Genomic DNA, 57,671 nt, shown 5'->3' with positions numbered 1-57,671 from the left:
GTGGCGGTCGATTTTTTCCCCGAGCATCTCTGCATAGACACTGGCGGGGCGAGGTAGAAAGGGAGCGCCAAAACAGGTAGAGAAGGTGGCTTCCGGTTGGGTGATCCCCCGTTCCGTTCCAGCCAGCTTACTGGTGTAACCTGACAAAAAGTGGTACATGGCTTGCTCGGGAGTCAGTTTGGCGATGGGGGGGAGTACGCCGAAAGCATCTGCTGTCAGGAAAATAATCACATCGGGATGTCCACCCACACCGGGGATCCTGGCTGACGGGATGTGTTCAATCGGGTAGGCGGCGCGGGTGTTTTCCGTCAAGGAACTGTCGTCATAGTGGGCGTGACCGTCGTCGTCAACCACCACGTTTTCCAATACGGACCCGAACCGGATTGCCTCCCAGATCTGAGGCTCTTTCTCTTTGGAGAGGCCGATGCATTTGGCATAGCAACCACCTTCGATGTTGAAGATGCCGTCATCGGACCAGCCGTGCTCGTCGTCCCCGATCAGACTCCGCTCGGGGTCGGCGGACAAGGTAGTCTTTCCGGTTCCCGAAAGTCCGAAGAAAAGAGCAGTGTTTCCATGGCTGTCCATATTGGCGGAACAGTGCATGGGAAGGACATTCTGTTCAGGCAACAGATAATTCATCACACTGAAGACGGATTTTTTCATCTCACCGGCATACTCAGTTCCACCGATCAGAATCACCCTCTGCTCCAGGCTGACGGCGATAAATGTTTCCGAACGGGTACCGTCCTCTTTCGGGTTTGCCTGAACTCCGGGCGCACTGATCACGGTGAACCGGGGTTGATGTTCTTTTAGCTCTTCCTTCGTGGGACGGACAAAGAGTTGTCTGGCAAAAAGGTTGTGCCAAGCATACTCGTTGATCACCCGGATGGGAAGGCGGTACCGGGAATCAGCACCGGCATAACCGTCAAAAATAAATACCTCCCGCTCCCTGAGGTAATCCTTCACCTGTTGGAACAGGTGCTCAAATGTTCCGGGATCCATGGGGCGGTTGATTTCTCCCCAATCGATCTGATTCCGGATGTTGGGCTCCTCAATCAGGTATTTATCCTTGGGAGAGCGCCCGGTAAATTTACCCGTGACGGCTCGAAAGGCACCAGTGCTGGTGAGAATTCCTTCCCCGCGTTCCAATGCTTTTTCCACCAGCCGGGGGGCGGTCAGGTTTCGGTGTACGGCCCCATCCAACTGGAGTTTCATGGAATGGTTGGTGTCCATATGTGTCCTCATCAGTCCATCCTTTCCTTTACATCTTGTAACTGATTGGGGGGGCATATCCCCGGTTACTGACGGAAAAAGTATAACACATTTCCCCTTTGGTTTAAATCGTATGGATTATAACCAAAAAGAGGTGTGATGATCAGGCGGCCCGCCCATTGACTTCCTCCTGATTAAGTGTTATCTTCATACAGAATGAATATGATTGCGGGAGTGTTTGAATGAGTCAGCTAGCGGAAGGATCCGTCGTGACTGGCGAAGTTGTCGCCATCAAACCCTTTGGCGCCTTCGTCAAACTGGAAACCGGAGAGACGGGTCTGGTTCACATCTCTCAAATCTCCAGCAAGTTCGTCGAGAAAGTGGAGGACGAATTGACTGTTGGAGATACGGTCAAAGCAAAAGTACTTTCCATCGATTCATCCGGAAAGATTTCACTGTCGATCAAAGCTCTCACCGACGACCGTCCTCGGGGAGGACGTCGTGGCGGACGGGGCCGGGGTGGCGCCCAAGACTTTGAAGACATGATGAAAAAGTGGATGAAGAGCAGTGAAGAGCGCCTGAGTGCGTTGGCGGCCAAGCAGAAAAAAGGTCGTTGAGAACATAGATCCGTCACCCGAGATGACACATCTTCCGGCCCATCAGATCGGAAGGTGTTTTTTTGTATCCGTCTTCAAGACAAAAGGCACGCCAAGGGCGTGCCTTACATATTACCCTCGTCGTTCCAGGATTTTGTAGGCCTTGATTCCGCCTTCTCCGTACAATCGGATTTTCACCAGTCCTTTACTGGGTACATCGGGAACATTCACTTGAAAATCAATCGTCTTAAACCCATTGCCCCTCCCTTGGGTGGGGACGGTGGCACGTGTGATCACCTGTCTTTCTCCTCGGGTATCAAAGATGATCACATCGTAGTAAAATTCCGGACTCAAATCGGTTTCCACAGTTACCTGATATACGCCTTCAGACCCGCTGGAGGAAATATTGTTGAAACGAGGGTGACCGTTCTCCCAAAACTCTTTCTGCCAGTCATATCCTTTCTTTTCTTCCCGGGAATCGTTGTCGTCAGGATTTAACGGGGAAAGCTTTTGCGAAGTGGTAGGTGGGGTGGTTTCATCATCTTTATCTTCCCTTGGAGAATCGATCGCCTGTGAGCCTTTCTCCGCTTGACGGTCCTTCTCCTGATCCGTTGGATCCGTCTGTTCCTCAGCGTCAACCAGGCCGCCGGATGTGTCAAACAGCCCGGAAGAGAAAATTCCATAAGATAAGGACAATAAGAGTACAATTGCGACTGCCAGGCCCACCCATTTCTTCTTTTGTCCCTTTTTGCGGCCATTGCGGGACTGGGACATCCGGGTGTTTCGCTTCTCTGGGTTCCGAAGAGATGGGGAACCCTTTTTTGACCGGGGCTTTTCAGGTTGGATCAAGGCTTGAGGTTCTCCCTGTTGCGGGGGTTCATATCCTGTAGTTGTAAGCTGACGAAGGGCATCAGACATCTCTTTGGCTGATTGAAAGCGTTGTTCCGGGTCTTTTTCCATGGCTTTTAAGATCACTGCACACAGTGATTCCGGCAGATCGGGTACCACGGAACGGGGGTCGGGCACCGGTTCTTGCAAGTGTTTCAAAGCGATGGCAACGGCCTCCTCCCCGTCAAAGGGGAGCCGACCGGTGACCATCTCATATAACGTCACCCCGAGGGAGTACAGATCCGACCGGACACTCACCTGATTGCCCCGGGCCTGTTCCGGTGAGAAATAGTGAACTGATCCCATCACAAACCCGGTCTTGGTGATTGTGGATAAACCGGTTGTTCGGGAGATACCGAAATCGGCCAGTTTATACTGGCCATCCAGGGTGCACATGACGTTATGGGGCTTCAAATCCCGATGAACAATGCCCTTTCCGTGGGCGTGGGCCAGTCCGTCGCACACCTGGGCGGCGATTTGGGCTGCTTCCTCTGCAGGGATCCTTCCTTTCTTCTGAATCAGATCCATCAGGGAAGCACCTTCGATATACTCCATGACGATATAGTGGATATGACCTTCCCTGCCCACATCAAAGACATGGACTACATTGGGATGGGATAAACTTCCCGCTGCCCGGGCTTCCCGATCAAAACGCCGGATGAAATCTTCGTCGTGGCTGAGGGAGTCATTCATCACTTTTACGGCAACATGACGGCCCAGAGCCGTGTCCATCGCCTTGTAGACGACAGCCATTCCGCCACCGCCCACATGCTTAAGGATCTGATATCGGCCGCCCAACCACTTTCCTTCCACTTGCATCACCTTTCTTTGGAAAAAGCGGCCGTGGCCGGCCGTGGGGGCGGCCACTGGCTCGATTATTACGATTCTATCATGATCCGTCGGGCTGAAAAATAATATTTGCCAAAAAACATTGGAAGTGATGTGAATAATGAGTGCTGGCCGGGTGGGTCGATATGGGGTTTCACATGATTTTTTTGTTGTTCTCAACTGCCAAAATCACTCAGGTGAAACTCCAACCCTCCCTTTAAACGGCTTTTCACATACTTTTAGGGGTCAAACAGTTTTCCCCGATTTGGAAACAGCTATCAGAAAGGGGGCTTGGCGTCGGTTCAGGGTTTGGCAACACACCGTTCGAAACCTGCGGGCGTCCAACTTTTTCAGAACCTCCAGCACCCGGTCCGCTTCCTCTTTTCCGCCGGGGTGACCGGTGTAGAGCATTACCGTCAAAATTCCGCCGGGGGCCAGCCACTCCAGGGATTGCTCCAAAGCTGGGAGAGTGGTGTCGGTGCGGGTGATGACAGTCGGATTTCCCCCGGGGAGATAGCCGAGGTTAAACATGACTGCCCGCACTTTGCCTCTCCAGTCGGGGGGCAGGGTTTCCGCCATCTGCTGGTGGCCCTTGCGGTGAAGTCTGACCCTCTCTGCCACACCCGCTGCCCGAAGACGTTCTTCGGCCCGATCCAGTGCTTCCTGCTGGATATCGAATCCATGGACTTGCCCGGAAACTCCTACTGCCCGGGCGAGAAAGAGAGTGTCCTTTCCGTTGCCCACCGTGGCGTCGACGGCGAGGGAGCCGGAATGCAAGACTCCTTCCACCAAATGGTGGGCCAAGGTGAGAGTGGATGGCAGACTCATGGATGAGCACCCGGGTTCCGCTGCGGGAGAAGGGAGGTGATCCCGGGAGGCCATTTTTTCCCTTGCCATGAACCGCGCTGTTTTAATTCATCATCGATTGCATTCAATGTTTCCCATTTCTTAGAACTCCACAGGGGGCCGATCAACAGATCGGGAGGACCGTCCCCAGTCACACGATGGATGACCATCTCCGGCGGTAGCAACTCCAAAGTGTCGGCGACCAACCGGATATAGGTGTCCCGATCCAGCAATTGCAGAAGTCCTTCCCTGTACTGTCGCACCATGGGGGTCTTGCGCAACAGATGGAGCGAGTGAATTTTGATTCCTTGGATATCCATGGCTGCACATGCTTTGGCTGTCTCCAGCATCATCTCCACGGATTCCCGGGGGAGTCCATAGATGATATGGACACAGGTTCGGATTCCGTGCCGGCGAAGCTTGGCGACTCCATCCAGAAAACAGGCGTAATCATGACCCCGGTTGATCAGCTTGGAGGTGGAGTCATGAATGGTTTGTAACCCCAGCTCCACCCATAAGTAAGTGCGTTGGTTCAGCTCGGCGAGCAGTTCCACCACATCGTCGGGAAGACAGTCGGGCCGGGTGGCGATGGAAAGGCCCACCACATCGGGTTGCTCCAATATCACTTCATACATTGGGCGGAGAACATCCACAGGGGCGTAAGTGTTGCTGAAGGCTTGAAAATAGCCGATGTACTTGGCTTTTGGCCATTTTTGGTGCATCCGGTCCCGGACCGTGTGAAATTGTTTCACCAAATCCTGACGACGGTCGCCGGCGAAGTCTCCTGAACCGCGGGGGCTGCAGAAGGTGCAACCTCCGGCGGCAACGGTTCCGTCCCGGTTGGGACAGGTAAATCCGCCATCCAGCGGGACTTTAAACACTTTATGCCCAAAATGGCTCCGCAAATGGTGATTCCATGTATGGTATCTTTTATCCCCCCAAAAGAGAGGAATCGGTTCCGGCGATGGGGCATCCATCCGGCTCATGATACATCCTTCCTTTGTTGAACAATGTCATACTCCCAAGTATAACAAAATTGCCAATCCAAAGTTTGATCTTCGTTCTTCGGGGAAAATATGTGAGGGAGCCTCTCCATCATAAATGGGATGGATGGGGTTGAATCCGGATATGCAGCAAAAATGGACGCCTTCTAAGCAATCCGGGTTGTCAGAAAAGGAGGTAACCGCGGCCCTGTGGTTGCGGTTTTTTCGGTATGCTGTCCCAGCGCTGTACCACCAACTGTTTTCATGAACTGTACCCATCTGTTATAGTCCGGTTTAATCCTTATATATAAGCGTTGTTGGAGTACGATGGTAAGGTGTTGACTGGGTTGTAGGGGAGGTGTATCATGCAGATGAAACGGCTTTCAAGCTTCAATATGTCAAGGATTGCGCAAGCTTGATTTGTATCCGGGTTGTTGATTAACCGGAAAAACAAATGCTAGAACAGCCTGTTCGGTTCACCGGTCGGGTCTCGTGGGTTTTGCCTGCGAGGGGGGACAGTGATCCTCCCGGATTCCTGGAAGCTTTCTGCGTGGTTTCAGAATGCTTCAGGTGCCACTTAGGCAATCTATGACATGAACTGTTTTCCGAGATGCCCAAAATCATGGGCAAACCTTTAAAAAGTGAGGTGGATCCATCGTGCCCAAAGTGATGGAGTTAAAGCAGGATCCGGAAATGTTCCAAATACTGGACGAAAAGGGCGAAATCATTGAAGGCCGACAAGCTCCGGATTTGTCCGATGATGAACTGAAAAAGATTTACCGCTGGATGCTCAGGGTTCGAGCCTACGACGGTCGTGCCATCAAGCTGAACCGTCAAGGCCGCCTCGGTTTTTACGCACCGATGGCCGGTCAGGAAGCTTGTCAGATCGCTTCCATGGCCGCCCTCAAGAGGTCGGACTGGCTGTTTCCCAGCTACCGGGACATGGGTGCTTCCATGTATCACGGAATGTCGATGGAGATGGCATTCCTCTATTCCCGTGGTCAGATCGACGGGATGAAAATCCCGGAGGATGTCAATATGTTTCCACCCCAAATCATCATTGCGGCCCAGGTGCTTCACGCCACCGGAGCCGGGTGGGCGTACCGTTTGCGGGATGAAGACCGGGTGGCAATCGCCTTCTTCGGTGACGGGGCCACCTCCGAAGGGGACTTCCACGAAGGTCTCAATTTCGCCGGTGTCTACAATTCCAACTCGATTTTCTTCTGCCAGAACAATCAATACGCCATCAGTGTGCCTTTTTCCAAGCAGACCAAGTCCGAAACCGTCGCCCAAAAGGCGGTGGCATATGGGATCACAGGAGTTCGGGTGGACGGAAACGATGCTCTTGCCGTCTATCAAGTCACCAAAGAAGCAGCTGACCGGGCCCGTAAAGGGGAAGGACCGACACTGATCGAGGCGGTCACCTACCGGATGGGGCCCCATACCATGGCCGGAGACGATCCGGGACGTTACCGGACCAAGGAAGAGGAAGAGTCCTGGACTTCCAAACGGGATCCGCTGAATCGTTTCCGGAAGTATCTGGAATCGAAGGGCCTGTGGTCCGACGAAGAGGAAGAAAAGACTGTGGAAAAACTGATGGATGAGATGAGCGAGACGATCAAGAAAGTTGAAAAGATGCCCAAAGGGACGGTTGCCGATCTGATCGATGATCTATACACCGAAACCCCGGCCATCCTGAAAAAACAAAAAGACGAATACCTCTCCTGGAAGGAGGGCAAATAACCATGGCCACCATGACCTTGATCAAAGCGATTAATGATGCGATGAGAGTGGAGATGGAACGGGACGAAAGCGTGGTTGTACTGGGGGAAGATGTGGGGGTCAACGGCGGAGTCTTCCGTGCCACCGCCGATCTGTACCAGACCTTCGGTGAGAAGCGTTCCTTTGACACCCCGCTGGCGGAGTCGGCCATCATCGGAACAGCGATCGGCCTGGCTTCCCAAGGGTTCCGCCCGGTGCCGGAAATTCAGTTTGCCGGCTTTGTCTATGAATGCATGGATCAGATTTCTACCCAAGCGGCCCGCCTCCGCATGCGTTCCGGCGGCCGGTTCAATGTACCGATCACAATCCGGGTTCCATACGGCGGCGGAGTGAAGACGCCGGAGATGCACTCGGACAGTCTGGAAGCTCTCTTCCTGCACAGTCCCGGTGTCAAAGTGGTGGTACCCAGCAATCCCTACGATGCGAAGGGCCTGTTGATCTCCGCTATTCGCGATGATGATCCGGTCATCTTTTATGAGCCGATGAAGCTGTACCGTTCTGTCAAAGCTGAGGTCCCAGAAGAAGCCTACACTGTGCCCCTGGGCAAAGCCCATGTGGTAAAAGAAGGGGCGGACGTCACCCTGATCGCCTACGGCGCCATGGTGCCCCTGTGTGAAAAAGCGGCGGCACAGGCGGAGAAAGAGCGGGGGGTCCAAGTGGAAGTGATCGATTTGCGGACGATTTCCCCCTTCGACTTGGATACGATCATCCAATCCGTTCAAAAGACTCACCGTGCCGTCATCGTTCACGAAGCGGCTCAGACCGGCGGGGTTGGCGCCGAACTGTCCGCACGGATCCATGAGGAGGCGATCCTCTCACTGGAAGCGCCGGTGGTGCGGGTGACTGGGTTTGACACCCCCTACCCGCTGACCGCGATCGAGGACGAATGGCTGCCCACAGTGGAACGGGTTTGTGCCGGCATTTACAAAACGTTGGATTTCTGATTCAGGAAGGGGGTTTCAAAAGTGGCCTACGAATTTAAATTGCCTGATGTGGGAGAAGGGATCCATGAAGGCGAGATCGTGAAGTTTCACGTGAAAGAAGGGGACACCGTTCAAGAAGACGATGTCCTTGCAGAAGTGCAGACGGACAAAGCCGTGGTGGAAATTCCCGTGCCCGTGTCCGGTACGGTCACCAAGCTGAACGCCAAGGAAGGGGAAATCCTGGAGGTCGGCTCCGTCCTGGCTGTTTTTGACACCGGAAAGGAAGAGGCTGCCGAACCTGCAGAAAGTCAGTCGGAAGAAAAAGCGTCACCCCGCGGGGAAGGTGCAACCACAGCAGCAAAACCGGCCGGTGTCGGCGGTGATAAATCCGGCAAGCAAGTGTTGGCCATGCCTTCTGTCCGCAAAAAAGCCCGGGAATTGGGGATCGACATCACCGAGGTGGAAGGGACGGGTAAAAACGGCCGGGTTACCTTTGAAGATTTGGAAGCCTTCCAGAGCGGCGGAGCCAAACCGGAACCGACCGCCGTTGCCCCATCCCAAGCGGAACAGACGGAGGCGAAAAAACAATCGGCTCCGGTCATCCCAGAGGGGGATGAGGAGCGGATCCCGCTCCGGGGCATGCGCCGCACCATCGCTAAGCGCATGGCCCAGAGCATGTATACGGCTCCCCATGTCACGGTGATGGATGAAGTGGACGCCTCTGAACTGATCGAAATGCGCAAATGGGCGAAACCGATGGCTGAGCAGCGGGGGATTAAATTGACCTATCTGCCTTTCGTCATCAAGGCCCTGACTGCGGCACTTCGGGAGTTCCCCTATCTGAACGCCTCCCTTGACGAGGAAAATGAACAGATTATCATAAAGAGGTATTACCATATGGGAATCGCCACCGCCACTGAAGACGGCCTGGTGGTTCCGGTCATCCGGGATGTGGACCGCAAGTCCATCTTCCAGCTGGCAGAGGCGATCAAGGATGTGACGACACGTACCCGCGACCGGAAAGCGGGAGTGGAAGAGTTGAAGGGCAGCACCTTCACCATTACGAACATCGGCTCTTTCGGCGGACAATTCTTCACCCCGATTATCAATTATCCGGAAGTGGCCATCTTCGGTATGGGCAAGATGGTTGAGCGTCCGGTGGCTGTGGATGGTGAAGTTGTGGTTCGCCCGATCATGAACGTATCCTTGTCCATCGACCACCGGCTGATCGACGGCGATGTGGCGGCTCGATTCCTGAATCGTGTCAAAGAGTTGCTGGAGAACCCAAAACTCTTGATGATGGAGATGAATTAACATGGTAGTTGGAGATTTTGCGACGGAAGTCGACGTTCTTGTCGTCGGTGGTGGACCTGGCGGATATGTGGCCGCCATCCGGGCCGCCCAATTGGGTAAAAAAGTGACCCTCGTGGACAAAGCTGAACTGGGCGGAGTCTGCCTCAACCGTGGCTGCATTCCTTCCAAGGCTTTGATCCATGCCGCCGATGAAGCTTACAAGGTGAAGCATTCGCAGCACATGGGGATTGAAGTGGACGGGGTGAAGATCAACTTCGCCGATACGATCAAGTGGAAAGACGGCGTGGTGAAAAAACTGACCGACGGCGTCAGTTCCCTGCTCAAAAGGAATAAGGTGGAAGTGATTCGGGGGGAAGTCTATTTCTCCGGTGAGAACACGGTCAAGGTGGCCACTGAGAGCAACAGCACCACCTATCAGTTTAACCATTGCATCATCGCCACCGGTTCCCGCCCCTCGGAGATTCCATCCTTGAAATTTGACGGGAAAAAGATCATCTCTTCCACCGAAGCCTTGTCGCTGACGGAAATTCCGGAAAGACTGATCGTCGTCGGCGGCGGTTACATCGGCCTCGAGTTGGGAACCGCCTACAGCAAGCTGGGCACTCGAGTGACTGTACTGGAAGGGATGGACAGTATCTTGCCCGGGGTGGATCCCTCCATGGTTCGCATGGTGAACCGCCGTCTGAAAAAGTTGGGAGTTGAAGTGGTCACCGGAGCCAAGGTTCAATCCGCAGACAAATCCGGTGAAGGTGTCACCGTTACTGCTGAGGTGAAGGGAGAAGAGAAGAGTTTCTCCGCGGATAAAGTGATGGTGGCTGTCGGCCGCAAACCCAACACCGACGAATTGGGTCTGGATCAGGCGGGGATCGATATCGATGACAAAGGGATCATTCCCGTAGATCGGCAGATGCGTACCAAAAACAGCAAGATCTTTGCCATCGGTGATGTGGCTGGACAACCGATGTTGGCCCACAAGGCCAGCTACGAAGGAAAAGTGGCCGCTGAAGCCCTCGCCGGCCAGCCCAGCGAAGTGGATTACCGGGCGATGCCTTATGTCATCTTCACTGATCCGGAGCTGGCCTACACCGGACTGACCGAAAAAGAGGCGAAGGATCAGGGCTATGACGTCAAAGTCAGCCGCTTCTCCTTTGCCGCCAACGGCCGCGCCCTCTCCCTGGACGCCGCCGAAGGTTTCTTCCAAGTCGTCGCCGATAAGGAAACGAAGCAGATTCTGGGTGCACAGATCGTCGGACCGGAAGCATCCAGCCTGATTTCCGAGGTGGTATTGGCCATGGAAATGGGTGCCAACGTCGAAGATGTCGCCCTTACCATCCACGCCCACCCCACCCTCCCGGAAACCTTCATGGAAGCCGCCGAAGGAATCATGGGCAACGCGATTCACATGGTGAATAAGTAAACTGAGAAGCAGTTCCCGGGCAATCGCCCGGGAACTTTTTTTGATATGAATTTACTGAGATCTTCAAGTATCACCTTACCCATAGTAGTGAATCGATACTTGTTATTGGGATGATAGGAGGTTAAATTATTTAGTGAAAAAATGTTGACAAATATAAACAATATAAATTAAAGTGAAAATCGAATAGAAAGAGATGGAGTTTTTGGTAACAAATGATTTCAACTGGAATCAAAACTAAAATGTACAAGGAATGGTATTTGATGAGAGCAATGATCACAAAAGGAGCCCTGAGCCTGGCAGCTGCAGGATTACTCACATTCCCGTTTGCGTCGGCGGTGAATGCAGCGGGGGATCCTGCAGTTGACGGAGACGGAGGAATGGAAGTTATTACTGAATCTCATGGCTTAGTTGAAAGTGAAGTGAGTGATCGCGACGGTAAAGATGGTGGTGTTAGTCCTGCTATTGAGAGCGGAAAAAAAGCTGGTGGCTATTGGATCCGTGGGAAGAAGCGGATCAACTTAGTTGCACATGTTTATTCAAGCTATAAGCATTACACGAAGCAAGGGCATGCTTCTGTTGTTAATGGGAATGGAGATTATAAATCGGGAGGATGGAAGCCAAAGGATACATTCAGTACAGCTAAATTAGTGTGGACTACCTGGGGAACAAACAAAGCCTACTATAACTTTAAATAATCCAGCTAAAGGAGTGTGGACTGTTATAGAATAAACGAAGTCTACATAATACGGAATCTGATAAGTGAATACCGTTTGCGGGAATGATGTCATTCCCGCATTTTCGCTTGAAAAGGAGCTTGGGAGCGATATGAAAAATGTATTTGCCGCCTTGACGACGCTGTTATTTGTGTTCATTCTTTTTTTGTCTGCGCAAGTGGTTGAACAATATAAATTTCATCAACTTTTGTATGACGGACGTACCGGGGTGATGTTGAGTTTTGGGGAGTTTAAACGAAAAGAAAATCCCAACCATTTTATCGAGGAAGTTGCAAAAGATTACGAGGTGGGCATTGCAAAGTATTCGTACAAGGATTCCACGCACATCCAAGTATTTACCACCGATCCGAGGTTGGACGGTCGGATTCGCTTGATCGAAGGAACCTGGCCCGCTGCCGGTTCAGGTGAATTTATTTCCACCAAGATGACAGACAGCCCCGCCCAAGTGGGCAGGTTTACATCAGGGGAATCCCAAATCAAGATCAATCTGTTTTTACTGGATCATCAAAATCAGGCATCCTCCGATGGGGTTTATTACTTGGATACAGAAGATCAGGATAAGATCCAAAAAATATTGGATCGATTTTCTGAAGAACAGGTTACTACCGAAATCATGGATGTGACCTTTCAGCCATGGATAGCACCGGAAACTCTGATCAAGACATCTGCGATTGTCACGCTGACAATGCTTGCTTTATTTATCAGCATTATAGGTGCAATGACATTTGAGCTCGTTCATCGCAAGCGTGACATCCTGGTCATGAAATTGAACGGATATACATGGGGAGCGACCGTATTGGCGCAATGGCGCAAATGGGTGCCTGCTTTAGTGTCAGCGGTGATGGTTTCTTATCTCTCGTTTTTTGGCTACACGATGTTTACAGGATCCCCCTTCAATGGGGTTGAAATGACGGTCTTGTTTTTAGTGGCCGTGAGTTTGTCTGTTTTGTTTTTTGCCGGTTACAGTGCACTTTTGATTCGATCGATGTACGCCAGCCGGGATGAATATGAGGGGTTGAAAGGGAAAAAGCCCTATAAACTGTTGATGGGTGCCAGCCTCCTATTAAACCTCGTCTTTCTCGCCTTTTTTGTGGGTGCACTTTCCTTTTTGCAAGATACGAATAAAGAACTGGCCCGCTTTGAAGAAAATCTGTCTGTGTGGGAGAAAACAGAGAATCTTTATCAGACGGTGACGACATATATCGGCCAAGATCAGGTGAGTGAACATGTACAAGATGAACAAAACCAGGCCGTCAAAAAAGCATACCAAGATTTGAATAAGAAAGTGGACGGTTTCCTCATGGACGCGTCTAATTACTCCGAGGTCGATGAAGGTGTGTATACATATGATCTGAATACAAAAGAAGGGGAAGATGTTCGGACGAACCCTGGTGGGAAAACGATTACGATCAATCTGAATTACTTAGCGCACAACCCCATTGAGAGCGAGCAGGGCTCGATTCGTGAACAGTTGATCGATGACGAAAACGTATTAAATCTATTGGTACCGGTTTCGTTGCGGGAAAAAGAATCCGAGATCAAAGAGAAGTTCATTTCACATTTTTATTTTCAGAAGGTTGAAGTTGAAAATATTTATCGTGAAGGAAAAGGCGAACCTTTGAACAAAATGAAGAAAGAGGATCTCGATGTCCATATTATTTATGTAAAAGATAATCAATCGTATTTTACGTTTAATCCGAATGAAAAGGGTGAGGGTGATTATTTCATCCATGACCCGATTGCGATCATCGACAATGCCAGTTTTGACGCTTCATTTTATATGAGTTATCTCGGCAGTTCCTATTATTTTTATTCCGATGAAGATGATCCGATGCAGAGGATCAGCCCGATTGCCGCGGCCCATGATGCTTCCACATTACAACGCGTGGAGTCTGTCTATGATGCCTATGGGAAAATGATTCAGGAACTGTCTGTCACGAGGGTGTTCCTGCTTCTGGTGATTGCGGCGTTAGGGATCGCCGCCCTCAGCGTCAGTCTTTATTACACCCTTTGTTATTTCCACAAAAACAAATTGAAGCTGTTTGTACAGCATCTTCATGGACAAGGTTTTTATCCATTGACCAAAGGGCTGATGGTCATGCATGGATGTATCTTCATCCTGTTGCTGGGCCTGTCATTCCTCCTGCAATTGGGGATGCTGACGTGGATCACACTGGCCATGCTCGTGCTGAACATCGGGGCCAGTGTCGTCTTGGTGAAGTACCTGACGAACCGCATCCATCAGAACTTGAAGAAGGAGCTGTAAGGGATGATTGAAGCCAAAGGGATTACAAAAATATTGGGTGGACGTACCTTGTTTGCCGATTACCATTTACGCGTGGAGGAGGGTTCCTTTTTAGCGATCACCGGGGAGAGCGGAGCGGGCAAAACGACCCTTTTAAATATGCTCAGCTTGCTGGAAAAACCGGATGCTGGTGAGATCACCATTGCGGGTAAAACGAACCCGGGCAAACGGGAGAAAATGATGTTGCGCCGGCACACGATCGGCTATCTCTTTCAAAACTACGCCTTAATACCCAATGAAACGGTGGAAGAGAATATCCGGATTGCTTTGCGCTATCAAAAAGGGGACGATCGGGGACGGATTATTGCCGAATCCTTGGAGCGCGTCGGTTTAAAAGGGGTTGAGAAGAAGAAGGTATACGCATTGAGCGGGGGTGAGCAGCAACGCGTGGCCTTTGCACGGATGATTGCCAAAGACAGCCGCTATATTTTTGCTGATGAGCCCACGGGAAATCTGGACACGAAAAATGCGGATCATATTTTTTCGCTATTGGAGGAGTTACATATCCAAGGGAAAACGGTGCTGCTGGTGACCCATGATTTACAGCTTGCCCGCCGGGCACCGGAGCGGTTGGCGTTGTAGACCATCACGGAAGAATGGTAGAATAACCGCAAATCCTGTTCAGGGGGAAGGGAGAGGACGGAGTGGAGACAGCGATTGAGATTGAGGTGCGTCCGACGGAGATTGACGTCATGGGTCATGTGAACAACGCAAAATATCTGGAGTATATGGAGTGGGGACGGGAAGACTGGTATAACAAGGCGGAACTTCCCTTTGACCGGTTCACGGAGATGAACGTCGGTACTGTGACCGTCAATATTAATATCAACTATCGCAAAGAAGCCTTGCTGGGCCAACACCTGACCATCAAGACCCGGCCTCTGAAAGTGGGACGCACCAGCTATGTACTGGAACACATCATTGAAAATGAACAGGGAGAGCGGGTGGCCGATGCGGAGGTGGTCAGTGTCACCATCGATTTGAAGACGCGGAAAAGCGTGCCGGTTCCGACAGAGCTGGCCCGACATTTCTCTGTATGAAAAAACCGCCGACAGGCGGTTTTTTCAGCCTCGGCTGTTTTTTCTCAGGTCGCCGAGTTCTTCGAGAATGCCTTCCAGCTCCATCATGGTAAACTTGCCTTTCTTCTTCTCGGTCATCTCAAACAAGTCCCGGATTTCATCATAATCTTCCAAACTGTAATCTTCCGGACGGATCAGGGAGGCGTTGACCAGATTCAGGTGGTTCTTGATCGACTCGATCATCCGATTCAAGTTTTCCCGGGTCGCTTCATCCAGGTTCATCCCATCGCTCCTCTCTGCTATTATTTTATAGGATTGAATCGGAAAATTCACCCGGTACCGATGACTGGAAAAAAGGAGGGGTCCGGTTGCAGCCCGTTGACGACCGTAGATATTCGCCGCTGTTTGTCAAGTTTATTCACCATTTCAATGGAGATCGGGACTATTATGAATGCCATGAGGTTCTGGAAGAGCTGTGGATGGAAGAGGGGAGGGATCCGCTCTATCAGGGGCTGCTGCAGGTGGCGGTGGCGTTGTATCATCATCGAAACGGCAATGTGAACGGGGCCAGGAAACTGTTTCGGGGGGCCCTGGGTAAATTGGAGTACCAGCCGGAGGATGCCCTGGGGATCGATCTGGCGGCTTTCCGCCAGGATGCACGAGCCCGTCTAGATGTTTTGGAAGAGTTAAAGGAGCCTCCCTTCCCCGAACAACACCTGGACATCCGGGTGTTGGATCCGTTGTTGCAGGAGCGGGTGGAGGCGATGGGACGGGAAGTCCGGATCGAACAAAGGGGAAAAACCGGGAAGAGAGGGGAGTGAGCACGATGGGACCCATGGAGTTGGTGGATACCCATGTTCACGGGGACCAGATTTCCTTGGAAGAATGGCCGGATCTCCTCAGCCGTGCCCGTTTAGCGGGGGTGGTCCGGGCGGTGGGAGTGGGAAGCGACGGGAAATCAGGGGTGAAACTGTTGCGGTTGAAACAGGAACACCCGGATTTTATGGAAGTTGCTTTCGGTTATCATCCGGAGCAACCGGTGGACTGGGCACAAGTAAAGATCGTTCTCCGCCAGATCCGGGAGCATCGTGATTCACTCTGTGGGGTGGGGGAGGTGGGACTTCCCTGGTACTCCCTGTCTCCGGAGGAAAGGAAAGAGGCACCGGATCCGGAACATCTCAGCGTGTTGGAACGCTTTTTGCAGACAGCAGTGGAGTTGGACTTGCCTGTTCTTCTTCACGCTGTTCATGATAGGGCGGAGACAGTCTTCCGCATGCTTCAGACTTATCGTGTGCGAAAGGCGGTTTTTCATTGGCTGAAAGCACCTGCACCGGTGGTGAACGCTATCGTCGGGGCGGGTTATTATGTATCGGTCACTCCTGAGGTGTGCTACCGGCAACGGGATCGGGAGTTGGTGCGGCACATCCCGGACTCTTCCCTGTTGCTGGAGACCGATGCCCCCTGGAGCTACAGCGGCCCCTTCTGTGGACATCCCGCCGAGCCGGCCTGGGTGCGACGTACGGCGGAGGCCGTGTCCCAAATCAAAAAGATTTCCCTCCCGCAACTGGCCAGACAGACCACGGCCAACGCTTCCCGGCTGTTTGGATGGGACCGTTGAAGCAGGCGTGTCGGCTAAAAACTTGCGCCGAAATGTGAAACCCAACCCCGACGGTCCAAGAACGCACGAAGGCAGGAAGTTGGCAATATACAAAATCCCTTGGTATGGTCAAAGGGGGATATTTGTTGTGACTGGAGATCATTGAGACTTTCCCCATGGAATCGAAATCAGTAAAATGAATATGGTTATGGCCGCCCGGTTCCAAGGCCTTTCAATTTACAAAATAATCTTTGATGAGTGCCAGGCACTCCCGGGTCTTATGATAAGGCATCCAGAGGGATCGGCTGGCAACAGGGGCCGGGGTGACAGAGAGCTTCGCCCGGCGGGCGCAACGGATCGCTCGGTACATATGGAAATCGTGGGTCACCAGATAGACGTCCTGGATGTCGTGACTGAAAAGTACCTTCCTGGAATGGATCAGGTTTTCCGCAGTATTCGTGGAACGGTCTTCTAAAATCAGATCCTGTTTCCGGACACCCCGTTCCACCAGATATTCCATCATCACGAGAGCTTCGGGAATGCTTCCCCGGGGAGAACCGCCGGACAGGATCAGGATGGGTGCCAAATCACGCTGATACAGCTCCAGGGCTTGGGCCAGCCTCTCCTTCAATGCGGGACTTGGCCGGTGGCCCTCCAGGGAGGCGCCCAGTATGATCGCTCCTTGTCTGGGGATGGGCACAAACCTTTTTCCATCAAAGGTGGAGACCCGGATCCACAAGAAATATCCAAAGGATCCTGCGATTCCCACGCCAATCGCGATCAACCATGAGATCACGTTTTCCTGCTCTCCTTTCAGCTTGGGTTGGATTTTGGAAGACAGCAGCCTCCGCGGGAGGGGGGATGGGGATGATGGATGGAAAAGTGGTCTGTTCAGCCACGTTTTTTCCGATTTTGGACAGGTAAACGGGACCCCTTCCGCCCAGATGACGAGATCGTCGGGTCTCACCTCGGTCAGCTCCAGGGTGAAGGAAGAAGTTCCGCATCCGGAAGTGAGCGGAACCAACCGGACGGCCAGATGTTCTCCCTCTCCTTCCCAATGGAGAAGGATGTTCAACCGAGCGGCAGCCAAGGGACTGATCCGGATGTTCACAGAAATCTCCTCTTCAAATCATAGTGTTGAACATGCTCACTATATCAAATGATTCCATCCCGCAAAAGAGGTGAATAGAGTGAATCCACGTCGATGGGTGTTGTTGTTGATCATCAGCTTAATCATATCGGCGTACGGAGTGCCTTATACCCTTTTAAACCAAACCTATTCGTGGACGGGTGCCTTCCTGTTTTGGATCGTTTTTGCCGTGTCCGCTATATTGGTGAATATTTGGATTGCATCCCGGTGGAGGGATCCCCGATGAATTCCGTTTATGTTTGGTGGGGGATCGCCCTGTATGTTCTCCTCTCACTCCTGATCGCTTATATGGTCCGGAGCGGCAAAGCGATCTCGCTGTCCGACTACTTTCTGGCCCGACGCTCCCTCGGAGGCGGAGTGGCCGCCTTGAGTTACAGTGCTACCACCTTCAGTGCCTTCATGCTGGTGGGGCTGGCCGGCCTGACTTATCAGGGAGGGGTGGGAGCTCTCGGCTTTGAACTGATTTACCTGTCGGGTATGGTTCTGTTCGCATTTTTTGGCCCCAGGTTCTGGTTGGTGGGGAAACGATTCGGCTATGTGACTCCCTCGGAGATGTTGGGGGATCGCTATGGAAGCCGGGCGGTTGCTGCTGTGACCGCTGTTGCCAGTTGTCTGTTCCTGATCCCTTACAGCGCAGTTCAATTGGCAGGAGTGGGGTATCTATTGGAAGGAATGACCGGGGGAGGTATTTCCTTCACGACAGGAGCAGTTCTGGCAACGGCACTGGCGGTGCTCCTATCCTGGATTGCCGGGATGCGTTCAGTGGCTTGGACCGACGCTTTTCAGGCGCTGGTGATGATCATCACCGCCACATGGGTGGTATGGATCGTAATTGATGGCCTGGGTGGATTCAATAGCTTTTTCGGCACGCTGGGAGAGAGGAAACCGGAGTTGCTGGCGGTGCCGGGCAATGGCTTTTTTAACATCAGTACTTTTATCGGGCTCACCCTGCCTTGGTTTTTTTTCAGCATTTCCAATCCCCAGGTGAGTCAGCGGATGTTCATGCCGAAAAATCTGGGAGAGATGCGTCGAATGCTGATTATTTTTCTCATATTCGGATTCCTGTACACCCTGGTGGCGGTGCTGTGGGGATTTTCGGCGGCGGTCCATTTTCCGTCCCTCTCATCCCCCGATCTGGCCACCCCTCGGTTGCTCGCATCGGATTTGGTTCCTCCGATCTTGGCCGTAGTGGTGATGGTGGGGATTATGGCGGCGGCCATCTCCACTGTGGACTCGATCCTGTTGACCCTCTCCTCTCTGTTCGCCAGGGATCTTTATGGAAACGTGCAGAAAAAAGCCGATGTGGATAAACAGCTGCTGGTGGGAAAAATCGTAATTCCTGTGATCGCGGTCTTGGCCTACGCCTTTGCCAGTCTGAAGTTGAATCTGATTGCGGTGCTGGCTGTCGCCTCCTCGGCAGGATTGCTGGTGTTGGTTCCGGCCATCCTGGGGGCGTTTTTGTGGAGACGGGGAACAGCCTCCGGTGTGTTGGCCAGTGTGATTGGGGGAGGCTTGCTGGTGATCGGCCTGGAGTGGACCCAGGCCCGGTGGTTGGGACAAGCTTCCGGTGTTTGGGGATTGACGATCTCTATGGCTCTGTTTATTGTGGTGAGCTTGGCGACCCGTCCTCCCCGGGATGCGGCGGACCGTTTCCTCGGGTATTTGCACCGGGCCTTGAAGGAACGGAATGTTTGGTGACTGAAGTCTCAGTCTCGCTATGGGCTGTTGGCAAGAGATCGAGCTGTCCCGCCGTCCCCCTCTTCACAAATGATGGGAGCAAAGGGAAGGAATAAGGGTCCCCTGTGATCTCACAACCTATTCCCAAGCAACAACCGCCTTGCTTTTCGGAAAGTGGTAAGATAGATTTGAGCGATTATTTGAGGAGGGGTATCCGTGACTGACCGGTTTCGCGCATTGGTTGTGGATAAGTCTGATACATCCTTTTCCGTCGAAATTAAAGAGATGACACTGGATGAGCTTCCCCCGGGGGAGGTCACAGTTCGTGTCGCTTGGTCCGGAGTGAACTACAAGGATGGTCTCGCCGGGATTCCCGACGGACGAATCCTGGAAACGTACCCTCTGATCCCCGGAATCGACCTGGCCGGCACCGTGATCCATTCCAGCGACTCCCGGTTCAAGGAAGGGGAGGAAGTGATCGTCGCCAGTGCCGAGCTGGGTGTCTCCCACAGCGGCGGTTTCAGTGAAATGGCCCGGATCCCGGGGGATTGGGTTATTCCTCTCCCGGAGGGGCTCACCCTGAAGGAAGCGATGGTGCTTGGGACCGCCGGTTTCACTGCTGCCATGTCGATCCAGCGGATGGAAGAGAACGGCCTGAAACCGGAGAACGGTCCCGTATTGGTCACCGGAGCCACGGGCGGGGTGGGCAGCACCGCTGTTGCTATGCTGGCCAAACGGGGCTACACAGTGGCTGCCGGGACGGGAAAAACTGACGCCCATGATTACCTCCGCCGATTGGGGGCCGCTGAGATTTTGTCCCGGGAGGATCTGACCAACCCCCAACAGCGTCCTCTGCTCAAAAGCCGCTGGGCCGGAGCGGTGGACCCTGTTGGGGGTCAGACTCTTTCCTATCTTCTCAGTACCATGCGTTTTGGCGGCACTGTCGCCCTCAGTGGATTGGCAGGGGGTGCGAAGTTTACGTCGACGGTGTATCCATTCATCTTGCGGGGGGTTCATCTCCTCGGAATCGACTCCGCCCACGTATCCAATGAATACCGGCGCAAAGTGTGGCATCGGTTGGCCACCGACCTGAAACCGGAAGGTCTCTTGGATTGGATCGGAGCCGAAGAAGTTGCCCTGGACGACCTGCCCGCGGCGATGTCCAGCATCCTCCGGGGCGGAGTTCGTGGACGGAAACTGGTGAAGCTCTCCTGACCCAGAGCCACCCTTTGTCCTCCCCAGCTGGGGAGGGTTTTTATCTTTGATTTCAGATGTGGTAATATGAAACCTGGCATTTTGGACAAGGAAGATTCAGAGAAAAGGGAGGGAGAAGCGTGGCAGTTTACAGATGGAGCCGGGCGGGTCTGGGCCTGCTGACTGTATTGTCCGTGGTCGCGGCGGGTTGTTCCGCCGAAGGGGAATCAGCCCGAAAAGATGAAAAACCCGGAAAGTCGATACAAATGGAGAAAGATCCTCAGGAGCACAAAATCAAAAGCAACACCGTTTCGAAGGCATGGAAAACGTCGAAGGGGAAAGTGATGGCTCATGGGGCCGCTGAGATCAAGAACACCGGAAAAAAGCCGATTCAGCTGGATTCCGCCCGGTTGAGATTTTTGGGGAAAGATGATCGCCAACTGATTGAAAAAGAGGTCTTCACTATTGTACCCAAGGTTATTCAGCCGGGAGAGTCGGCTTATGTGGGTGCAACGGTTCACCTCCGCCGGGCCAAATCCACCGGGGAGCTTAAAGAAATGGTTTTGGATGCAGACTACACCCCGAGTTACATCCCTCCGGTCAAAATGGAAACAGAATCCCTTTCCCGGGATCCAAACGACGGGGGATTCACCACAGTGACGGGAACCGTGAAAAATCCCAACGACAAACAGGTGGAGAGTATCCTGGTCACTGCGGCCCTCAAGAACAAACGAGGGAACTTGATCGCCGTGATCAGTGATTATCTGGATCCCGGCATTCCCGCCGGCGGCAAGGCCCGGTTTCGGGCTTATGACGAAAAACTTCCCTCTGCGGTCACCAAATCGGCCACTGATTGGGAAGTGAGTGCCTATCCTGTGTTTGAAGAGGAACAAAAATAGATTGGTGTAAACTTTTTGATGGGGTCTGCTTTGGCGGAATGGATTCTGGATTGACAAGGACTTCCGAATAAGGATATACTTTTCGGTAAGTATAAAATATTGGAGATTCAGGAGGTTCCTTTAAAAGGACTGATGGAGCGGGATCCGGCAATACCCAATCCGTGAGCGAGATGTTGCAGGATGTCTTTGGAGAACTTGGAATCTCTGCAGGCCAGAATCATCTCTTTTCACCAAACCCACGGGTTTGGATTTTGCCTTCCGGAAAAATGAATGAAATTCACCCAGTGACGGGTCTTCCGGTCTCCAAAGGAGTGAAAAAGGCGAAGCGCACATGACGCTTCGCTTTTCTTGCCTTCAGAGGGCCAATTTTCTCGGGGAGATCACAATTCCGTCTTCATCAGCATATACATAATGGCCGGGTTCCCAGTGAACTCCTCCAAACTCCACTGTGACGTTTTGCTCTCCTTTCCCTTCTTTCTTACTTTTGAGAGGCATCGCCGCCAGGGCCAACACGCCCAGATCCATCTTTGCAAGTTCTGCCGAATCCCGGATACATCCGTTGATGATCACCCCCGACAGATTGCGGGATACGGCGATTTCTCCCAGTCGGTCCCCCATCAGGGCGCATTTTTTTGAACCGCCTCCGTCCACCACCAGGACCGAACCTTCCGAGACGCTCTCCAGAGCATTTCGGACCAACACATTATCTTCCAGGACTTTTACGGTGGTGATCGGACCTGAGAATCGCCGTCTGCCTCCAAAGGAAGTCAGGATCGGTTCACAGATCCGCAACTCCCGATGGTAGGAATCGCACAAATCCGCTGTTTTCATTCAACTCATCCTTTCTGTTATATAACATTATCTTAAACGATTTGCATCCATGGAAACAACGGATAATGCAGAAGGCCCATTCCCATCCTGTCCGGGCCCGGCATCGAATCACATTGACAAGCTAAAGGGGGAGGATCGGAAATGAAACGAAACACAGAGTTTATACTGGGATTGCTGGGAGGAATACTTGGGCTTGGAGCTGCGTTTTTTGCTCTTTTTATTGGAGAGGTGGATGAGGTGGCTTCCAAAGCCTCCTACGAAATCACGGGACTGGGTTATACCGCATTCATATTCTCTGTCTTGGCCATCCTCGGTTCCATACTCGTCAGAGCGAAAGCCAAAATTGGAGGATGGTTGATGATTCTTTCCGCCATCGGCGGCATTGTCAGTGTCTCTCTCTTTTATGTTTTGCCGGGACTCCTGCTCCTGATCGCCGGCGGGATGGGCGCTTTCCGCAGGGAAAAACGGGATACGGCAGTGGCGGGTGAGTAGGAAATTCCGAGCCTCTCTCATCATGGTTTCTTTTGAAAAGTGTGAAAGGGAATCGGCATATCCGACTCGAATTTTATGGGGGATTCTGATGGATGTGGGAGGAATCCGCATGAAAAATCATCTGAAGGTTTTTTTCAGCCATTTTGATATCGCCTTCACCAGTTTTCTCTGGTTGATCGGAGCGGCTCTTGTCATTCCGGATCTGGACCGTCCGGAAATATGGCTGGCCATTGTGGTCGGTATGGGCTCCTATTCAGCCAGTGAATATCTGATCCATCGCTTTTTATTTCATTTGAAGCCTCCACGCAATCCTTTTTTTCTGAAACTGTTAAAACGCCTCCATTATGACCATCATATGGATCCCAACAATCTGAAACTGCTGTTTTTACCGGTTTGGTACAGTCTTCCATTGATCGGAATTGCCGGAGGCCTGGCTTATCTTCTCACCGCTTCCATTTCACTGACCCTTGCCTTTGTCAGCGGTGTGATCACCTTTCTGTTGTACTATGAATGGACCCATTTTGTGGCACATCGTCCCATCCAGCCGTGGACTCCATGGGGAAAATGGATGAAGAAGGTCCATCTTTGGCATCATTTCAAAAACGAGCATTTCTGGTTTGGAGTGACACAACCTTTCTACGATGTGTTGTTCGGTACTTTTAAGAAGGAGAATGAGGTGGAAAGGAGCGAAACCGTCCGCAACCTGGAACAGAGGGAAGGAACCGGTTGAAATCAAGATTCCGGAGGGAAGAGATCGAAAGACGGTCACACAGGCCCGGTCCCCGGCAAGGGTTGGATGAGACACCCCTTGTACTGTGAGTGTCATCAAATTGTGAACGGCCCCAAGTTTTTCCGGATCGTAACCGTGCTATACTAAGAACAATCATGATGGAGAAGTCAGGTGATTTTTTATGGCCAATCAGCAACAACCGGAGTACGGGACGGAAAAAAATATGAACTACACCCCGTGGGTAGTGGCATTATCCGTTGCTGTCATCGTTATTGTGGCAGTGCTGTATGTCATGCCGAAGGATCAGACGGTGAACCACGACAACCTGGTTTTTCTGCCACGGCTCAATGCGATCTTCAATTCCTTTACAACACTGTTTCTGTTGGGGGCATGGTTTTTTGTCAGCAGAAAGAATATCAAGATGCACCGACGGTTTATCTACGGGGCGTTTGTGTCGACGTTTCTGTTTTTGATCACGTATCTGTACTACCATTCCATCGCCCCTTCCACCAGTTACGGCGGTGAAGGCATGTTGGCGTATCTTTATTATTTTATCCTCATCACCCATATCGTGCTGGCTGCAGTCATTGTGCCGCTGGCGCTGGTCACCTTCTTCCGGGGGATCAACATGAAAGTGGAAAAGCATCGCAAGATCGCCCGTTGGACGATGCCGCTGTGGCTCTATGTCAGTATCACGGGTGTCCTGGTCTACATCATGATCTCACCCTATTATTGAAAAGCCGGTCTCGAACCGGTTTTTTCAATGCATCCCAACGGCATTTTTCCTCATCATGGGTCTGGGTGCAGGGCTCATGGGGAACGAGAAGCGTTGTGAAAAAGCCGTCATACCCACAGAGCACAAGTCGTGCCCAGGGTCGCTTGGCTCCTGGGCCACACTATGCAGGGAGGGTTGGGTTTCACATGGAGTGATTTTGGCAGTTCAGAACAACGAAAAGGTCATGTGAAACCCAATCGACCCCATCCGTTTTCCATATTCGGGAATAAAATGAAGTAATTAAAGGAATCAAAAGGTTTGCGGAGAAAAACAAGGAATCCCTTTTCTCCACTGATTTGAAAAAACTGGATTCCCATCTGTAAAATAAAACAGAACCTTCTGTGATCCCACTCCCAAAAAAGGAGGTAGTTCAGTGACATACGGTGTCTCCACCTCTTCCCCGCTTCCGAAAATAGGTGATCAGGCCCCCCCGTTCACAGCCCAAACGACCCAGGGAAAGATCAATCTCTCGGATTATGAGGGGAAGTGGGTGGTACTGTTTTCCCATCCAGCCGATTTCACTCCGGTTTGCTCCACAGAATTTATGGCATTCGCCAGAAAAAACGAGCAATTTAAAAGGCGGAATGTCCAATTGATCGGTCTCAGCGTGGACAGTCTGTCGTCCCACCTGGCCTGGGTGACCAACATCAAGGAGAAGATGGGGGTGGAAATCCCCTTTCCGTTGATTGCCGATCTGAACACAGCTGTATCTCAGAAGTACGGCATGATCCATCCAGAAGCCAGCGAAACCGCGACAGTCCGGTGTGTGTTTGTGATCGACCCCCAACAAGTGATTCGGGCGATGATCTATTATCCTTTAAATGTGGGGCGCAGCATGGATGAAATATTGCGGCTGATCGATGGTTTGCAGACCGTGGATCAACACCGGGTGGCGACCCCTGCGGACTGGAGACCGGGAGAGGACGTGGTGGAACCGGCTCCGACGGATGTGGAGGGGGTGAATCAACGTCTCCGGGGGGATCTCTCCGGTACAGACTGGTACCTGAAAAAGAAACGGATTTAACCCATTGCGTAAAAGGGGGAGGCGTCAGCCCTCCCCCTTCCCATATGGAACTGCTCCGTTTTGTCTTGTCAAATGCCGATCCCACCTTTTGCAGATCGCGGATGACCTGATCTGCGTCAGCTTCAAACCAGGCGCTGTCGATCAATCGGAACATGGGGCCTGTGGTGTCGATCGAGACCGGGATGAAGCAGCCCCGGGGCGACTTCCGGTCGGTTCCATGTCCGTGGTAATACACGATCTGCCCGTCGGATCATTGACATGCCTGGAAGCGTTGTGAAAAAGCCGTCATACCCACAGGGCACAAGTCGTGCCTAGGATCGCTTCGCTCCCCGGTCACGCTATGCAGGGAGGGGCGGCTTTCACATGGAGTGTCTTTGGCTAACTTTTACATGAGATGTGCCCCCCCATCTCAACCGACTCAGAAAGGATCACAACGCTTCCAGTTTCAGATGACTTGAACAGGTTTCAAAGGCGATCCTGTTCAGGGGTCCATTTTTGGGGACTCCGTTCGGACAGGGATGATTTTTTTCGTTTTTTCGGACAGGAATTCTTTTGGTTTCCCTCCACTGCGGTGAGTGAGTTTCGACGACGGCGGATTCGGATATTTTCCACCTGCTTTTCAATCCACAAAGCTCCGGATACGGAAAACAGAATTCCCAGGGCAAAGAACAAGGCAACCACCCACTGAGGCTCCCATTCACTCATCCTTCTCCAACCCTCTTTCTTTTTTCTATTTTGTATATTGGAAATTACGACGGAGGCAGGGAGTCCTCCTGCTGCAATGGAAGAAATTAATACAATACAATAATTATGGAAAAGGATTTGTGCACCGACAGAGAATAGTGAAGTATTGAAATGGAAATCGGGGCCAGGGGAAACCAGCCATCCCGGCCGGAAAGTGTGACCACAGTGGGCTTCCGGATTTTTGCTGCAGGCAGCGGGAGCCAAGGAAGGAGAGACCGGATTGAACAGGGAATGGAAAAAGGTGTTTGTATATGGAACTCTGAGACAGGGGGAGAGAAATCATCACCTGATGCAGGGTGCCGAGTTAATGGCCCGGCAGGCTTGGACGGATGGAAAGCTGTTGGATACAGGCCGGGGTTATCCGGGGCTTTTGATTCCCGGTGAACAGCAGGTTTACGGGGAACTGTACCGGATAGACAAAGAGACCTTGGCCCGGCTGGATGAACTGCAAGCGGATCATCGGCGGGAATGGGAATCTTCGGGTGAATATCGACGGATTCGCCGCCGGATCCAGACCGACCGGGGACCGGTGGAAGCCGATGTCTATATTTATGCCCGGGTGCCGGCATCAGGGGGAGCGGCAGTCCCCTATGGAGATTGGAAGGCACATCATTTGGACGGACAACGGGAGTGGCTCTATTTTGCGTATGGTTCCTGTATGGATGATGAGCGGTTTTACGACCAGGGAGTGGGCGAGCATTTCCGTGACGTGGTCGGTCGGGGAATCCTGAAGGGGCATGCGATGCGTTATACGCTTCCCCGTCCCGACGGGGGCCGGGCTGATTTGGTGGAACGACCGAAGAGTGTGGTGGAAGGAAAGGTTTACAGAGTGGGTGGCCAGGCATTGAAGTATCTTTTTTGGCGGGAAGGGGTGGATGGGGGGACCTATCGTCCGGCCTGGATTCCTGTGGAGATCGAAGGGAAGACGGTGGAGAATGTGCTTACCTTCATCGTGATCCATAAAGGAAAAGAGACCCCTCCGCCGGAGCATTATGCCCGGGAGATCCTACGTGGGAGCAAAGACATCGTGAGTGAAAGATATCATCGCCACCTGCGGAGGCGTCTGAAAAAGAGGTTTGGGATGACGGTCAAAGTTTGATCTGTCCGCCGCGGGCGTTTTTTCCAAAGGACAGAATGGGCGGCATTTTTGTGGGAAAGATCATCTGCGTTGATACAGATTGGTGAGGAACTGTTGGTCTTCCGGGGACCGGTTTTCGGTTTTCAAGGTATCCAGTGCATCGGGAGAGAGGGGGGATTGGATGGTGAAGGGGATTTTCCGCTTCAGTGCGAGGGTGTCGATTACCTTCAGATCACTTACCCCCATTCCTCCGCCACTCCAGATTTCCAGATGGGAACCGTCTGAGAACTGGAGAATGTAAGAACCGGCAAACAAGTCGCTGTATTCATCATCCAAGGTGTATCCCACGGTGATCTTTTCCACATCGTTCCATGAATGGGTGGTCTCACGCCCAAGACTCAGGAAGTCCGAGTGGACGATGACCCGGTCATTCACCATAATGTAGGAATCCAGGATCAGTGCAAACAGAAGGACGACCGCTACCAGAGAGGGCCAGTTGCGTGACAAAGTGCGGCACCATTGGCGAAAGCCGTTTTTCAGAAGTTGATACTGAAAAAAGACAATCAGAAGAATCAACAACACACAGGCAGTCCGGGTATCCCCATCCCGGTAGGCGTGAAAATAGAGAGCGCCTTGACGGTGAAAAAAAACTTCCTGCAGGAAGTGGACGGATTGGATCAGTAGTGCCGCCGGCAGGAAAAGCACGATCAGGTTCCAGAGGGCAGAACCGGCCCCCCGGATCCAGCGGCGAATGTGATTTGGAGAGACGGGTTGCAGGACTTTTTGCCGGGTTTCCATTTTTACACTCCTTCTCTGTTCAATGACGGATCATTCAACTTCATGATACGTAAATCGGGGGATGGATACCATTACAGGGAGATTACAGATGGTTTGCCAGATAGGTTGATACGCCCCCTTCGGGAGGAGTGCATAAATTGGAAAGCAAGTGGAGGACCTGCATGAACTTCAGTGGATTAATTGACTGGCTTTGGCACTTTCCATCAGCTTGGAAGTCTTTCGGTTGATCGGTTCTTTCAAAGCGAGTCCGATCAGAAGGGCCAGAGCAGCGAATACACCCAATATCGACAGGTCTTTCCATACAATCTCCCAGATGGCTCCCCCGACTGCTTCCCGCATCATGCTGATGGCATAAGTGAAAGGAAGGAACGGGTGGATGGCCTGAAAGAAGAGTGGCATGACCTGCACGGGGAAAGTTCCGCCGGAAGCTGAAAGTTGCAGGACAAGCAACACAATGCTGAGCGCTTTTCCGACGTTCCCGAACACAGAGACCAGTGTGTAGACGATCAACATAGAAACGGCACTGATCAGCAGACCGAACAGGACAAACCACAGTGGATCCGAGCAATAGGTGTGTAAAACAAAGAGGTTGCCCACTGTGACGATGACCGATTGCATCAGTGCAATCGTCAAGAAGGTCAAATACCGTCCAAAATAGACCTGGTAACTTTTATAAACTCCGTGGGGATCATGAACTTCCGTTGTCAGCAGAGACACCAGCAGGAGCGTGCCGACCCATAATGAAAGTACCGTATAGAAGGGGGACATGGCTGAACCGTAATTGGGAATCGGATACAGCTTGACTTCTCTCAGTAACACCGGTTGTGCAAAAAAATCGCTCTCCTTGTGAAAATCATTCTTTAACAGATCGATCACTTCACCCAAGTCCGTTTCCGCTTCCGCTTTTCGGATCTCATCGGCCAGGTGATGCACCTTTGCCTCGATCTGAGGCAAGTGTTCCTTTATGGTCCGGAGTTCTTTCTTGCCGACGGCGATTCCTTTGGTGGCGTCACGGATGATTTTGTTCACATCGGGGAGGGTGCGGTCTGTTTCATCCAAAATGGACTGGACGCGGTCGAGGGAAGAGTCGGCTTGATCCAGGCCCTTTCGTATTTTGGGTTGAAATTCCCCCTCCAAGCGATTCATCACATCTTGGGTCCGTTGCTGTGTGATCCGGGAAGCATCGTTCCAGCGTCGGAATAAATCTTTCCCCGGTGCTTCGCCGTTGCTGACAGTGCTCTCGATCCGGTCCAGGAGCATCAGTTGCTGTTGAAAGCCCTCTCTGATCCTCTGCAACCGTTTAATTTCCGGGTCAAGGATGGGTTGATCCGCCAGTCGGTTCACCCTCTCCAACAGTTGGATGATGTGGTCCGTTGCAGTCAGACCCGCAGTCAGACGGCCGGTGGCCTCTGACACCGCACTTTTCACATCAGTCGGGTCCATGTCGGTTTTTTGCAGTCGGGAAGTCAACTGCTGCATGGACACAGCAGTTTGGTGAACCGTTTCGATCCGATCCTTCACCCGGGGCAGAAGGGTTTCGGTGGATCCTCGGAGATGGTCCAAAAACCGATGCAGACGGTGGGTAAACTCCTTGCCGTCTCGGGTGATTCTGGCCGCCCGGGCGAGGCCTCTTTGAGCTTTTCCCGTGATCTCAGCCGCTTTGTTCACATCTTCAAGGGCGATCCGGACGGCCCGGTTCACAGTGGGAAAGCTCTTCTCCAGTCTGAAAACCAATTCTTCCAACGCTTTGACAGTGGGCCATTCTCTTTCAAGCTCAATCCCCAGTTCGTTAAAGGTTTTAAACATCGCACCGGTCGCTGTTTTTACAAAGTTGTCACTCACTTGTTGCACGATCCCGGTGGCCCCTTTTTCAGTCATTTTGGGGGCGATCGCATTGATCTTTTCATTCACATAATAGACGATTTCCGGCTTTACCGGTTCCCCTGTGATCACAGTCGCTATCTTTTTCGAAAAATCTTCGGGTATCGTGATGCTGGCATAAACATCTCCCCGCCGGACCCCTTCATAGGCCTTTTTTTGGTTGATGAAGATCCATCCCAGTTTTTTGTTCTTCTTTAATGAGCGGACCACTTCGTCTCCGAGCCGGATTTCGTGTCCGCGCACTGTGGTTCCCTTGTCCAGGTTGGTGACGGCGACGGGGACACCCTGTGTGTTTCCATAGGGATCCCACGAGGCCTTGATGTTAAACCATGCATACAAGGAAGGTAACAGGATCAATCCTCCGATAATGACAGCTGCCACCCAATGTCTCGTTATATTTTTCAGGTCCCGGGCATAGATCGACAGTATGTTTTTCATATGTATCTCCTGATCCAATGGTCAAAGGCAGGAGTGTTGATCAGCCATATTTTGGGTGGGGAGATCGTGTTCTACCACGCTCCGGTTGCCATCCAGCAAGGAAGTAATGGCTGGCCGCTCCGAATCTTCCGATCGGGCAGGGGCAAAGCCTTACGGAAGCAACACAGGGAAGAATGTTGCCCCTAAACGCCCTCTCTCCAGATTCTCCGCTGGGTAGGATGGCAACCTTCATCCCAGGGCTTCAGCCCATCTGGACTGTAGTGCCTGTGGTGCAAAGGTCGCTTTGGCAGCACACGACTCCCTTCCACCGCCCATTTTCGGGTTAATCAACAGCCCTGGGTGTCAAAGGTTATTATCCTGGGTTTTTCGGAAAAACATACAGGTGGGAGAGGGAAGAATGGATGACCTCTATTTTTGGAAAAAGTATGATAAGATAACTGTGGGAACACCACTACATAACCGGGGAGGAAACTTGCGATGGCAGAAGAACGGCAAGGTGCAATCACCTTCAAAGGAAACCCTGTGACACTCCTGGGGCCGGAATTGAAACCGGGGATGACCGCTCCCGATTTCTCCGCGCTGGCCAATGACCTGAGTCCGGTCACCCTTGGAGACAGCAACGGATTTGTTCGCATCTTCAGCGTGGTTCCGTCCTTGGACACCGGGGTGTGCGATGCCCAGACCCGTCGCTTCAACGAAGAGGCTGTCAATCTGGGAGACCGGGTGAAAGTGATCACAGTCAGTGTCGATCTGCCTTTTGCCCAGCAGCGTTGGTGTGGAGCGGCCGGGATCGACCGGGTGCAAACCGTTTCCGATCACCGGGATCTCTCCTTTGGTACCGCCTACGGTGTGGCGATCAAAGAACTCCGTCTGTTGGCCCGGGCGGTGTTTGTCGTTGACGCGTCTGACAAAGTGGTTCATGTGGAGTATGTATCCGAAGCCACCCAGCATCCGGATTACGAAGCTGCGGTGGAAGCGGCCAAGAAAGCTCTCTGATCCGATGAATGCAGATGTCCCGGGATCTTTTCCTAGGTTTTGTCTCTTTTTCGTCTTGTCAGGAACTGCTCGAAGCGTTGTGAAAAACTTGTCACAGGGTGGGCTGGGTTCACATGGAGGCCTTTGGCTTGTCACAACTTTGGTGCGAACACTTTGCGGCGGAGTTACTTCGTCGATGGGGAAAGGCAGGTGCAACTGATGGGATCCCACCCGGTTCACCGGCTTTTTATCGCCATTCCGTTGCCGGATGCGCAGAAAGAGATGCTGGCCCGCCAATGTGAGTTAATGGCGAAAGAATGGAGTTTTAAGAAGTGGGTCCATCCTTCCGATTATCATCTCACTCTCCAGTTCCTCGGTGCCTGTACCTTTCGCCAGACCCGGGAGGTGCAGCAAAATTTGAAGAAACTCTCCCCTCGTCTCCATCCCTTTCACCTTTCCATAGAAGGGATCGGTCAGTTCGGGGTTCCCACCCGTCCACGCATCCTGTGGGCGGGAGTGGAAGGGAATCTGGAGTATCTTCATTTGTTATATTCCCATGTGATTCAGGCGGTTGAGTCTCTGGGCTTTCCACGGGAAAAGCGTCCCTATCGCCCCCATATCACCTTGGCCAAAAAATACCGGTTCAATGATTTTCCCCATCAAACCATGAATCGGCAATTCCAACCGGACTTCGATCGATCTCAATGGACCGTGGAAGAGTTGGTTCTCTATGAAACCCACATTTATCGTTCGCCAATGTACCAACCCCGGGCAGTGTTCCGACTGGGAGAATGAAGTGTCCGGCCTCCTTCATTCCTTGGCAGCCAATGGACGTCATTCTTTTCCCCCCTGATCTCACAGAGTTTTTTTTATGGGCCGGTGAAGTGCCGGGAGATAAAATGGTTTCCGGAGGGAACAGAGTCGAGGTGAAGGATCGATGCAGACAGTATGGATGAAAATGGAGAGGACCGTGGATCTGGTGCAGGCGGGACGTCGGTTGACTGCCGGGGGGGCGACTTTGCTGTTGGACAGTTGCGGCCGGGGACGACATACGGTACTGGTTTGGAGCCAGTCTGGATGAAGACGCTTGTTCAGGGGAGAAATCCATCCGTTTATCCAGCCGTGGATTGTACGCTGGAAGCTCTTCCTCTCTGGCATCAAGTGGCAAAGATCACGGGCCCCTATCGGGAGGGGACCACAGCGGGAAAGATTTTTCGCTCCGCATTTCCCGGAGGGTCGATCACCGGAGCCCCTAAGCTGCGTTTCATGCAGGTGATCCACGAACTGGAAAACGGGCGCCGGGGGTTTTATACCGGATCCATCGGTTATCTGGATGCCCGAGGAAATGCAGAGTGGAATATAGCCATCCGGACGGTGACTTGGGTCAGTGGGGAGAGGGGAACTCTCTCTTATCACGTGGGAGGAGGAATTGTGGCCATTCGGTTCCGGTGCTGGAGTATGAGGAAATCTTGGCCAAGTGGCGGGAATGGCGGAAGCGATCCGCCGCTGGACCGGGGGGGAGCAGGGCGAATGAAGTGGATCGTCGTCAATGGACAGGCTTATTGTGAGAGAGAAGCGAGAATTTCCCCACAAAACAGAGGAGCCCTGTTCGGTGACGGGCTCTTTGAAACGTTTCGGGTGGAGAAAGGAATTCCCCTTTTCCTCCAGGAACATTTGGACCGTCTGGCCCGGAGTGCAAAAAAACTTCATTTTGTCCGAATTCCTGATCAAAGGGAACTCATCGGATCCATCCGGGAAGCGATCCAGTTGAACCGGGTGCAGAGCGGCTATCTCCGTCTGACGCTCACTCGGGGAAATGGCGCTTTTGGGCTCTCTTTGATGCATTTGGATCAACCTTGTTACTGGGTGGAAGCCCAGGAACACTCTCTGAATCCTCTCCGGTATCAACAAGGAATTGGGGCGATCATCTATCAACCGGTGCGAAACCCTTGTTCCCCCATCGCTGGGATTAAATCCCTTCACTTTCTCGAAAGCATTCTGGCTAGGGAAGCGGCTGAAAACAGGGGAGCCCAAGAGGCGATTCTGCCAACAGTAGAGGGGGATCTGTGTGAAGGGGCTTCCTCCAACCTGTTTCTGGTGAAGGACGGAAAAGTGATCACCCCCGGATTGGATCGGGGTCCCTTGCCCGGTGTGGCCCGGGAGTGGGTGATCCATAAGTCGCTTCACTGGGGAATTGCAGTGGAGGAAACCCGTATTCTGTCCGAAGATTTACAGCGGGCAGAGGAGATGTTTTTCACCAACTCCACTTGGGGCCCTTTTCCATGTGTAGAGGTGGACGGAAGCTCTGTCGGCGCTGGAACTCCTGGCAGGGTCACTCGGATGATGATCCGGGCCTGGCGGGAAGAGATCAGACGGCAGACGGAGGGTTAATACCATTCCACCGTTCTTTTAATCCATCTCTTTAACAAACAGGACGCGGTCTCTGCCCGGACCGTCGTAATCCTTGTGAATAGGGATGCCTTCCAGAAGGGTCCGACTGGGGATCAGTTGAAATCCCAGACGGCTGTGGAACTGGATGGATCGCCTGTTGGAAGGGGAAGTGAGACAGCGGACGGTTCGACATCCCTGTTTGGAGACGATGTCGAAAAAGCGTTGGTACAAATGTCCGGCCAAGCCTTGTCTCCGATAATCGGGATGGACTCCGACAAAATGGATATAAGCCTCCTCTGAGCAGGCGGGGGAGATAAATCCGACGAGGAAGGCGACCAGCTCCCCCTCCTTTTCCATGATCAGGCTGGTGTTGTGGAAATGGTGGAAAAAGAGTTTGGGAAGCATGTCGGTCATGTGACGGCCACCCCACCACAGGTTGAGAACGGAGATGACCGCCGGGTAGTCGGAGGGGAGAAGTTGGCGAAGTTGAAACATGGCGGGTGAATTCCCCCCTTTATTTTATTCCGGAAACCTATTTTTCCGACCGGGGGGTTTGCCATGGAGCCGTCTCCGGGAAGGGTTCTTTGGCGGTTTTACGCCGGGGGTCGACAGGATCATCCGTGTCGGCCCGCTTTTTTCCGGCGGCAGGTTCCACCATCGGGCTGCGGCGGCGTTCATCGTTGGTTGGCAATGATTTCCCTCCTTTGCTCTCTTCTTTCCTTTAGCTGTTCTTCCCAGAGTCGAGATTTATACGATGTATAAACGGATATTGTCCACCATATATCCCTATAGAAGGACAAGGAGAAGAGGCCGGACCAGAACAGGAGGGAGAAATCAAAATGAAGAATTTCCGGGGAAGAAGAACGAAAATCTTGGGGTTGGTGGCTGTACTTTTGGCACTTGTGGGGTGGATGAGGTGGAATCCGGATCCTCCGTCCCCTCCTCCGGATCCCGTGGGTGTCCTCAGTTCTCCCGTACCCGAGTTCACCTTTACCGATCAGAAGGGAAAACCTTATGGATTTAAGGATCTGAAAGGAAAGGTGTGGATAGCGGATATGATCTACACCCGTTGTCCCGGCATCGCTTCTCCGATGACAGCCAATATGGTTCGCTTGCAGGAACGGTTGAAAAAAGAGGGGCTCGCTGTGCAACTGGTCTCATTCAGCATTGATCCACTGTATGACTCCCCTGCCGTTTTGGAAAGGTACGGAAAAAACCTGCGGGCTGATTTCGGGAACTGGAAGTTTCTTACTACCTCGAGCGAACCGGTGATGCATCGGTTTCTGCAGACGGCGTTCGGGTCTCCGATTTCGCGAAAGACAGAGGTTGGAGAAGAGGGAGAACCACTGATCAGTCATTCCTCCCGTTTTTACCTGGTGGATGGAAGAGGGAAGGTGATCTCGGCTTATAACGGAATCCGGCCGGACTACGGGCAAATCATCCGGGATGTGCGTTCCGTACAGTAAGGGATCACCACAGTCAATCCGCTTTCACCTTAAAATGGTGGAAATTTGGATTTTGCCATCTGTTCGGATTTCATATAATAGTTCCGTGGAAGAACTGGCCCTTCCTGTGACGGTATAGATGCTCTCCTTGGGAGGGCTTTTTGTTTTTTATGGGATAAGAAAGAAAGTATAAATCGTAATAATTACGATTTACATATAGAGTGATCTCCGTTATAATGAAAAAGCATCAAAAGGGAATTTTTCACGGAGGTGGAGAGTAAATGAACCGACAGGCAGCCAGGATTGGGATCTTTATTATTCTGTTCGCTTGGGTGGTGTCAGGCTGTGGCGATAGTGGAGCCACAGCCGGTCCGGGGGACGAAAAATTGAAGTTGTCGGCCAGTATGTATCCTCTTGCTTTTTTTGCTGAACAGATCGGGGGGGAGCATGTGACGGTCACCCATTTGGTTCCCCCGGGGGTCGATGCCCACGATTTCGAACCGACACCGAAAGATGTGGTGAGGATGGCCGACTCCGATATACTTCTGTATAACGGTGTCGGGTTGGAAGGTTGGGTGGATAAGGTGAAAAGAACCCTGGAAGGAAAGGTTCTGATCGTGAATACAACAGAGGGTGTCCCTTTGATAGGAGCAGATCCTGACCATGAGGAACACCAGCATGATGAGCATGAGAAAGATCATGCCCATGAACATGGAAATCAGGATCCCCATGTCTGGCTGGATCCGATTCGTGCCAAGCAACAAGCGGCCCATATCAAGGATGCCTTGGTGAAGAAGGATCCGAAACATCAAGGGGAGTATGAACGGAATTATAAACGCTTGGCCCGACGTCTGGATGATCTCCATCACCTGTTCAAGGAGACGGTGGACAATGCGGACGGCAAGTCCTTTGTCGTCTCCCACGCAGCTTTTGGGTATCTTGCCAACCGCTACGGATTGAATCAGATCTCCATATCGGGATTGTCCCCCTCGGAGGAACCCAGTCCCGGGAAACTGCGTGAAGTGGTAGAGACAGCGCGGAAGCACCGGGTGAGGTATATTCTGTTCGAAACTCTGGTCAGCAGTAAAGTGGCCAAAACTGTACAGAAAGAAGTCGGCGCTCGCCCTCTGACCCTCCACCCGCTGGAAGGGTTGACCCCGCAGGAAAAGTCCCAGGGGGAAGACTATTTCACCCTCATGGAAAAGAATGCGAAGCATCTGGGCAAAGCCCTGGAAACCAAGTGAAAACCTTACCCGCCCATTCATCATTCCTTCATTTTGGCCAGTGCTGCCTCCAGAAACCGATCGGCCCGTTCCGCCATCAGCCGGTCAGGAAAGAATTCAGAGAATGCGTTTAAGTCCCATCATGGGTCATATCCCTGGCCGGAGCACTGCTCATAAGCTTGTGAGAACGACTCGGCGGCTTCCAGTCCCACCATTAGAGCCAGTTTGATGCGACAGTGGGCGACATCAACTTCCGCCGGTCCCCTGTAGGCGTTGACCCAATCCACCACACCGCTGATCCGGTCTTCCTCCCACAGAATGTTTGCCGGATGGAAATCCCGGTGAATAAAAGCAGCCCGTCCCTGTCGTGCCGCTGAGAGAAGCATGAGCACTTGGTCCCATCTTTTCCTGTGGCGGGACCAGTCCGGTGGTTTCAAGCTGGTGAGGTCATACCAAGGATCAGAGGCTTTTCACCGGATGGTTCCACCGGTTTCACTCGATACAGGGAGGAGGAAGTGGCCCCAGGCAGTTGTTCCAAAAGAATCTTCTTATCCTTTCCACCAGTGAATCCGGCGAGCCATCGGGTGATCTTTCGAAAATCCTCTCTGTTCAAATCCATCGCTCCTTTTTCTCCAGACATCTCCTGTCACCACAGGATGTTCCGCTGAACAGAACCCTTCTGTTTGATGAGAATGGATCCGATTTTGTCAACCGGACAGGTCCCGGGTCATACATTGTAAGACTGAACAAGGAGGGTGGGGAGTGTGGATCAGATGAAAGTAAAGATGAATCTGTCCAGTGAGGAGTGGCGTGCTGCTCTTTCTTGTATTGAACGGAGATACAATGAATTGAAACGGAAGTTGGCCGAAGGTGAGCGGAAAGGGCGGAGTATCCGGAATTATCGGGAAGAGTCCTTGTTGTTGGAAAGGGTGTTGGATGAACTGAAGAACCAGGAGTGACGATCGGCTGCCTTTGCCGTTGCGGGGAGGTTTTAATCCGTCCAAAAATCCCAACGGGGCCGTCTCCGATCGGAGACGGCCCCGTGACATGTCAGGCGGACGACAGGAGTTGAACCTGTTCCACCGGCGAATCAGCGCCGGCATTCTGCCGTTAAACTACATCCACCCATGATCAACTAAATGGATCGCATCCTGCTTGATGCCTGCCGGTCGTGGGGATCAGATCAGATGGCGCAGGACGAACACGATCGCGAACCAGCAGGGAATGCTGAGAAGAAATGCATTGAACAGGCCGACGGCTGCTTGGTTCATCATGCATAACCCCCGTTTGTTTTGTTACATCCATTATAATCCCTTGGCTGGCGAAATAGTGAAAATGAAGGGATTTGTAAAGGACACTTAATCTTTTGTAACACAGGATTTGAAAAAGGGGGGAAAGGAGACTGGTACTCCGTGATGACCAAAGGGAACTGTTACACGAATGTGACACGGGGGAAAGTCTTTTCTGGCACCGGCTCTTTTTCCGTTTTCGCCGTTTTTACCATCATCGGTTATAATGGACAGGATGTGAACGGTACGGAAGGGTGGGAGACATGGATGATCTGTTGAAACAAGCGGAAGCCCGGTTTCGGGAAGTCAAGCCATGGAGGGTTCTGTATGAACCTGATGGAGAGGGCTCCCTTCCCTATGCCATGGAAGAGGCGATCGGAGAAAGTGTGGCCCGGGGGGAGGCTCCGGCGACGCTACGAATCTGGCAGGGGCCCCGGGCTCTGGTGGTGGCCAAAAAAGATTTGCGGACATCGCAGGCGGTAAAAGCGGCCCAAATGATGAAAGAGGTGGACTGGCCGGTCTACGTCCGGCAGAGTGGAGGCACTGCCGTTCCACACGGCCCCGGCACGCTGAATCTGTCCCTCTTTTTGCCCCGCCCGAAGGAGATGAAGTGGAACATCGATGACATCTATCGGTTGCTGGGGGCTCCCCTGATTCGAATGCTGAAAAGAAGTTTCAGTCTGGAACCTTACTTTGGGGAAGTACCGGGTTCATTTTGTGACGGGCGTTACAATGTGGTGGTCGGGGGGAAAAAGATCGTCGGCACCTCTCAGATCTGGAAAGGCGGGCCGGCGGGACTGAAGTCCAAGCGGCCGGGCTATATTTTGGCCCACGCCACCCTTCTCACCTGGATCGACCGGGAGCAGGCGGTTTCCGCCCTGAATGCCTTTTATGAGATGGCTGAGGGAACCCGGCCGGTATATATCGACACCGTGGCCACCCTCGCCTCCTTGGTCAATTCCACCCCGGAAGTGGCGGGACAACAGGTGGCGGAAGGACTGCTGAAAGTGATCGAGGATTGGACCGGAGTGAGGAAACCGGAGCTGCCCACGGAGAAAGAGCGGACGGCTGCAAAGGCGTACCTGAACCGTTCCCTGCCGGAATCCTACGGAGAGCAGTTAATAGCTAGTGAGGGGGAGCCGGAAGCGTTGTGAATGAGTGCTGGCCGGGTACCAAGAACGCACAAAACAAAATCACAATGCTTCTGACACCGCAGAGGACAAGATCCGGAATCCGTTGTATAATCGGGTGTAACTTCGATAAAGGGGTGTGGCCCTGTGAAATGGTGGAAAATGAAAGAACCGGTGAATACCTGGACGCACTTTGTCACGTTTCTAGCCGGAATTGTCGGACTGGTGTTCCTGATTCTGCTCAGCCGTGAACAGCTGTCTGCTCTGATCACCATGACGATTTACGGGGTCAGCGTGATCCTCCTCTATGGGGCCAGTTCCCTGTATCATTGGGTGCGGACCACCCCCGAAAAAGAGATGATCCTGAAAAAGCTGGATCATATTGCAATCTATCTGTTGATCGCCGGCTCTTACACACCAGTCTTTTATTACGGATTGGAAGGAGCCTGGAAGTGGGTGATGCTGACGGCGGTCTGGGTGCTGGCCTTGATCGGGATAATCCTGAAGATCCGGTTTATCCATGCTCCACGCTATGTATCCACCGCTTTTTACGTCACCTTGGGCTGGATCGCTCTGATTCCCCTGGTGCAATTGGTCCAAAGCCTTCCCGTCGGGGCGCTGGTGTTGATGGTGGCTGGTGGCGTCGCCTATACCCTGGGTGCGGTGATTTATGCCACCAAGTGGTGTGATTTTTTCCCCAACCGCTTTGGCTTTCACGAAGTGTTTCATCTGTTCATCATGGTTGGAACCGGCCTTCACTTTGCGATGATGGTGGCTTATATACTTCCCATGGGAGTCCATTGAAATCGAAACTTTGGCCAAAAAACCCGACCTGTTCTGTTCAGGCCGGGTTTTATGTTTCCGGGTCGTGGAATAAATTCCCGCCCGCGGAGAAATTTCTGGGGGTGGTGGAAGAAGAAAGGCCGGGCGGGGGACTGCAGAAATCGATCATCCATCAGAAACCGTTATTTCTCTCCCGGTTATCCCCCCGCTTATGTGCCACCCCTCGCACTCACGGAAAGCGAAGTGCCGGCAAGATCTGCACATCTCCCGGTTGATCAGGGAGAGGCCGTGACGAAGGGCCATTCCCGTGCGGGGAAAGAAGTGTTCTGGACCGATTTTGTCATACAGACCGCTTTTTTTCAACATTTCCATCGGTTGTTTCCGAATCCCAGAGATTAGGATCACTCCTCCCTGCTCTTGGAAATCGGATACGAGGGAGGAGAGATGGCTTTCTCCAGTGGCATCGATCAAGGAAACATGGGGCATACGCAACAACAGCACTTTGGGCCGGTGATGGATCGATCGGGTGAGTGTACGTTCAAACCGATCGGCGGCCCCAAAAAAGAGGGGCCCCTCTATAGTGTAGATGGACAGCTGGGGGCAATGGTGGCCGGTTTTCACGGGATGAGGAGACATCTGCTCCCCATGGCGGTGATCCGGGAGCACTTTCTCCACTTCCAGCATATTTCCCATCCGTTTGATAAAGGAGATCATGGCAAGCAACAATCCGACTTGAACCGCCACCGTTATATTGACAAAGACGGTCAGTACAAAGGTGGTGAAAAGGACAAGGGAATCACCGGAACGTAATTTCAAAATATGCATAAAGGCTTTTTGCTCACTCATGTTCCAAGCGACGATCATCAGGATGGGTGCCATACTCGCCAAGGGGATATAGGAGGCGAAGGGAGCGAACACCAACAAGATGATCAACACAAAGAGACTGTGAAACACCCCGGAAAGAGGACTGACGGCTCCACTTCGAATATTGGTTGCCGTCCTAGCGATGGCCCCTGTCGCCGGGATTCCTCCCAGAAGAGGCGTCACCAGGTTGGCCACACCTTGTCCGATGAGTTCCCGGTTGGAATGATGCCGTTTTCCTGTCATTCCATCGGCTACCACGGCGGACAGCAGAGATTCAATTCCCCCCAATACCGCAATCACAAAGGCGGAGGGCAACAGTTCCATGATTTTGTCCGGAGTCACTTCCGGAAATTGAAAAGGGGGAAGACTCTGAGAGATCCCTCCGAAAGCCGACCCGATGGATTCCACCCGATCGGGGTAAAACAGAACCGAGATCAGGGTCGGAACCACCAGGGCCACGAGAAGCACCGGGAGCCGGGGGGCTATTTTCGGGATGATGATAAGTAGCAGAAGACCGATCATGGCGGTCAACAGACTGTAACTGTTGACCGTGTGGAACTGTCGAACCAGCTCCAGGATGTTTTCGTGAAAAGCCTCTTTCTTCTCCACCCCTTTCAATCCAAAGAAATTGGCGATTTGTCCCGTGAAAATAATCACTGCAATCCCTGAGGTAAATCCAATGGTTACAGATCGGGGAATATATTTGATCAGGTTCCCCAGTTTGCACAATCCCATCACAACCAGCAGGATTCCCGCCAAAAACCCGGCGATGAGCAGATCTTCATATCCGTGCTCCAGGACAATGGAGAGCAGAATGGGGACGAAGGCACCGGTCGGACCAGCGATTTGGAAGCGGGATCCTCCGAGCAGAGCGACGATCAACCCGGCGATGATCGTGGTGTAAATCCCGTATTCCGGTTTCACACCAGAAGCGATGGCAAAAGCCATCGCAAGGGGAAGGGCAACGATTCCGACCGTGATCCCGGCCATTAAGTCCCGCTTCACATCAGGGAGCTGATATTGATGAAAACGTTTATCAGCCAACAAGGATGTCATCTCCTGTAAGGATATTGATATATAACAGTTGTGATAAAAAAAAAGAAAGACGCAGCCGATTTCTATAATTAAATCTTATACTTGACAGTGCAAAAATGCAAGGATGGCTTGACTCTCTTTGAGGCTTCTCCCTTCCCTTGGATCATATCAAAAATGGAAGAATCTCCCGCCGAGGGGGAGATTCCGGAGCAATGGACAGGTATGAGTGAACTTCACAGTTGTTGAAAAAGGAGTTACTTTATCTAAGGAAATGCTCCATGGCATGATGAAGCGAAAACAGTGGTTTTACTTAACATCGCGATAGGCAGGTCTTTTTCGGATTCGCTCCCGTTGTTTCCAGCCCGGTCTCTCTTCACTTGCGTTTTGGAGTTTGAAAGGATCCATGGGGGCAGAAGCCGGCTCCTGACGCTCGCATTCCTGAACTTCCCGTCGAAGATCGCGTTCTTTCTTCTCAAAATGTGTAATCGGAAACACTTCCTCTCAAGGAATGTCAAATGCTTGCTTTCTCTTTCAGCAAAGAGAGAAGGGGCTTTCCCAAGGTCGTCCGTGATCAGGAATTGGAATGGGAAGAGGCCGTGGAGCTGGAGATTTTAAAAACGCCCAGGATCCGGGTGTATTGAAGTAGCTGAACAAGCTTGATCTGATAAATCAAGGCGATATCTTCCATTGTCAATCCCTGTTCCAAATAGCGGAGGACATCGTGTTTAAATTTTTGAGGAGTCAGGTTTCGTTCCTGCAGAAACTGTTCCACTTGCATCTGCTCCACCTCTTTTATTGTGCGGAGTTGATATAAATCCAGTGTAAGGGAATACCGGCATTCTGTATATTCCCACAAGGTACTAAATTTTTATCGTCATTAATGATTAGGGACTTTGAATCGTTGTGAAAAAGTCTCCCTCAGGAAGAGTCGGGCGCTCCATCAAAGCCGGACCACAGAAGCTCAGTGATATAGTGTTTTCCGAGTCGGTCGGGATGGGGTTCGCATTCCGCACAAAAGCTGACGAGCAAAGACGCTCCATTAAAACAGTCGATATGAGCTTTCGATTGGCTTTCCTTTTCAGGTCCTGTGAACTTTTTTAGACAAAGTGATAATAAAATTGCCCTCTTTTTCCTTGTGATTCGGAGTATCGCTCTCCATGTGGACAGGATGTGCCTGTAAGGCCATCCTTTTTCACTTTTTGACAGGGATAGATGATTCGGGTGACGAATAGATTGGGATGTAGTCAACAGAAAAATAAAAACTCGTAGTCTCCCGTTAAAGGAGTGCGAATTTTGAACACGTTTAAGAGATTGAAATCTTTTTACTGGCCCCATAAGGGCCGGTTCCTTTTGTCCATCGGCGCCCTTCTCCTGGTGACGGTGATTACGGTGATCTATCCTCTGGTGCTGAAGTTGACCATCGATGAGGTGATCGGAAAAGGCAAATATGAATGGGTTCCCTGGATCGCGGGAAGTTTTTTGCTGCTGATGACACTCAAGGCGATCGCCGTTTTTTTTCATCAGTACAACGGGGATTTGTTTGGGATCCGGTCTGTCTACGAGCTGCGAAACGCCCTCTATAAAAAACTGGAGGCACTTCCCTTCCGCTTTTATGACAACGCCAAGACCGGGGACTTGATGTCCCGCCTGACGGCGGACGTGGAAGCGTTCCGTTTCTTTCTTTCCTTCGGCTGTGCCCAGCTTATCAATTTTCTTTTGTTGTTGACCTTGGGGTTGGGGATCATGGTGGCTCTTAATCTCAAATTGGCGATGGTGACCTTGCTGGCAATGCCGTTTCTGGCAGTGACGGTCTACCGTTTTGATCAAAAGGTACACCCTGCTTTTAAAAACATCCGCCGCTCCTTCGCCGAACTGACTACCAAGGTGCAGGAGAACATCAGCGGGATCCAGACGGTCAAGGCGATGGCCCGGGAGGATTTTGAGATCGGGCAGTTTAATCGGCGAAATGAACAGTATAAACAGACCAACGTGGAGACGGGATATATTTGGGGAACTTATTTTCCGCTGATGGAGTGGATCGGAAATATAGCTGTCGTGGCTTTATTGGGTTACGGGGGCTGGCTGGTGCTCCGGGGGGAATTGCTCCTGGGGGAGTTGGTCGCTTTTTTCAGTTTGATCTGGTATATCATCGGTCCCTTGATGTTTCTCGGTTTCACCATCAACACCTATTCCCAGTCCAAAGCCGCTGGGGAACGTCTGTTGGAAATATTGGATGAACCGGTGGAGATCCGGTCCCGTCCCAATGCGATTGTCAAAGAACGATTGAAGGGAGATGTCCGGTTTTGTCATGTTTCCCATCGTTATCCGGGAAAGGAAGAGTGGGCGATTCGGGATGTCGACTTTGACGTACCCGCGGGGAAAGTGATCGGTCTGATCGGAGCCACCGGGGCGGGAAAGACCACAATCACCCAGCTGATCTCCCGTTTTTATGAAGCGACGGAAGGGGAGGTCCTGATCGATGGTCGGAAGGTTCAGGAATATAATCTCCGTTCTTTGCGGCAAAACATCGGAGTGGTCTTCCAGGAATCCTTCCTGTTCTCCTCCACCATCCGGGATAACATCGCCTATGGAAACGCGGAGGCGTCCATGGATGAGATCCGGGAGGCGGCCCGTAGGGCACAAGCCCATGATTTTATCGAGAGCTTTCCCCGAGGATATGAAACCATGCTGGGTGAACGGGGGTTGGGCCTTTCCGGAGGACAAAAACAGCGGATCGCCATCGCCCGGGCGCTTGTGATCAATCCGGCGATTTTGATCCTGGACGATTCCACCAGTGCTGTCGACATGGAAACGGAGCAAAAGATCCAGGCCGCCTTCCGGGAAGTGATGAAGGGGCGCACGACCTTTATCATCGCCCATCGGATCTCCTCAGTGAAGGAGGCCGACGAGATATTGGTGCTGGATCGGGGGCGAGTGACGGAACGGGGAACCCATGAGGAATTGTTGCAACTAAAGGGATTCTATCGCCGTATCTACGATATCCAATTTCGGGACCGAAACAGGGTTCCAATCTCCTGAGGGGGTGGATGAATTGTCCCGGTCCAACACACGGGAGCGGTTTTCCTATCCGGGTGAGATGGTGATCGACAAACCCTTCAATTGGTCGCTGATGGCCCGTCTGCTCACCTATGTCAAACCTTACAGCAAAAAACTGTTGCCACTGGCTTTGGCGGCCATGATTGTTTCCACAGGGGCCCGTCTGTTCGCTCCCTTTATGGTCAGTCTGGCGATCGATCATGCCCTGGTGGACCGAGATGTGCCCCGGTTGCTTCTCTTTGCGGGAGTGCTGATCACACTTTATCTTCTCAACTGGATCGGCAATATGCTTCGGACCCGCTGGATGCAAGTGCTAGGGCAGTCAGTCATCTATGATTTGCGGGAACATCTTTTCCGCCATATCCAGCGCCTCTCTCACCGCTTCTTTGACCAACGGTCGGCCGGCTCAATCCTGGTTCGGATCACCAATGATGTCAATTCCCTGCAGGAGCTGTTGACTAACGGGATTATCAACGTATTTATGGATATCATCCTGCTGGCGGGGATCATCATCATGTTGACAGTGTTGAGTCCCAGTTTGACGGCGGCGATTCTGATAATCCTGCCGGTGATGTTTCTCATCTCTGTCAAATTACGCCGGAGAATCCGCCGTTCCTGGCAGAAGGTGCGCCTGAAACAATCGGTGCTCAACTCCCATCTGAACGAGAGTATTCAGGGAATGCGGGTCACCCAATCCTACACCCAGGAAGAAGAGAATATGGACTTTTTCAGCCGGCTGAACCGGGATAACTTCAACGCCTGGAATGAAGCGGCTCGCAAGAGTGCCACTTTCCGGCCATTGGTGGAGCTGGCCGGTGCCATCGGAACGGTGATCCTGATCGTCTACGGAGCCTCTCTCTATCAGACGGGTGAGATCTCCATCGGGGTGTTTGTCGCCTTTGCTTATTACATGGGAAACTTCTGGGAGCCCATTTCCCGGCTGGGGCAGGTGTACAATCAGTTGCTGATGGCGATGGCGTCGACGGAGAGAATTTTTGAATTCCTGGATGAAAAGCCGTCGGTTCCGGAACGGGCAGGGGCGGAACCGGTGAAAAAGATCTGTGGGCATGTGGAGTTGGAAAATGTGGTCTTTTCCTACGATGGGGAACGGAAAGCGTTGAAGGGGATCTGTCTGGAATTCCTCCCCGGTCAAAAGGTGGCGTTGGTCGGTCACACCGGCTCCGGAAAAACCTCCATCGTCAACCTGATCTGTCGCTTCTACGATCCCACGGAGGGATGGGTAAAAATTGACGGGCGGGATTTACGGGATCTGAAGCTGGATGATCTCCGCTCCCAGGTGAGCATCGTCCTGCAGGAAACCTTTATTTTCTCCGGCACTATCCGGGAAAACATCCGCTTCGGTCGTCCGGGTGCCACCGACGAGGAGGTGGAGGCCGCAGCACAGGCTGTGGGAGCGGATGATTTTATCCGGCGGTTGCCCCAAGGTTATGACACCGAAGTGGAAGAGCGGGGGAACATTCTCTCCACCGGTGAGCGGCAACTACTTTCCTTTGCCCGTACGCTCCTGGCGGATCCCCGGATCATCATCCTGGATGAGGCGACGGCCAGTATCGACACCGAGACTGAACTTAGAATCCAAGAAGCGATGCAAATCCTGCTCGCCGGCCGGACGGCCATTCTGATTGCCCATCGCTTGTCCACCATCCGGGACGCCGACAAGATCGTGGTATTGCGAGAGGGCCACATCATTGAGGAAGGGAACCACGAGCAACTGATGGCGGAACGCGGCGAATATTTCAATCTGGTTGCCGCCCAGTTTCGTGTATTGGGCGCGGGTTGAAAAAGCAAATGGAAAAAACACGCTCCCGATCCGGGGGACGTGTTTTTTTCCCCTGAGATCGAAGATTTCCTCTGTTATAAGCGTTGTGATTTAGGTTTTGATTTCACATTCCGCTTCCGTTCTGATGTGCCAAGGACGCTACATGTAAAACCTAATAGGCATCCTGGGGCATATCGGTTATTCCCAGATGGAGAGTAACCTTCCTCTTCATCTCAAGGAACTCTTTGGGGGAGAACATGTCTTGTATCCCTCCCTGTTGGCTCTGAACGCAGGTGTTGTGATCCTGTTTCAGATGGCGATCACCCGCTGGGGGGAAGGGAGGTCGATCCTGACTCATATGACCCTGGGAAGCTTGATGTTCACTCTGGGACTGACCTGCTGGGGAATCGGCGGGCACTGGGGCTGGTTTGTCGTGGGGATGATCATTCTGACCATTGGAGAAATCCTTCTCTTTCCTTCCGGCAGTCTCTTTATCGACCGATTGGCCCCACCGGTGCTGAGAGGGACGTACTTTGGTGCCAGTGGCTTTCGCTCCATCGGTTTCTTTATCGGTCCGACCTTGGGCGGGTGGTTGCTGGAGGCAGTCGGCGGCTCCCGAACCTTTTTCCTGCTGGCGGGAGTTGTCGCTCTGGGGATGCTCTTCTACTGGCTGGGTCATCGAGCGCATCGGGCGGATCAGAGTGTAAAGAGATCCTGTCGTGAGCCTGCCTGACTCTTGATATAATAGGATCGACTCACTGGAAAGGAGTTTTCCATGAAACGTCTTGATTCTCTCCTCATCGGTTTGTTGGCGGCCAGTGCGGTGGTCTTGGGTGTGTTGGAGGCGGCCGGGTTGATCACTTTGAAACCGGTCTATCTCCTCTGTTATGCACTGGCTGTCGCGGTGATTTTCATTCCTGGCCGGGGAAATACAGGACGGGTGATCAGGCTGGCTCTCATCTTTCTGATCTTCGCCGGGATCCCCTACGGATGGGAACAGTGGATGTCGTTCAGACAAGGAGTGGACCGGTTCACTCCTGCCGTTCTAGCAATTGTCCTGGGTTGTTTCCTCTTTACTCACCAGAGGGGTAAAAGGGGATCGTAATAGAGAGTCCGGGCATTACTTTTCCGTCTGGGATCGGTCATTTGGCATCCATTTTTCAAGGAGGTGAACAGGATCGACGGACGTAAGCGGAGCGACATCCAGCCGGGTCAGAGAGTGGATATTATTCTGAAGGCGGATCAACGGACGGGGCGGCGGACCCGGGGTGTGGTAAAAGACATCCTGACCAACTCCCCCACCCATCCCCACGGGATCAAGGTGCGGCTGGAAAGCGGACAGGTGGGACGGGTCCAAGAGATTTTGGACTAAAGGTTGCACTGGATTTATAAACCAAAAAGAAGGGGTTTGGCCCCTTCTTTTTGGTTTCCTTCTGCTTCACTGCGGCATAGCGATAGATTGAAGAGCTCTCCTCATTTCAGGTGTCAGTGGGAGGCTCTTCTGTTCATGGTAACTGTAATGAACCAACACTGCCCGCCCGACGGCAATCTCCTTATCCGTTTTCAGATCGGAGATCCGGTGCAGAACAGTGAAGCTGCTCTTGCCGATCCGTTCCACTTCCGTGGTCACTTTCAACCACTGAGCAAAAGCGGCTTGCGCCTTGTATTCGCAACTGGTGGAAGCCACAATCAGTTTCCAATTGTTCAGGTCCATTTCCGGATCCAGCATCTGAAACAGCTCGATCCGCGCTGTTTCCATATAGGTGTAATAAACGGCATTGTTCACATGACCGAGGCCATCGCATTCATTGAAGCGAACTTGAAGTGTGGTGGATAACGCCATCAGATGCTCCTCCTTCAAGCGATGTTTTGGTGCGAGAAGAATCTCCCGGTTATCTCTTCTCGATGATCCAGCTGTTCTCCTTGAGACATTTGAAAGAAAAGAGTCCTTATCTCCTTGATGATTTCCTCCAACCGGGTTCCAATCGTTTCAGTGCTGCTTTTACTTGTCTATCCTCGGAGGTTGACATCGGATTACATATGTAGTACTGTACTACATATGTAATCCGATTAAAAAGGAGGGGGGAATCCAGTATCTCGGAGGCATTAACGGATTCAAAACATTCCCTAAGAAAGAGGTTAGATTCTTATGAAATCATGGAACACGGTTTTAAGCAAAAAAATTGTACCTGTACTACTTCTCTCATGTGTAGCGCTGGTTGGTTGTTCAGAGAATAGCGCCGCTTTACCCAAGCAACAAAATCAAGAAACCGAAATTACAGATGGTTTTGCCAAACTTGAAGAGAAATTTGACGCAAGACTTGGCGTTTTCGCACTGGACACCGGCACAAACCAAACAGTATCTTATCGATCGGATGAGCGTTTTGCATATACATCGACTCATAAAGCTTTAGCCGTAGGAGCGTTGTTGCAACAAAAGTCAATCGAAGACCTTGACGAACGAATCACCTATACCCGTGATGATCTCGTGAATTATAGTCCAATCACAGAAAAGCATGTTGATACCGGAATGACTCTGAAAGAGCTTTGTGATGCTTCTCTCCGATACAGTGATAATACGGCTGGAAACCTCATTCTGGAGCAACTGGGCGGACCCAGTGGGTTTAAAAAATTCCTCAGGAAGATGGGGGATGATGTTACCAATCCTGAGCGAATTGAGCCGGAGTTAAACGAAGTGAAACCAGGAGAAACACAAGATACGAGCACACCCCAAGCGCTTGCCACCAGCCTCCAGGCTTTCACAATCGGCGACGTACTCCCAACGGAAAAAAGTGAAATGTTAATTGATTGGATGAAGAGAAGCACCACTGGAGATACATTAATTCGTGCGGGAGTACCGAAAAATTGGGAAGTTGCTGATAAAAGTGGTGCGGGATTATATGGAACGCGAAATGACATTGCTATCATTTGGCCACCGAAAGGAGACCCTATTGTTATTGCAGTACTTTCTAGCCGGGACAAGAAGGATGCCGAATATAACGATAAGTTGATCGCGCAGGCTACCAAGGTCGCACTCGATGCCCTGAAGTGAAGTAAATACCAACCACAGCAAATCTCGCTGTTCCATTGTTTCCAGACAGATCTGTTGTTTTTGTTTGGAAACGTGTAACGGACTGGGCTTTCAATATACTGTATTACGTGGGATACTGGTAGTAAGCCCATGTAATAAGCCTCTAAAACAGAGGCTTATTACTGTCTATTCTGGTGCGGGGTGGCATCCAGCAAGATCCGTTTGCGTCAGATTTCCAAAGGAAAGGATGCGTGATGGAGACGAGTAACGTAATCTTAACTCATTTGGTTATAGGCTTTATAGTCTCTTCTTTAACCATTGCCGTAATAATGCTGATAAGAAAAGTGTTCCAAAAGCAGCTATCGGCAAAATGGCAATATAATCTATGGTTCTTATTGTTAATTGCACTAACACTTCCTTTTATACCGAGCCATTTATTTAATTTCGAAAATAATGCTAGCTTTTTCGATATAAATCATGGCAATAGAATAGGAGCGCCGGCCAATGCTACCGGGGATCATGTGATGAACGTCAATTGGTTGCAGGACTTTACGCTATCTGTCAACCATTCCATTCCGGACTTCCTGAATATCGTTATAGCTGGCATATGGATGGCCGGGGTTTTCGTTTTGTCTGTTCTGACAATACAAGCTTGGTTAAAGGTAAAGGACATTAAAAGCAGTACATCTGAGGTGAAAAATAAAGAGGTTCTACGCTTGTTTGAACAGTGCAAGCTGAATCTGGGTATATCGGGAAATATTAACGTAAGAGAATCACCACTTGTCAAATCTGCAATGACATTTGGACTTTTCAAGACCTATGTTGTACTGCCGACTCACTTTGAAGAATGGCTGTCCATGAAGGATATCAAATACATTTTTTTGCATGAACTCAATCATTATAAAAATAAAGATATTTTGACGAATTATCTGATTGTCGTTTTTCAAATTTTATACTGGTTCAACCCCCTTGTTTGGGTCGCTTTTAGGGAGATGAGATTGGATCGAGAAATAGCCTGTGATCATGCCGTTTTAAATTCATTGGACAAGCACGGTTATGTCGAATATGGAAATACGATTATCAATGTTGTAGACAGAGTATCACAGCCTGGGAATTTCATTTTGACAAATCAGCTGAACGGTTCTAAGAAGCAAATAAAAAAACGGATTGAAAAGATTGCATCCTTTACGACTGAATCAAAGCTGTTGAAGCGCAAGAGTATCGCTATTTTTATGCTGGTGGGAGGACTTGTTGCAAGTCAGGTTCCATTCATTTCCGTGATGGCTGAGGATCATACTCGTTACGATTTTAAAAGTGAACGGACTGTTTACGAGGATCTGAACGAATATTTTGCTGGGTTTGAAGGAAGCTTTGTATTATATGATCTGCAGGCGGATCAATATCATATCTATAATGAAAATAAAAGCACACTGAGAGTTTCCCCGGATTCCACTTACAAGATTTTTAGCGCATTGTTTGCATTAGAGTCAAATGTCATCACGAGTGAAAATTCCACCATGAAATGGAATGGGATACAGTATCCTTATAGTGCTTGGAATCAGGATCAGGATTTATTTACGGCAATGAAAAGTTCAGTAAACTGGTATTTTGAGGATTTGGATAAAAGAATCCAACGGGATGATCTGCAAGCTTTTCTGAAACAAATCGGCTATGGTAATACCGATCTTTCCGGCGGAACCGGACCATATTGGCTGGAATCTTCATTAAAGATATCACCCGTTGAGCAGGTGCAATTACTCAAAGCTTTTTATACAAACCAATTTGGATTTAAAGAGAGGAATGTTCAGACCGTCAAAGATACGATCAAATTGGAAAAGAAGGTTGGTAAACAGCTTTCTGGGAAAACAGGTACAGGGGCTGTAAATAACAAAAATATTAACGGTTGGTTCATTGGGTATGTGGAGACCAAGGAAAACACTTATTTCTTTGCAACAAATATACAAAATGAAGACAACGCCAAGGGAAGTATGGCAGCAGAAATCACATTATCTATTTTGAGGGGTAAAGGCATATATTAAGTATTTGCTGAAAAGAATATTTTACATCCAAAGAAGGAGGACAAAAGTGTCTAAAAAAGTACCAAGTATCTCGGAAGCGGAATGGGAAGTCATGAACGTGCTTTGGGAAAAGGCACCACAAACGGCCAATGAAGTCATCCATTCGTTGCGGGAGCGTAAGGATTGGAAGCCTAAAACAGTACGCACCCTTTTGGATCGTCTGGTCAAAAAAAAGGTGGTTGGTGTAAACCGAAATCAAAAGGTTTATACTTTTTTTCCGCTGTACTCGCAGAAAGAATGTCAGCACGCCGAGACACAGTCTTTTCTTAAGCGAATTTATGGTGGCACTTTAAAGTCAATGTTGGTTCAGTTTATCCAAGAGGATTCTTTGACTGAAGAGGATATCAAGGAACTGCGTTCCGTATTAAATGAGAAGCCAAACCGTAAAACTTATGAGGGTAAAGAGGAAATAGAATGAGTGGAAGACAGTGATGGCATCGTCTCAGTTACCCCTGTACGGATTTTAATATCATCTTTGTTAAATAATTTCACATACAGTGATCCGGCCGCCCATATTGACGAATATCCTGTGTAATGCGCATGCTGCAGAATTTCGGCCCGCACATGGAACAGAAATGAGCCGTTTTGGCCGGTTCAGCCGGCAGTGTTTCATCATGGAAAGAGCGTGCCCGTTCAGGGTCGAGGGAGAGGTTGAACTGATCTTCCCAGCGAAATTCAAAGCGGGCTTTGGACAGTGCATCGTCCCGCATCTTGGCCCGGGGGTGACCTTTGGCCAGGTCGGCGGCGTGAGCCGCGATCTTGTAGGCGATCACCCCTTCTTTTACATCCTCTTTGTTTGGAAGACCCAGATGCTCTTTCGGTGTCACATAACAGAGCATGGCAGTTCCGTGCCAGGCGATCAGGGCGGCTCCGATGACTGAGGTGATATGGTCATATCCGGGGGCGATATCGGTCGTAAGGGGACCCAAGGTGTAAAAGGGCGCTTCCTTGCACAGTTGTTGCTGGATATCCACATTAGTTTTGATTTTGTCCATTGGGATGTGACCGAGACCTTCCACCATCACTTGAACATCGTACTCCCAGGCGATCCGGGTCAATTCCGCCAATGTGTTCAATTCGGCAAATTGAGCTTCATCATTGGCGTCGGCGATGGAACCGGGTCGGAGGCCGTCTCCCAGTGAAACAGCGATATCATAGGATCTGAGGATCTCACAGATCTCCCGGAAACGGGTGTACAGGAAATTTTCTTGATGGTGGGCGAGGCACCAGGCCGCCATAATCGAGCCTCCCCGGGAAACAATCCCCGTCACCCGCTCCACTGTCAAGGGGATGTAACGCAAGAGTACCCCTGCGTGGATCGTGAAGTAATCCACACCCTGTTCTGCTTGTTCGATCAGCGTTTCCCGATAAATCCCCCAATTCAGTTTTTCCGGTTCTCCGTTTACCTTCTCCAGTGCCTGATAGATGGGGACGGTGCCGATCGGTACCGGGGAATTGCGCAAGATCCATTCCCTTGTGGTGTGGATGTTCTTTCCGGTGGACAAGTCCATAATCGTGTCGGCCCCCCAACGGGTGGCCCACACCATTTTTTCCACCTCCTCTTCAATGGAGGAAGTGACAGCGGAATTCCCAATATTGGCATTCACTTTCACGTGGAAGTTCTTTCCGATGATCATCGGTTCGGTCTCCGGGTGATTGATGTTGGCCGGGATGATCGCACGTCCGGCAGCCACTTCACTGCGTACAAATTCGGGGTCCATTCCTTCACGAAGTGCGACAAATTCCATATGGGTACCCGGATATCTTCCCGGGAACCGGTAAGATAGACTTTCCGACTGTTGGGGAATGTGGTTGGTTGATCAATCACAGGTTTACCTCCTCAAAGGGTTGTGGCCCACTGCAAAACGGGGAGGAGGTCCTGGGAAAGACGGAGGGGGTTCGAAGAGGAGAAAATAAAAAAACCGTACTTCAGCGTACGGCCTGATGACAGAATCACATCAATCCCTTGTGACTCCGTTAGATTCCTACGCTGGCATTACCCAGATCAGGTTAAACGGTCGGCGTAGAGTTCCCGCCCTCTCAGCCTGGCTTCTCCAAGCTCCCGTGGAATATGCAGTTGCCTGTCCTCATTGAAACACATTTGCTTGGGAGGATCAAGGATGAATTGGGGAATTTGCCCTTCTCCTTTCCCGTAACCTTTTCTCTTTTGATTCGTCTATTGAAAAGAGGGGCCGCAGCCCTGCATCCGGGTCCTGTTTTTGAGTATGGGAACAAGGAGATCAACCTTCCACCCTGTCGGTAAAATAGGTTATGGTGAATGGAGGGAAACAGAAAAGAGAAGGTGAAGTCACTTGCGAATCGAATGGACTCACGTAGATAAATGGGTTGGTACCGATAAGGAACCAAAGGGAAGGGACCGATCCCGGCGGCAGCGACGTTGGGGATTGTTGGATTTTACCGTAACCCTCAGGGAAGGAATAACAGTGGTACTGGGTCCGGAATCCTCGGGCAAGAGCACTCTTCTGCAGGTCACCTCCACTGTTTCAGTTCCCGATGACGGCAGGATCACCTATGAGTGGGAGAAACAATCTTATGTCTGGTCCAGGCGGACGGCTGCCATGGGGGAGGCGTCCTCCGTCGAATCCCTGCGACGGAGAATCGGTTACGTACCTCAATACAGGAGACTTCAGATGGATCTCCTCCTGGAGGAATCTCTGGTTGAACTAGCCCTTTACCATCGGGTTTCCCATCCGAAGAGGCGGGCCGTGGAGACTGTGGCCCGGTGGGGATTGGCCGCATATCGAAGGCATCCTTTGGGGGAGTTGCCGGCACCTGTGGCTTCTCGCTACCTGATGGCCTCCAGCTTGGTGGGCGATCCCGTGCTCTGGATAGTGGACGAGCCGGCAGATGGTCTGGATGATTGGGGATATCGTCTGTTCCTGGCTGAATTGAACCGGCGGCGTGGACAAGGGATCACGTTGATTGCCACCAATGATCTGGCACTGGCGGAAGAAGCTGATTATCTGCTACTGATGGAATCAGGTTCATGTCGCCGGATCGGCCAACGGAAACTCCTGACCTCCAGTGTGCCGGATGGCACGGTCGCTTCCTGGTATCAGACCATGCAAACTTTTTCCGCACGAAAGACAACTTATAAAAAATAACAAATATGAATCCCGGCTGTTGATCAAACAGAATGAGAATAAAAGACGCCCAAAGGTGAACCGTGACTCCACCTGTTGGCGTTTTTTTTTGGAATGGTTCTGTTGAAGTCAGGGGTGTGGATTACTGAAAAATGGGCAGTGAACTATAAAATTCCTTCCTATTTTGGATAGCAGGACGAGGTTTGGCGAAAATAACCTATACAAAATGTTGGAGGGATCAAAAATGAATAAAAAATGGCTGACCGGGATGGTGGCAGGCGTGATGATGTTTTGCGGATGCAGTTTATTGACAGGTGCTGTTTACGCAGATGATGCTTCCGCAAGGGATGGTACCTCACCCTGTCCTCCATTGAGCCAACATGCGAAGTATTGGGGAATTGACACCCGGGGTAAAACGGATCAGGAGATCAAACAGGAGTTACAGAAAAAATGGGAAGAACGAATTTTGGAACATGCCAAAGGGTGGGGGATCAATACTCAAGGCAAAACCGTGGACCAAATTAAACAGGAATTGCGGAAAAAATGGAAGAAACAAGGCATGAAGCCGAATGGGAAATGGAAAAAACAAGTGTTGGAACACGCGAAGAGATGGGGGATTGACACCCGAGGCAAAACCATGGAGCAAATCAGACAGGAGCTGCGAAATAAACGAAAAGAATGTGGGAAGCTTTACAAGAAGGCAAGATGAAAAAGATGGTTCCACTGTCGATTGATCGCCGTTGTCTCACTTCAAATATGCAGATAACTCCTTTCAGGTGTGTTGATTGGCCATATCTTGGGTAAAATCGGGATGATCCAATGAAGAGGTTTTGTGCTTCTTGCAAGAGACTGAACCATCTTTGTCCCCACAAGCGATGGGGCAAGCGGGGGAAGCGAAGGATAGTTTTGTTTTCGACACTTATTTTCTGGTCAATCTATAGCTTGGACACACTTCGTCTTTTTTGCGCTCCAGGGCGCATTTTTTTATGATTTCCGGAAGATGAGAGTCCCTCCTGCATAAGGTCAGAACGGAGGAGGAAATACCTCCTCCGTGGCACGGACCATTGGCGGGGAGGGAGAGATTCCGTTGGAAGAATTAAAGGACTGGGAGATGATCCAGACCATCCGGATGGGTCTGCCCCGATCCCCTCATCCCCAAAAGGTGCTCATCGTGGGAGCGGGGATGGCGGGTCTGGTGTCAGCATCTCTTCTGAAGGGGGCCGGACATCGTGTGGAGATTTTGGAAGCATCCGAACGGATCGGAGGCCGGATCCTGACCATTCGCTCTCCGTTCACTGACGGTCTGTATATGGAGGCGGGAGCGATGCGCATTCCGGCGAGCCACTCTCTCGTGTTTGAGTATTTACGGAAATGGGGCTTGTCAGTCAACCCCTTCCGAAATGACACCCCCATGGACCTGATCTACGTCAACGGAGTCCGAACCGGCAATGGGAGTACCAGCGGCAACCGGATCTCCTTCGGTATCCGGTGTGGCCCAGGGAGAGGGGGAAAAGCGCAGGTACATTGTTGCGAAGGGCACTCCGGCCGTTCCTCTCTCTTTACCAGCGCTTACCTTCGAAGGGAAAGCGGCGGTTGATCCGGGAAATGGATCGGTACTCCATGGAGACCTACCTTCGAAACCACCCATGGGGTCCGGCGCTGTCTCCGGGGGCGGTGGAAATGATCAAGGTGATTTGGGATCTGGAAGGTTTATCGGAATATTCCTTTCTCGGGATCTCAGAGATTCTCAATCTCTTTCTGGATCCCCGGATGCATTTTTATGAGATCTCCGGTGGTTTTGATCAATTGCCCAAGGCATTTCTGCCCCAACTGAAAGAGGAGATCCGGTTTCGACAACAGATGGTGAAGATCCGTCAGGAGCGGGATCGTGTGCTGATTTACACCCGGAATCGGGAGACAGGAGAGATCTCGCAATATGAAGGGGACAGAGCCATTATCACCATTCCCTTCTCCGTCCTCAGATGGGTGAAATTAGACCCTCGGGACTCCTTCTCCCATAACAAGCGGAAGGCGATTCGGGAGCTCCACTATGTTCCCTCAGTCAAAACCGGCCTTCAATTTAAGAGCCGGTTCTGGGAGCAGGAAGGCCTTTGGGGAGGAAAAGCGGTGACGGATCTCCCAATCCGCTTCACTTATTATCCCAATCACGGGATCGGAAGTGGCGGACCCGGAGTGGTTTTGGCCAGTTACACCTGGGAGGATGACGCCGCCCCTTGGGATGGTTTGTCAGAGGAGGAACGGATCTTGCGTGCCTTGGAAAATATGGCCCGGCTTCATGGTTCCCGGGCATACCGGGAGTTCATCACCGGCTCTTCCTTCAGCTGGACCCGCCATCCTTGGAGTGCGGGGTCCGTCTCTCTGTATGAGCCGCTTCAGTACACAGAACTGTTTCCCTTTATCCCCACTCCGGAAGGGAGGGTTCACTTTGCCGGAGAACACACCTCATCCACCCCGGGCTGGATCGAGGGCGCCATTGAATCCGGAATCCGGGCGGCGGTGGAGGTGAATGGGGAAAGGAGAGGAAAAACGATTGAGATTTGAGAGGCTGGTAACCAATCGAATATATTTAACCAGGCGTGTTGATTCTCCACATTACCCCTGATATTGAACCATCTCTGGACAAAAATGTGCATACCTGTGTAATCCTGTGGATAGAAATGGTAATGGCGGCTGCTTTCTGCCGCCGGGTGGATTGCTTACATATGTTGATAGAGGGAAGGGGGACGAAGGGTGTTGACCATCGCGGAACAGCAACGGGTAAAAAGGATCCGGCGCAGTTTGACCAAACTGCACTTACAAGTGACGGTGTCCCAGGGGGACCACTCTCCGGCTGAGCTGAGGACGGCGGTGGACAATCTGTGCCGGGTGGGGGAAATGCTGGCCGGAATGCACTTGCTGGAGGATCGAAAACTTCCTTTGCAGGAGATAGAAGATCGGATCCGGATCGCCGAAGGTGTATTGTTGAAGCGGGAGCCGGTGGGAAAATAAGATCAGGCCTCATGGAAGAAGGGAGCCCGCTGCAGGGTTTCTTTTTTTTGTGTGGGCTGAATGAGAGAACTCAAGATTCAAGGTTTGGGGAGGTCTAACAAGGCCGACGAATCACATATAAAAATATATCGCATAAATTGTGTTGAAATATTCTTCTAATCATTTACAATGGTTATAGTAACCAAATGAGAGAGGAACAAGATTGGAGTGAGATTATGGGGATTGTCCCACTCGTCGTAGATTTTCGTGACGGCCTTTTTCGCTGTTTTACGCGGTGATGGGCTTATTTTCCTTTGGTTCGCTGTCGATGTGTTGTTCCAGT

Annotated in this window: 57 protein-coding genes, 1 tRNA gene, 2 pseudogenes and 1 riboswitch (1 of these 61 running past the window's edge); of the genes and pseudogenes, 41 read left to right on the top strand and 19 right to left on the bottom strand. The window is 51.5% G+C overall.

The features are described 5' to 3' along the window. Nucleotides 1–1,245, bottom strand: the 5' portion of a protein-coding gene (gene pckA, locus IEV46_RS14650) for a phosphoenolpyruvate carboxykinase (ATP) (RefSeq protein ID WP_188433289.1). The gene continues 333 nt to the left of window position 1, outside the view; the window shows 1,245 of its 1,578 coding nt (coding positions 1–1,245); it begins with the start codon at nt 1,243–1,245; its stop codon lies off the left edge, out of view. A gap of 209 nt (nt 1,246–1,454) precedes the next feature. Between pckA and IEV46_RS14645 the strand changes: the two genes are divergently transcribed. Then, nucleotides 1,455–1,829 (top strand): S1 RNA-binding domain-containing protein, encoded by a 375-nt coding sequence (locus IEV46_RS14645; protein WP_188433288.1) that lies wholly within the window; start codon nt 1,455–1,457, stop codon nt 1,827–1,829. Between the two features lie 111 nt (nt 1,830–1,940). On the opposite strand, the gene IEV46_RS14640 is transcribed toward IEV46_RS14645, so the two are convergent. The 3 genes from IEV46_RS14640 to mnmL form a co-directional block, all read right to left on the bottom strand. Continuing rightward, a complete protein-coding gene (locus IEV46_RS14640; protein ID WP_188433287.1) occupies nt 1,941–3,509 on the bottom strand; it encodes a protein kinase domain-containing protein in 1,569 nt (522 codons plus the stop codon). Nucleotides 3,510–3,770: 261 nt separating this feature from the next. After that, nucleotides 3,771–4,352: a tRNA 5-(aminomethyl)-2-thiouridylate-methyltransferase MnmM gene (gene mnmM, locus IEV46_RS14635; protein ID WP_188433286.1), complete on the bottom strand. Its 582-nt coding sequence runs from the start codon at nt 4,350–4,352 to the stop codon at nt 3,771–3,773. After that, the gene (gene mnmL / locus IEV46_RS14630) at nt 4,349–5,356 is read right to left on the bottom strand and encodes a tRNA modification radical SAM protein MnmL/YtqA (RefSeq protein ID WP_373284626.1); all 1,008 of its coding nucleotides are present in this window, start codon (nt 5,354–5,356) and stop codon (nt 4,349–4,351) included. The genes mnmM and mnmL overlap by 4 nt, the downstream gene beginning before the upstream one ends. A 666-nt stretch (nt 5,357–6,022) precedes the next feature. Between mnmL and pdhA the strand changes: the two genes are divergently transcribed. From pdhA to IEV46_RS14590, 8 genes are all read left to right on the top strand, one after another. Then, nucleotides 6,023–7,096 (top strand): pyruvate dehydrogenase (acetyl-transferring) E1 component subunit alpha, encoded by a 1,074-nt coding sequence (gene pdhA / locus IEV46_RS14625; RefSeq protein WP_373284628.1) that lies wholly within the window; start codon nt 6,023–6,025, stop codon nt 7,094–7,096. Between the two features lie 2 nt (nt 7,097–7,098). Beyond that, nucleotides 7,099–8,079, top strand: a complete 981-nt coding sequence (locus tag IEV46_RS14620; RefSeq protein ID WP_188433284.1) for an alpha-ketoacid dehydrogenase subunit beta — start codon at nt 7,099–7,101, stop codon at nt 8,077–8,079. A 21-nt stretch (nt 8,080–8,100) separates the two neighbouring features. Beyond that, nucleotides 8,101–9,372 (top strand): dihydrolipoamide acetyltransferase family protein, encoded by a 1,272-nt coding sequence (locus tag IEV46_RS14615; protein ID WP_188433283.1) that lies wholly within the window; start codon nt 8,101–8,103, stop codon nt 9,370–9,372. Between the two features lies 1 nt (nt 9,373). Beyond that, nucleotides 9,374–10,789: a dihydrolipoyl dehydrogenase gene (gene lpdA, locus IEV46_RS14610; protein WP_188433282.1), complete on the top strand. Its 1,416-nt coding sequence runs from the start codon at nt 9,374–9,376 to the stop codon at nt 10,787–10,789. Nucleotides 10,790–11,001: 212 nt separating this feature from the next. Next, entirely contained in the window at nt 11,002–11,484 is a 483-nt protein-coding gene (locus IEV46_RS14605) for a lactococcin 972 family bacteriocin (RefSeq protein ID WP_229736140.1), read from the top strand. Between the two features lie 130 nt (nt 11,485–11,614). Beyond that, nucleotides 11,615–13,789: a bacteriocin-associated integral membrane family protein gene (locus tag IEV46_RS14600; protein WP_188433281.1), complete on the top strand. Its 2,175-nt coding sequence runs from the start codon at nt 11,615–11,617 to the stop codon at nt 13,787–13,789. Nucleotides 13,790–13,792: 3 nt separating this feature from the next. Next, on the top strand, nt 13,793–14,410 hold the full coding sequence (locus tag IEV46_RS14595) for an ATP-binding cassette domain-containing protein (protein WP_188433280.1): 618 nt from the start codon (nt 13,793–13,795) through the stop codon (nt 14,408–14,410). A 62-nt stretch (nt 14,411–14,472) separates the two neighbouring features. After that, nucleotides 14,473–14,868, top strand: a complete 396-nt coding sequence (locus IEV46_RS14590) for an acyl-CoA thioesterase (protein ID WP_188433279.1) — start codon at nt 14,473–14,475, stop codon at nt 14,866–14,868. Between the two features lie 24 nt (nt 14,869–14,892). Here IEV46_RS14590 and IEV46_RS14585 read toward each other — a convergent pair whose 3' ends face one another. After that, a complete protein-coding gene (locus tag IEV46_RS14585) occupies nt 14,893–15,129 on the bottom strand; it encodes a DUF1128 domain-containing protein (RefSeq protein ID WP_188433278.1) in 237 nt (78 codons plus the stop codon). 86 nt (nt 15,130–15,215) lie between these two features. Between IEV46_RS14585 and IEV46_RS14580 the strand changes: the two genes are divergently transcribed. Further along, nucleotides 15,216–15,668, top strand: a complete 453-nt coding sequence (locus tag IEV46_RS14580) for a DUF309 domain-containing protein (RefSeq protein WP_229736138.1) — start codon at nt 15,216–15,218, stop codon at nt 15,666–15,668. Nucleotides 15,669–15,673: 5 nt separating this feature from the next. After that, nucleotides 15,674–16,465, top strand: coding sequence for a TatD family hydrolase (locus IEV46_RS14575; RefSeq protein WP_188433277.1), 792 nt, complete (start codon nt 15,674–15,676; stop codon nt 16,463–16,465). Between the two features lie 211 nt (nt 16,466–16,676). Here IEV46_RS14575 and IEV46_RS14570 read toward each other — a convergent pair whose 3' ends face one another. Next, nucleotides 16,677–17,555, bottom strand: coding sequence for a YdcF family protein (locus IEV46_RS14570; protein ID WP_188433276.1), 879 nt, complete (start codon nt 17,553–17,555; stop codon nt 16,677–16,679). A gap of 261 nt (nt 17,556–17,816) precedes the next feature. Between IEV46_RS14570 and IEV46_RS14565 the strand changes: the two genes are divergently transcribed. From IEV46_RS14565 to IEV46_RS14555, 3 genes are all read left to right on the top strand, one after another. Beyond that, the gene (locus IEV46_RS14565) at nt 17,817–19,292 is read left to right on the top strand and encodes a sodium:solute symporter family protein (protein WP_188433275.1); all 1,476 of its coding nucleotides are present in this window, start codon (nt 17,817–17,819) and stop codon (nt 19,290–19,292) included. Between the two features lie 195 nt (nt 19,293–19,487). Then, entirely contained in the window at nt 19,488–20,486 is a 999-nt protein-coding gene (locus IEV46_RS14560) for an acrylyl-CoA reductase family protein (RefSeq protein WP_188433274.1), read from the top strand. A 119-nt stretch (nt 20,487–20,605) separates the two neighbouring features. Further along, a complete protein-coding gene (locus tag IEV46_RS14555) occupies nt 20,606–21,364 on the top strand; it encodes an FxLYD domain-containing protein (protein ID WP_188433273.1) in 759 nt (252 codons plus the stop codon). A gap of 354 nt (nt 21,365–21,718) precedes the next feature. Here IEV46_RS14555 and rraA read toward each other — a convergent pair whose 3' ends face one another. Further along, complete coding sequence (gene rraA / locus IEV46_RS14550; RefSeq protein ID WP_188433272.1) at nt 21,719–22,195, bottom strand: ribonuclease E activity regulator RraA; 477 nt, start codon at nt 22,193–22,195, stop codon at nt 21,719–21,721. A gap of 141 nt (nt 22,196–22,336) precedes the next feature. On the opposite strand from rraA, the gene IEV46_RS14545 reads away from it, so the two are divergent. From IEV46_RS14545 to IEV46_RS14530, 4 genes are all read left to right on the top strand, one after another. Continuing rightward, nucleotides 22,337–22,687: a DUF4064 domain-containing protein gene (locus tag IEV46_RS14545; RefSeq protein WP_188433271.1), complete on the top strand. Its 351-nt coding sequence runs from the start codon at nt 22,337–22,339 to the stop codon at nt 22,685–22,687. Nucleotides 22,688–22,796: 109 nt separating this feature from the next. Next, the gene (locus tag IEV46_RS14540; protein ID WP_188433270.1) at nt 22,797–23,417 is read left to right on the top strand and encodes a sterol desaturase family protein; all 621 of its coding nucleotides are present in this window, start codon (nt 22,797–22,799) and stop codon (nt 23,415–23,417) included. Nucleotides 23,418–23,598: 181 nt separating this feature from the next. Then, the gene (locus IEV46_RS14535; protein WP_188433269.1) at nt 23,599–24,153 is read left to right on the top strand and encodes a DUF420 domain-containing protein; all 555 of its coding nucleotides are present in this window, start codon (nt 23,599–23,601) and stop codon (nt 24,151–24,153) included. Between the two features lie 412 nt (nt 24,154–24,565). Then, on the top strand, nt 24,566–25,216 hold the full coding sequence (locus IEV46_RS14530) for a peroxiredoxin (RefSeq protein ID WP_188433268.1): 651 nt from the start codon (nt 24,566–24,568) through the stop codon (nt 25,214–25,216). 465 nt (nt 25,217–25,681) lie between these two features. On the opposite strand, the gene IEV46_RS14525 is transcribed toward IEV46_RS14530, so the two are convergent. Then, complete coding sequence (locus tag IEV46_RS14525; RefSeq protein WP_188433267.1) at nt 25,682–25,921, bottom strand: hypothetical protein; 240 nt, start codon at nt 25,919–25,921, stop codon at nt 25,682–25,684. A 259-nt stretch (nt 25,922–26,180) separates the two neighbouring features. On the opposite strand from IEV46_RS14525, the gene IEV46_RS14520 reads away from it, so the two are divergent. Further along, nucleotides 26,181–27,059: a gamma-glutamylcyclotransferase family protein gene (locus tag IEV46_RS14520; RefSeq protein ID WP_188433266.1), complete on the top strand. Its 879-nt coding sequence runs from the start codon at nt 26,181–26,183 to the stop codon at nt 27,057–27,059. Nucleotides 27,060–27,119: 60 nt separating this feature from the next. Here IEV46_RS14520 and IEV46_RS14515 read toward each other — a convergent pair whose 3' ends face one another. Both IEV46_RS14515 and IEV46_RS14510 read right to left on the bottom strand, forming a co-directional pair. Then, entirely contained in the window at nt 27,120–27,836 is a 717-nt protein-coding gene (locus tag IEV46_RS14515; protein WP_188433265.1) for a hypothetical protein, read from the bottom strand. A gap of 168 nt (nt 27,837–28,004) precedes the next feature. Continuing rightward, complete coding sequence (locus tag IEV46_RS14510; RefSeq protein WP_188433264.1) at nt 28,005–30,155, bottom strand: YhgE/Pip domain-containing protein; 2,151 nt, start codon at nt 30,153–30,155, stop codon at nt 28,005–28,007. A 477-nt stretch (nt 30,156–30,632) separates the two neighbouring features. On the opposite strand from IEV46_RS14510, the gene tpx reads away from it, so the two are divergent. The 4 genes from tpx to IEV46_RS14490 all read left to right on the top strand — a co-directional run bounded on the left by tpx (nt 30,633) and on the right by IEV46_RS14490 (nt 33,521). Next, on the top strand, nt 30,633–31,151 hold the full coding sequence (tpx, locus tag IEV46_RS14505) for a thiol peroxidase (protein WP_009711243.1): 519 nt from the start codon (nt 30,633–30,635) through the stop codon (nt 31,149–31,151). 198 nt (nt 31,152–31,349) lie between these two features. Then, complete coding sequence (gene thpR / locus IEV46_RS14500) at nt 31,350–31,925, top strand: RNA 2',3'-cyclic phosphodiesterase (protein WP_229736143.1); 576 nt, start codon at nt 31,350–31,352, stop codon at nt 31,923–31,925. 142 nt (nt 31,926–32,067) lie between these two features. Continuing rightward, the gene (locus IEV46_RS14495) at nt 32,068–32,211 is read left to right on the top strand and encodes a hypothetical protein (protein ID WP_188433262.1); all 144 of its coding nucleotides are present in this window, start codon (nt 32,068–32,070) and stop codon (nt 32,209–32,211) included. Further along, nucleotides 32,208–33,521, top strand: coding sequence for an aminotransferase class IV (locus IEV46_RS14490; RefSeq protein WP_188433261.1), 1,314 nt, complete (start codon nt 32,208–32,210; stop codon nt 33,519–33,521). Before IEV46_RS14495 ends, IEV46_RS14490 begins: the two co-directional genes overlap by 4 nt. An 18-nt stretch (nt 33,522–33,539) precedes the next feature. Here the strand turns inward: IEV46_RS14490 and IEV46_RS14485 are convergent, their stop codons facing one another. Both IEV46_RS14485 and IEV46_RS14480 read right to left on the bottom strand, forming a co-directional pair. Further along, nucleotides 33,540–34,016, bottom strand: a complete 477-nt coding sequence (locus IEV46_RS14485; RefSeq protein ID WP_188433260.1) for a GNAT family N-acetyltransferase — start codon at nt 34,014–34,016, stop codon at nt 33,540–33,542. A 37-nt stretch (nt 34,017–34,053) separates the two neighbouring features. After that, nucleotides 34,054–34,212: a hypothetical protein gene (locus IEV46_RS14480; protein WP_188433259.1), complete on the bottom strand. Its 159-nt coding sequence runs from the start codon at nt 34,210–34,212 to the stop codon at nt 34,054–34,056. Between the two features lie 148 nt (nt 34,213–34,360). Between IEV46_RS14480 and IEV46_RS14475 the strand changes: the two genes are divergently transcribed. Further along, nucleotides 34,361–34,987 carry an SCO family protein gene (locus tag IEV46_RS14475; RefSeq protein WP_188433258.1) on the top strand — a complete coding sequence of 209 codons (627 nt, stop codon included), beginning with the start codon at nt 34,361–34,363 and terminating at the stop codon, nt 34,985–34,987. A 260-nt stretch (nt 34,988–35,247) separates the two neighbouring features. Next, nucleotides 35,248–36,210 (top strand): metal ABC transporter substrate-binding protein, encoded by a 963-nt coding sequence (locus IEV46_RS14470; RefSeq protein WP_188433257.1) that lies wholly within the window; start codon nt 35,248–35,250, stop codon nt 36,208–36,210. A 119-nt stretch (nt 36,211–36,329) separates the two neighbouring features. Here IEV46_RS14470 and IEV46_RS14465 read toward each other — a convergent pair whose 3' ends face one another. Further along, nucleotides 36,330–36,626: a phosphotransferase family protein gene (locus tag IEV46_RS14465; RefSeq protein ID WP_268235917.1), complete on the bottom strand. Its 297-nt coding sequence runs from the start codon at nt 36,624–36,626 to the stop codon at nt 36,330–36,332. Beyond that, a complete protein-coding gene (locus tag IEV46_RS14460) occupies nt 36,623–36,802 on the bottom strand; it encodes a hypothetical protein (RefSeq protein ID WP_188433255.1) in 180 nt (59 codons plus the stop codon). The genes IEV46_RS14465 and IEV46_RS14460 overlap by 4 nt, the downstream gene beginning before the upstream one ends. 151 nt (nt 36,803–36,953) lie before the next feature. Between IEV46_RS14460 and IEV46_RS14455 the strand changes: the two genes are divergently transcribed. Beyond that, nucleotides 36,954–37,148, top strand: coding sequence for a hypothetical protein (locus IEV46_RS14455; protein WP_188433254.1), 195 nt, complete (start codon nt 36,954–36,956; stop codon nt 37,146–37,148). 94 nt (nt 37,149–37,242) lie between these two features. On the opposite strand, the gene IEV46_RS14450 is transcribed toward IEV46_RS14455, so the two are convergent. Next, a tRNA-Gln gene (locus tag IEV46_RS14450) sits at nt 37,243–37,314 on the bottom strand. A 287-nt stretch (nt 37,315–37,601) separates the two neighbouring features. Between IEV46_RS14450 and IEV46_RS14445 the strand changes: the two genes are divergently transcribed. From IEV46_RS14445 to trhA, 3 genes are all read left to right on the top strand, one after another. Further along, nucleotides 37,602–37,757 (top strand): hypothetical protein, encoded by a 156-nt coding sequence (locus IEV46_RS14445; RefSeq protein ID WP_188433253.1) that lies wholly within the window; start codon nt 37,602–37,604, stop codon nt 37,755–37,757. Then, complete coding sequence (locus IEV46_RS14440) at nt 37,742–38,632, top strand: lipoate--protein ligase family protein (RefSeq protein ID WP_188433252.1); 891 nt, start codon at nt 37,742–37,744, stop codon at nt 38,630–38,632. The genes IEV46_RS14445 and IEV46_RS14440 overlap by 16 nt, the downstream gene beginning before the upstream one ends. A gap of 123 nt (nt 38,633–38,755) precedes the next feature. Next, nucleotides 38,756–39,412, top strand: coding sequence for a PAQR family membrane homeostasis protein TrhA (gene trhA, locus IEV46_RS14435; protein WP_229736137.1), 657 nt, complete (start codon nt 38,756–38,758; stop codon nt 39,410–39,412). A gap of 144 nt (nt 39,413–39,556) precedes the next feature. Here trhA and IEV46_RS14430 read toward each other — a convergent pair whose 3' ends face one another. Beyond that, nucleotides 39,557–41,311: a SulP family inorganic anion transporter gene (locus IEV46_RS14430; RefSeq protein ID WP_188433251.1), complete on the bottom strand. Its 1,755-nt coding sequence runs from the start codon at nt 41,309–41,311 to the stop codon at nt 39,557–39,559. A gap of 550 nt (nt 41,312–41,861) precedes the next feature. Then, entirely contained in the window at nt 41,862–42,068 is a 207-nt protein-coding gene (locus tag IEV46_RS14425) for a hypothetical protein (protein WP_188433250.1), read from the bottom strand. Between the two features lie 515 nt (nt 42,069–42,583). Here IEV46_RS14425 and IEV46_RS14420 point away from each other — a divergent pair. The 5 genes from IEV46_RS14420 (at nt 42,584) to IEV46_RS14400 (ending at nt 47,499) form a co-directional block, all read left to right on the top strand. After that, nucleotides 42,584–44,329: an ABC transporter ATP-binding protein gene (locus tag IEV46_RS14420; RefSeq protein WP_188433249.1), complete on the top strand. Its 1,746-nt coding sequence runs from the start codon at nt 42,584–42,586 to the stop codon at nt 44,327–44,329. A gap of 58 nt (nt 44,330–44,387) precedes the next feature. Further along, nucleotides 44,388–46,148, top strand: a complete 1,761-nt coding sequence (locus IEV46_RS14415; RefSeq protein WP_188433291.1) for an ABC transporter ATP-binding protein — start codon at nt 44,388–44,390, stop codon at nt 46,146–46,148. A 154-nt stretch (nt 46,149–46,302) separates the two neighbouring features. After that, nucleotides 46,303–46,860 (top strand): MFS transporter, encoded by a 558-nt coding sequence (locus tag IEV46_RS14410; RefSeq protein WP_373284627.1) that lies wholly within the window; start codon nt 46,303–46,305, stop codon nt 46,858–46,860. Between the two features lie 42 nt (nt 46,861–46,902). After that, nucleotides 46,903–47,232, top strand: a complete 330-nt coding sequence (locus IEV46_RS14405) for a hypothetical protein (RefSeq protein ID WP_188433247.1) — start codon at nt 46,903–46,905, stop codon at nt 47,230–47,232. A 72-nt stretch (nt 47,233–47,304) separates the two neighbouring features. Continuing rightward, the gene (locus IEV46_RS14400) at nt 47,305–47,499 is read left to right on the top strand and encodes a YwbE family protein (protein ID WP_188433290.1); all 195 of its coding nucleotides are present in this window, start codon (nt 47,305–47,307) and stop codon (nt 47,497–47,499) included. A 66-nt stretch (nt 47,500–47,565) separates the two neighbouring features. Here the strand turns inward: IEV46_RS14400 and IEV46_RS14395 are convergent, their stop codons facing one another. Further along, nucleotides 47,566–47,970, bottom strand: a complete 405-nt coding sequence (locus IEV46_RS14395; RefSeq protein ID WP_188433246.1) for an acyl-CoA thioesterase — start codon at nt 47,968–47,970, stop codon at nt 47,566–47,568. Nucleotides 47,971–48,276: 306 nt separating this feature from the next. On the opposite strand from IEV46_RS14395, the gene bla reads away from it, so the two are divergent. The 3 genes from bla to blaI all read left to right on the top strand — a co-directional run bounded on the left by bla (nt 48,277) and on the right by blaI (nt 51,654). Then, nucleotides 48,277–49,179, top strand: coding sequence for a class A beta-lactamase (bla, locus tag IEV46_RS14390; RefSeq protein ID WP_188433245.1), 903 nt, complete (start codon nt 48,277–48,279; stop codon nt 49,177–49,179). A 233-nt stretch (nt 49,180–49,412) separates the two neighbouring features. Then, nucleotides 49,413–51,197, top strand: coding sequence for a BlaR1 family beta-lactam sensor/signal transducer (locus IEV46_RS14385; protein ID WP_188433244.1), 1,785 nt, complete (start codon nt 49,413–49,415; stop codon nt 51,195–51,197). A gap of 46 nt (nt 51,198–51,243) precedes the next feature. After that, on the top strand, nt 51,244–51,654 hold the full coding sequence (gene blaI / locus IEV46_RS14380; protein WP_188433243.1) for a penicillinase repressor BlaI: 411 nt from the start codon (nt 51,244–51,246) through the stop codon (nt 51,652–51,654). 94 nt (nt 51,655–51,748) lie between these two features. On the opposite strand, the pseudogene thiC reads toward blaI, so the two are convergent. After that, a pseudogene (thiC, locus tag IEV46_RS14375) lies at nt 51,749–52,984 on the bottom strand (phosphomethylpyrimidine synthase ThiC); the annotation flags it as partial. Between the two features lie 217 nt (nt 52,985–53,201). Continuing rightward, a riboswitch (TPP riboswitch) is annotated at nt 53,202–53,312 on the bottom strand. Between the two features lie 236 nt (nt 53,313–53,548). On the opposite strand from thiC, the gene IEV46_RS14370 reads away from it, so the two are divergent. From IEV46_RS14370 to IEV46_RS14355, 4 genes and pseudogenes are all read left to right on the top strand, one after another. Continuing rightward, nucleotides 53,549–54,361, top strand: coding sequence for an ABC transporter ATP-binding protein (locus IEV46_RS14370; RefSeq protein ID WP_188433242.1), 813 nt, complete (start codon nt 53,549–53,551; stop codon nt 54,359–54,361). 223 nt (nt 54,362–54,584) lie between these two features. Then, the gene (locus tag IEV46_RS14365) at nt 54,585–55,049 is read left to right on the top strand and encodes a hypothetical protein (protein WP_188433241.1); all 465 of its coding nucleotides are present in this window, start codon (nt 54,585–54,587) and stop codon (nt 55,047–55,049) included. Between the two features lie 402 nt (nt 55,050–55,451). Continuing rightward, nucleotides 55,452–56,902, top strand: a pseudogene (locus IEV46_RS14360) (flavin monoamine oxidase family protein). Nucleotides 56,903–57,091: 189 nt separating this feature from the next. After that, entirely contained in the window at nt 57,092–57,349 is a 258-nt protein-coding gene (locus tag IEV46_RS14355) for a hypothetical protein (protein ID WP_188433240.1), read from the top strand. Nucleotides 57,350–57,671: the final 322 nt, after the last annotated feature.

This window comes from Kroppenstedtia guangzhouensis, from assembly GCF_014637345.1.
Classification (GTDB): Bacteria; Bacillota; Bacilli; order Thermoactinomycetales; family DSM-45169; genus Kroppenstedtia; species Kroppenstedtia guangzhouensis.
The sequence above is the reverse complement of the archived record's forward strand: the minus strand, read 5'-3'. Positions and strand labels throughout refer to the sequence as shown.

Coding starts and splice junctions, on each gene's coding strand:
- IEV46_RS14645 (WP_188433288.1), top strand. CDS start 1,455: ATGAGTCAGCTAGCGGAAGGATCCGTCGTGACTGGCGAAGTTGTCGCC.
- mnmM (WP_188433286.1), bottom strand. CDS start 4,352: ATGAGTCTGCCATCCACTCTCACCTTGGCCCACCATTTGGTGGAAGGA.
- mnmL (WP_373284626.1), bottom strand. CDS start 5,356: ATGAGCCGGATGGATGCCCCATCGCCGGAACCGATTCCTCTCTTTTGG.
- pdhA (WP_373284628.1), top strand. CDS start 6,023: ATGGAGTTAAAGCAGGATCCGGAAATGTTCCAAATACTGGACGAAAAG.
- IEV46_RS14620 (WP_188433284.1), top strand. CDS start 7,099: ATGGCCACCATGACCTTGATCAAAGCGATTAATGATGCGATGAGAGTG.
- lpdA (WP_188433282.1), top strand. CDS start 9,374: ATGGTAGTTGGAGATTTTGCGACGGAAGTCGACGTTCTTGTCGTCGGT.
- IEV46_RS14605 (WP_229736140.1), top strand. CDS start 11,002: ATGATTTCAACTGGAATCAAAACTAAAATGTACAAGGAATGGTATTTG.
- IEV46_RS14600 (WP_188433281.1), top strand. CDS start 11,615: ATGAAAAATGTATTTGCCGCCTTGACGACGCTGTTATTTGTGTTCATT.
- IEV46_RS14595 (WP_188433280.1), top strand. CDS start 13,793: ATGATTGAAGCCAAAGGGATTACAAAAATATTGGGTGGACGTACCTTG.
- IEV46_RS14585 (WP_188433278.1), bottom strand. CDS start 15,129: ATGAACCTGGATGAAGCGACCCGGGAAAACTTGAATCGGATGATCGAG.
- IEV46_RS14575 (WP_188433277.1), top strand. CDS start 15,674: ATGGGACCCATGGAGTTGGTGGATACCCATGTTCACGGGGACCAGATT.
- IEV46_RS14565 (WP_188433275.1), top strand. CDS start 17,817: ATGAATTCCGTTTATGTTTGGTGGGGGATCGCCCTGTATGTTCTCCTC.
- rraA (WP_188433272.1), bottom strand. CDS start 22,195: ATGAAAACAGCGGATTTGTGCGATTCCTACCATCGGGAGTTGCGGATC.
- IEV46_RS14545 (WP_188433271.1), top strand. CDS start 22,337: ATGAAACGAAACACAGAGTTTATACTGGGATTGCTGGGAGGAATACTT.
- IEV46_RS14540 (WP_188433270.1), top strand. CDS start 22,797: ATGAAAAATCATCTGAAGGTTTTTTTCAGCCATTTTGATATCGCCTTC.
- IEV46_RS14535 (WP_188433269.1), top strand. CDS start 23,599: ATGGCCAATCAGCAACAACCGGAGTACGGGACGGAAAAAAATATGAAC.
- IEV46_RS14525 (WP_188433267.1), bottom strand. CDS start 25,921: ATGAGTGAATGGGAGCCTCAGTGGGTGGTTGCCTTGTTCTTTGCCCTG.
- IEV46_RS14515 (WP_188433265.1), bottom strand. CDS start 27,836: ATGGAAACCCGGCAAAAAGTCCTGCAACCCGTCTCTCCAAATCACATT.
- IEV46_RS14510 (WP_188433264.1), bottom strand. CDS start 30,155: ATGAAAAACATACTGTCGATCTATGCCCGGGACCTGAAAAATATAACG.
- tpx (WP_009711243.1), top strand. CDS start 30,633: ATGGCAGAAGAACGGCAAGGTGCAATCACCTTCAAAGGAAACCCTGTG.
- thpR (WP_229736143.1), top strand. CDS start 31,350: ATGGGATCCCACCCGGTTCACCGGCTTTTTATCGCCATTCCGTTGCCG.
- IEV46_RS14495 (WP_188433262.1), top strand. CDS start 32,068: ATGCAGACAGTATGGATGAAAATGGAGAGGACCGTGGATCTGGTGCAG.
- IEV46_RS14490 (WP_188433261.1), top strand. CDS start 32,208: ATGAAGACGCTTGTTCAGGGGAGAAATCCATCCGTTTATCCAGCCGTG.
- IEV46_RS14485 (WP_188433260.1), bottom strand. CDS start 34,016: ATGTTTCAACTTCGCCAACTTCTCCCCTCCGACTACCCGGCGGTCATC.
- IEV46_RS14475 (WP_188433258.1), top strand. CDS start 34,361: ATGAAGAATTTCCGGGGAAGAAGAACGAAAATCTTGGGGTTGGTGGCT.
- IEV46_RS14470 (WP_188433257.1), top strand. CDS start 35,248: ATGAACCGACAGGCAGCCAGGATTGGGATCTTTATTATTCTGTTCGCT.
- IEV46_RS14440 (WP_188433252.1), top strand. CDS start 37,742: ATGGATGATCTGTTGAAACAAGCGGAAGCCCGGTTTCGGGAAGTCAAG.
- IEV46_RS14430 (WP_188433251.1), bottom strand. CDS start 41,311: ATGACATCCTTGTTGGCTGATAAACGTTTTCATCAATATCAGCTCCCT.
- IEV46_RS14425 (WP_188433250.1), bottom strand. CDS start 42,068: ATGCAAGTGGAACAGTTTCTGCAGGAACGAAACCTGACTCCTCAAAAA.
- IEV46_RS14415 (WP_188433291.1), top strand. CDS start 44,388: ATGGTGATCGACAAACCCTTCAATTGGTCGCTGATGGCCCGTCTGCTC.
- IEV46_RS14405 (WP_188433247.1), top strand. CDS start 46,903: ATGAAACGTCTTGATTCTCTCCTCATCGGTTTGTTGGCGGCCAGTGCG.
- IEV46_RS14395 (WP_188433246.1), bottom strand. CDS start 47,970: ATGGCGTTATCCACCACACTTCAAGTTCGCTTCAATGAATGCGATGGC.
- bla (WP_188433245.1), top strand. CDS start 48,277: ATGAAATCATGGAACACGGTTTTAAGCAAAAAAATTGTACCTGTACTA.
- IEV46_RS14385 (WP_188433244.1), top strand. CDS start 49,413: ATGGAGACGAGTAACGTAATCTTAACTCATTTGGTTATAGGCTTTATA.
- IEV46_RS14365 (WP_188433241.1), top strand. CDS start 54,585: ATGAATAAAAAATGGCTGACCGGGATGGTGGCAGGCGTGATGATGTTT.